Annotated in this window: 48 protein-coding genes, 1 tRNA gene and 6 pseudogenes (1 of these 55 running past the window's edge); 19 read left to right on the top strand and 36 right to left on the bottom strand. The window is 58.8% G+C overall.

Features of this window, described 5'->3' with window-relative positions; genetic code table 11:
- On the top strand, positions 1–626 hold the 3' portion of the coding sequence (locus tag AB4O12_RS07780) for an aspartate/glutamate racemase family protein (RefSeq protein ID WP_460061194.1). 67 nt of this gene lie to the left of the window's left edge; only the last 626 of its 693 coding nucleotides appear in the window; its start codon lies off the left edge, out of view; the stop codon is at positions 624–626.
- A 1-nt stretch (position 627) separates the two neighbouring features.
- Here AB4O12_RS07780 and AB4O12_RS07775 read toward each other — a convergent pair whose 3' ends face one another.
- Positions 628–1,146 (bottom strand): GNAT family N-acetyltransferase, encoded by a 519-nt coding sequence (locus AB4O12_RS07775; RefSeq protein WP_460061192.1) that lies wholly within the window; start codon positions 1,144–1,146, stop codon positions 628–630.
- Positions 1,147–1,591: 445 nt separating this feature from the next.
- On the opposite strand from AB4O12_RS07775, the gene AB4O12_RS07770 reads away from it, so the two are divergent.
- From AB4O12_RS07770 to AB4O12_RS07760, 3 genes are all read left to right on the top strand, one after another.
- Complete coding sequence (locus AB4O12_RS07770) at positions 1,592–3,463, top strand: hypothetical protein (RefSeq protein WP_460061190.1); 1,872 nt, start codon at positions 1,592–1,594, stop codon at positions 3,461–3,463.
- On the top strand, positions 3,420–4,169 hold the full coding sequence (locus AB4O12_RS07765; protein WP_460061188.1) for a hypothetical protein: 750 nt from the start codon (positions 3,420–3,422) through the stop codon (positions 4,167–4,169). The genes AB4O12_RS07770 and AB4O12_RS07765 overlap by 44 nt, the downstream gene beginning before the upstream one ends.
- 517 nt (positions 4,170–4,686) lie before the next feature.
- A complete protein-coding gene (locus tag AB4O12_RS07760) occupies positions 4,687–5,046 on the top strand; it encodes a DUF6124 family protein (protein ID WP_095179914.1) in 360 nt (119 codons plus the stop codon).
- Positions 5,047–5,550: 504 nt separating this feature from the next.
- Here AB4O12_RS07760 and AB4O12_RS07755 read toward each other — a convergent pair.
- The 10 genes and pseudogenes from AB4O12_RS07755 to AB4O12_RS07710 all read right to left on the bottom strand — a co-directional run bounded on the left by AB4O12_RS07755 (position 5,551) and on the right by AB4O12_RS07710 (position 15,708).
- On the bottom strand, positions 5,551–6,531 hold the full coding sequence (locus tag AB4O12_RS07755; protein ID WP_252878116.1) for a substrate-binding domain-containing protein: 981 nt from the start codon (positions 6,529–6,531) through the stop codon (positions 5,551–5,553).
- A 144-nt stretch (positions 6,532–6,675) separates the two neighbouring features.
- Entirely contained in the window at positions 6,676–7,617 is a 942-nt protein-coding gene (locus AB4O12_RS07750; protein WP_460061185.1) for a peptidylprolyl isomerase, read from the bottom strand.
- Positions 7,614–8,084, bottom strand: a complete 471-nt coding sequence (locus tag AB4O12_RS07745) for a YbjN domain-containing protein (RefSeq protein ID WP_150635405.1) — start codon at positions 8,082–8,084, stop codon at positions 7,614–7,616. The genes AB4O12_RS07750 and AB4O12_RS07745 overlap by 4 nt, the downstream gene beginning before the upstream one ends.
- Positions 8,085–8,101: 17 nt before the next feature.
- Positions 8,102–8,732 (bottom strand): annotated as a pseudogene (locus AB4O12_RS07740) (DNA repair protein).
- 17 nt (positions 8,733–8,749) lie between these two features.
- Positions 8,750–10,448: pseudogene (locus tag AB4O12_RS07735) on the bottom strand (putative porin).
- A gap of 39 nt (positions 10,449–10,487) precedes the next feature.
- Positions 10,488–11,192, bottom strand: coding sequence for an energy transducer TonB family protein (locus tag AB4O12_RS07730; protein WP_460061183.1), 705 nt, complete (start codon positions 11,190–11,192; stop codon positions 10,488–10,490).
- Between the two features lie 3 nt (positions 11,193–11,195).
- Positions 11,196–11,621, bottom strand: coding sequence for an ExbD/TolR family protein (locus AB4O12_RS07725; RefSeq protein ID WP_003201710.1), 426 nt, complete (start codon positions 11,619–11,621; stop codon positions 11,196–11,198).
- Between the two features lie 11 nt (positions 11,622–11,632).
- Complete coding sequence (locus AB4O12_RS07720; protein ID WP_460061180.1) at positions 11,633–13,432, bottom strand: DUF2341 domain-containing protein; 1,800 nt, start codon at positions 13,430–13,432, stop codon at positions 11,633–11,635.
- 12 nt (positions 13,433–13,444) lie between these two features.
- Positions 13,445–15,042: pseudogene (locus AB4O12_RS07715) on the bottom strand (ShlB/FhaC/HecB family hemolysin secretion/activation protein).
- Positions 15,043–15,096: 54 nt separating this feature from the next.
- Positions 15,097–15,708 (bottom strand): transposase, encoded by a 612-nt coding sequence (locus AB4O12_RS07710; RefSeq protein ID WP_095179898.1) that lies wholly within the window; start codon positions 15,706–15,708, stop codon positions 15,097–15,099.
- Between the two features lie 376 nt (positions 15,709–16,084).
- Between AB4O12_RS07710 and AB4O12_RS07705 the strand changes: the two genes are divergently transcribed.
- The 4 genes from AB4O12_RS07705 (at position 16,085) to AB4O12_RS07690 (ending at position 20,229) form a co-directional block, all read left to right on the top strand.
- Positions 16,085–17,710: an NADP-dependent glyceraldehyde-3-phosphate dehydrogenase gene (locus AB4O12_RS07705; protein WP_457263268.1), complete on the top strand. Its 1,626-nt coding sequence runs from the start codon at positions 16,085–16,087 to the stop codon at positions 17,708–17,710.
- Positions 17,711–17,812: 102 nt separating this feature from the next.
- Positions 17,813–18,169, top strand: coding sequence for a DUF3302 domain-containing protein (locus AB4O12_RS07700; RefSeq protein WP_016774599.1), 357 nt, complete (start codon positions 17,813–17,815; stop codon positions 18,167–18,169).
- A 2-nt stretch (positions 18,170–18,171) separates the two neighbouring features.
- Positions 18,172–19,131 (top strand): HlyD family secretion protein, encoded by a 960-nt coding sequence (locus AB4O12_RS07695; protein ID WP_095179894.1) that lies wholly within the window; start codon positions 18,172–18,174, stop codon positions 19,129–19,131.
- A gap of 57 nt (positions 19,132–19,188) precedes the next feature.
- The gene (locus AB4O12_RS07690) at positions 19,189–20,229 is read left to right on the top strand and encodes an FUSC family protein (protein WP_095179892.1); all 1,041 of its coding nucleotides are present in this window, start codon (positions 19,189–19,191) and stop codon (positions 20,227–20,229) included.
- 3 nt (positions 20,230–20,232) lie between these two features.
- Here the strand turns inward: AB4O12_RS07690 and AB4O12_RS07685 are convergent, their stop codons facing one another.
- The gene (locus AB4O12_RS07685) at positions 20,233–21,126 is read right to left on the bottom strand and encodes a DMT family transporter (RefSeq protein ID WP_460061176.1); all 894 of its coding nucleotides are present in this window, start codon (positions 21,124–21,126) and stop codon (positions 20,233–20,235) included.
- A 147-nt stretch (positions 21,127–21,273) separates the two neighbouring features.
- Between AB4O12_RS07685 and AB4O12_RS07680 the strand changes: the two genes are divergently transcribed.
- Together AB4O12_RS07680 and AB4O12_RS07675 are read left to right on the top strand one after the other, a co-directional pair.
- Positions 21,274–21,711 carry an Lrp/AsnC family transcriptional regulator gene (locus AB4O12_RS07680; protein ID WP_095179888.1) on the top strand — a complete coding sequence of 146 codons (438 nt, stop codon included), beginning with the start codon at positions 21,274–21,276 and terminating at the stop codon, positions 21,709–21,711.
- Between the two features lie 59 nt (positions 21,712–21,770).
- Positions 21,771–22,100 (top strand): YceK/YidQ family lipoprotein, encoded by a 330-nt coding sequence (locus tag AB4O12_RS07675; protein WP_130910296.1) that lies wholly within the window; start codon positions 21,771–21,773, stop codon positions 22,098–22,100.
- Positions 22,101–22,165: 65 nt separating this feature from the next.
- On the opposite strand, the gene AB4O12_RS07670 is transcribed toward AB4O12_RS07675, so the two are convergent.
- A complete protein-coding gene (locus AB4O12_RS07670) occupies positions 22,166–22,837 on the bottom strand; it encodes a Bax inhibitor-1/YccA family protein (protein ID WP_008006561.1) in 672 nt (223 codons plus the stop codon).
- A 123-nt stretch (positions 22,838–22,960) separates the two neighbouring features.
- Between AB4O12_RS07670 and AB4O12_RS07665 the strand changes: the two genes are divergently transcribed.
- Positions 22,961–23,048, top strand: a tRNA-Ser gene (locus AB4O12_RS07665).
- A gap of 151 nt (positions 23,049–23,199) precedes the next feature.
- Here AB4O12_RS07665 and AB4O12_RS07660 read toward each other — a convergent pair.
- The 6 genes from AB4O12_RS07660 to pstS all read right to left on the bottom strand — a co-directional run bounded on the left by AB4O12_RS07660 (position 23,200) and on the right by pstS (position 28,452).
- The gene (locus AB4O12_RS07660; protein ID WP_224787229.1) at positions 23,200–23,841 is read right to left on the bottom strand and encodes a hypothetical protein; all 642 of its coding nucleotides are present in this window, start codon (positions 23,839–23,841) and stop codon (positions 23,200–23,202) included.
- Positions 23,841–24,539, bottom strand: coding sequence for a hypothetical protein (locus AB4O12_RS07655; RefSeq protein WP_150635412.1), 699 nt, complete (start codon positions 24,537–24,539; stop codon positions 23,841–23,843). The genes AB4O12_RS07660 and AB4O12_RS07655 overlap by 1 nt, the downstream gene beginning before the upstream one ends.
- Before the next feature lie 93 nt (positions 24,540–24,632).
- Positions 24,633–25,394 (bottom strand): phosphate ABC transporter ATP-binding protein PstB, encoded by a 762-nt coding sequence (pstB, locus tag AB4O12_RS07650; protein ID WP_016774591.1) that lies wholly within the window; start codon positions 25,392–25,394, stop codon positions 24,633–24,635.
- A gap of 75 nt (positions 25,395–25,469) precedes the next feature.
- Entirely contained in the window at positions 25,470–26,381 is a 912-nt protein-coding gene (pstA, locus tag AB4O12_RS07645) for a phosphate ABC transporter permease PstA (RefSeq protein ID WP_016774590.1), read from the bottom strand.
- Entirely contained in the window at positions 26,378–27,346 is a 969-nt protein-coding gene (gene pstC, locus AB4O12_RS07640) for a phosphate ABC transporter permease subunit PstC (RefSeq protein WP_095179884.1), read from the bottom strand. Before pstC ends, pstA begins: the two co-directional genes overlap by 4 nt.
- Positions 27,347–27,420: 74 nt before the next feature.
- Entirely contained in the window at positions 27,421–28,452 is a 1,032-nt protein-coding gene (gene pstS, locus AB4O12_RS07635) for a phosphate ABC transporter substrate-binding protein PstS (protein WP_051600442.1), read from the bottom strand.
- A gap of 313 nt (positions 28,453–28,765) precedes the next feature.
- On the opposite strand from pstS, the gene AB4O12_RS07630 reads away from it, so the two are divergent.
- Positions 28,766–30,205 (top strand): ATPase domain-containing protein, encoded by a 1,440-nt coding sequence (locus AB4O12_RS07630; protein ID WP_041478782.1) that lies wholly within the window; start codon positions 28,766–28,768, stop codon positions 30,203–30,205.
- 23 nt (positions 30,206–30,228) lie between these two features.
- Positions 30,229–30,588 carry a response regulator gene (locus tag AB4O12_RS07625; protein WP_016774585.1) on the top strand — a complete coding sequence of 120 codons (360 nt, stop codon included), beginning with the start codon at positions 30,229–30,231 and terminating at the stop codon, positions 30,586–30,588.
- Here the strand turns inward: AB4O12_RS07625 and AB4O12_RS07620 are convergent.
- Entirely contained in the window at positions 30,583–31,227 is a 645-nt protein-coding gene (locus AB4O12_RS07620) for a fimbrial protein (protein WP_460061169.1), read from the bottom strand. The two genes, AB4O12_RS07625 and AB4O12_RS07620, sit on opposite strands and share 6 nt — an antisense overlap.
- Positions 31,228–31,868: 641 nt before the next feature.
- Between AB4O12_RS07620 and AB4O12_RS07615 the strand changes: the two genes are divergently transcribed.
- Positions 31,869–32,453, top strand: coding sequence for a hypothetical protein (locus AB4O12_RS07615; protein WP_056785683.1), 585 nt, complete (start codon positions 31,869–31,871; stop codon positions 32,451–32,453).
- Positions 32,454–32,491: 38 nt separating this feature from the next.
- Here the strand turns inward: AB4O12_RS07615 and AB4O12_RS07610 are convergent, their stop codons facing one another.
- From AB4O12_RS07610 to AB4O12_RS07585, 6 genes are all read right to left on the bottom strand, one after another.
- Complete coding sequence (locus AB4O12_RS07610) at positions 32,492–34,120, bottom strand: methyl-accepting chemotaxis protein (protein ID WP_236169726.1); 1,629 nt, start codon at positions 34,118–34,120, stop codon at positions 32,492–32,494.
- Positions 34,121–34,235: 115 nt separating this feature from the next.
- Complete coding sequence (locus tag AB4O12_RS07605) at positions 34,236–34,667, bottom strand: hypothetical protein (RefSeq protein WP_150635414.1); 432 nt, start codon at positions 34,665–34,667, stop codon at positions 34,236–34,238.
- A gap of 338 nt (positions 34,668–35,005) precedes the next feature.
- Positions 35,006–35,383: a type 1 fimbrial protein gene (locus tag AB4O12_RS07600; RefSeq protein WP_016774580.1), complete on the bottom strand. Its 378-nt coding sequence runs from the start codon at positions 35,381–35,383 to the stop codon at positions 35,006–35,008.
- Between the two features lie 101 nt (positions 35,384–35,484).
- On the bottom strand, positions 35,485–39,072 hold the full coding sequence (locus AB4O12_RS07595; RefSeq protein ID WP_460061166.1) for a transporter substrate-binding domain-containing protein: 3,588 nt from the start codon (positions 39,070–39,072) through the stop codon (positions 35,485–35,487).
- Between the two features lie 52 nt (positions 39,073–39,124).
- Positions 39,125–39,832: a response regulator transcription factor gene (locus tag AB4O12_RS07590; protein WP_041478777.1), complete on the bottom strand. Its 708-nt coding sequence runs from the start codon at positions 39,830–39,832 to the stop codon at positions 39,125–39,127.
- 173 nt (positions 39,833–40,005) lie between these two features.
- Positions 40,006–41,226 (bottom strand): EAL domain-containing response regulator, encoded by a 1,221-nt coding sequence (locus tag AB4O12_RS07585; protein ID WP_056785675.1) that lies wholly within the window; start codon positions 41,224–41,226, stop codon positions 40,006–40,008.
- Positions 41,227–41,546: 320 nt separating this feature from the next.
- On the opposite strand from AB4O12_RS07585, the gene AB4O12_RS07580 reads away from it, so the two are divergent.
- From AB4O12_RS07580 to AB4O12_RS07570, 3 genes and pseudogenes are all read left to right on the top strand, one after another.
- The gene (locus AB4O12_RS07580; protein ID WP_056785673.1) at positions 41,547–42,152 is read left to right on the top strand and encodes a fimbrial protein; all 606 of its coding nucleotides are present in this window, start codon (positions 41,547–41,549) and stop codon (positions 42,150–42,152) included.
- 68 nt (positions 42,153–42,220) lie between these two features.
- A pseudogene (locus AB4O12_RS07575) lies at positions 42,221–42,969 on the top strand (fimbrial biogenesis chaperone).
- Positions 42,970–43,166: 197 nt separating this feature from the next.
- A pseudogene (locus tag AB4O12_RS07570) lies at positions 43,167–45,625 on the top strand (fimbria/pilus outer membrane usher protein).
- 121 nt (positions 45,626–45,746) lie between these two features.
- Here AB4O12_RS07570 and AB4O12_RS07565 read toward each other — a convergent pair.
- The 9 genes from AB4O12_RS07565 to AB4O12_RS07525 form a co-directional block, all read right to left on the bottom strand.
- Entirely contained in the window at positions 45,747–46,652 is a 906-nt protein-coding gene (locus tag AB4O12_RS07565) for a LysR family transcriptional regulator (RefSeq protein WP_016774575.1), read from the bottom strand.
- 87 nt (positions 46,653–46,739) lie between these two features.
- The gene (locus AB4O12_RS07560) at positions 46,740–47,276 is read right to left on the bottom strand and encodes a 2,4'-dihydroxyacetophenone dioxygenase family protein (RefSeq protein ID WP_024012829.1); all 537 of its coding nucleotides are present in this window, start codon (positions 47,274–47,276) and stop codon (positions 46,740–46,742) included.
- A gap of 108 nt (positions 47,277–47,384) precedes the next feature.
- Complete coding sequence (locus AB4O12_RS07555) at positions 47,385–48,530, bottom strand: glycerol dehydrogenase (protein ID WP_095179870.1); 1,146 nt, start codon at positions 48,528–48,530, stop codon at positions 47,385–47,387.
- A 24-nt stretch (positions 48,531–48,554) separates the two neighbouring features.
- Positions 48,555–49,325, bottom strand: coding sequence for an SDR family oxidoreductase (locus AB4O12_RS07550; RefSeq protein WP_252878104.1), 771 nt, complete (start codon positions 49,323–49,325; stop codon positions 48,555–48,557).
- Positions 49,326–49,358: 33 nt separating this feature from the next.
- Positions 49,359–50,063, bottom strand: coding sequence for an ABC transporter ATP-binding protein (locus AB4O12_RS07545; RefSeq protein ID WP_073474647.1), 705 nt, complete (start codon positions 50,061–50,063; stop codon positions 49,359–49,361).
- Positions 50,056–51,837 (bottom strand): branched-chain amino acid ABC transporter ATP-binding protein/permease, encoded by a 1,782-nt coding sequence (locus AB4O12_RS07540; protein WP_252878103.1) that lies wholly within the window; start codon positions 51,835–51,837, stop codon positions 50,056–50,058. The genes AB4O12_RS07545 and AB4O12_RS07540 overlap by 8 nt, the downstream gene beginning before the upstream one ends.
- A gap of 11 nt (positions 51,838–51,848) precedes the next feature.
- Complete coding sequence (locus AB4O12_RS07535) at positions 51,849–52,724, bottom strand: branched-chain amino acid ABC transporter permease (RefSeq protein WP_024012825.1); 876 nt, start codon at positions 52,722–52,724, stop codon at positions 51,849–51,851.
- A 77-nt stretch (positions 52,725–52,801) separates the two neighbouring features.
- Positions 52,802–54,049, bottom strand: a complete 1,248-nt coding sequence (locus AB4O12_RS07530) for an ABC transporter substrate-binding protein (protein ID WP_460061161.1) — start codon at positions 54,047–54,049, stop codon at positions 52,802–52,804.
- A 202-nt stretch (positions 54,050–54,251) separates the two neighbouring features.
- Entirely contained in the window at positions 54,252–55,157 is a 906-nt protein-coding gene (locus tag AB4O12_RS07525; protein ID WP_460061159.1) for a LysR family transcriptional regulator, read from the bottom strand.
- A 118-nt stretch (positions 55,158–55,275) separates the two neighbouring features.
- Between AB4O12_RS07525 and AB4O12_RS07520 the strand changes: the two genes are divergently transcribed.
- Both AB4O12_RS07520 and AB4O12_RS07515 read left to right on the top strand, forming a co-directional pair.
- A complete protein-coding gene (locus tag AB4O12_RS07520; protein ID WP_056785652.1) occupies positions 55,276–56,202 on the top strand; it encodes an alpha/beta hydrolase in 927 nt (308 codons plus the stop codon).
- Positions 56,203–56,296: 94 nt separating this feature from the next.
- The gene (locus AB4O12_RS07515) at positions 56,297–56,506 is read left to right on the top strand and encodes a hypothetical protein (RefSeq protein WP_056785649.1); all 210 of its coding nucleotides are present in this window, start codon (positions 56,297–56,299) and stop codon (positions 56,504–56,506) included.
- Between the two features lies 1 nt (position 56,507).
- On the opposite strand, the pseudogene AB4O12_RS07510 reads toward AB4O12_RS07515, so the two are convergent.
- Positions 56,508–57,481: pseudogene (locus AB4O12_RS07510) on the bottom strand (NAD-dependent epimerase).
- Positions 57,482–57,671 lie beyond the last annotated feature (190 nt).

The raw sequence follows: 57,671 nt of genomic DNA, 5'->3' as shown, positions 1-57,671 counted from the left end.
ACCAACAGGTTCGCGAGCGCCTCGGCCCGTTGCGCTCGGCGCAGTTGCTGATGTACAGCGTCGATTTCGGTCCGGTCGAACAGGCCCAGCACGCCGGGCGCTGGGACGATGCAGCGGCGATTCTGGTGGATGCCGCGCGCAGGCTCGAAGCTGGCGGCGCAGAATGCGTGGTGCTGTGTACCAACACCATGCACAAGGTCGCCGAGCAGATTCAGGCGGCGATCAGCATTCCGTTTTTGCACATTGCCGAACCCGCCGCGCAGGCTGCACTGGAAATCGACGCGCTCACCGTCGGGTTGCTCGGCACCGCGTTCACCATGGAGCAGGACTTTCTCAAGCAACGTCTGATTGCCCAAGGCCTGACCGTACTGGTGCCGGATGAAGCCGAGCGCAAAGAGGTGCACCGGATCATCTACGACGAACTCTGCGTGGGTGTGATCAGCGAACAATCGCGAGAAATCTATCAAGGCGTCATCCAGTCCCTGACCGCCCGTGGCGCCCAGGCAATCATCCTCGGCTGCACCGAAATCGGTCTGCTGATCAAACCCGAACACAGCGCCCTGCCCCTGCTCGACACTACCGAGCTGCATGCGCAGTCGGCAGTGGCGTTCGCACTGGGCGACTGACTCAGGCTTTCGGGCTATTGCGTAGACGGGCCATGCTCAGGGTGTCGACCCACTGCCCGTCGCGCACCGCGTAATCACGCAACAGCCCTTCGGCCTCGAAACCGAACTTGCGGTAAAGGCCGATGGCTGCCTCGTTATCGGCGTACACCGTGAGTTCGACGCGGTGCAGATTCATCCAGTTATCGGCGACCTCCAGCGCCGCCGCCAACAACATCGAACCGACGCCCTTGCCCTGCCAAGCCGCCCCGACTGCCATGCCGAAACTGCCGGCGTGGGCGCGGCGCATGCGTGAATAAGCTTCCAGACCGAGATTTCCGATCACCACGCCTTGGTCCAGGGCAACCAGTTTCAGCGCACGTTCGTTATCAGCCTGAAGTCGCTGGCGCCAGACCTCGGTGGATTGAAACGGCATTTGCAGCACTTGCCGTGCAACGACGGGGTCGTTGTAAAGCGCGGTGATACCCTCGAGGTGGGATTCGTTGGAGCGTTCGAGATGGATCGTGGAGGTTGGGTCTGACATGGGATCGGTCCGTGATCAGCGTGTGGCTGGTCACTCTAAACCGCTGATCTGCAATCTGGCGAGCGGCAATGGTGGGGGCGAGCCTGCTCGCGAAGGCGGTTGGCCAGTCACTGAAGCCTCGACTGGCAGATTGCATTCGCGAGCAGGCTCGCTCCCACATTTTGATCCAGCCCGGGCACAACCCCTGTGAGCACTGAAGATTCCTGTGGGAGCGAGCCAGCTCGCGAAAGCGTCGGAGCAGTCAGCATTGCAACCGAACATTACGACAAATTCGCAGGCTGGCTCGCTCCCACAACAACCGCGCAAACAAGAGCCGGCTCGACCGCTCGTCTGAATACCGCCTGTACCTGTCAGATCTGACAGGTGTGCTTTTTTTCAAACTGGAGTGAGATGGATCCCATTCAATGCACGGCACGGCACGGCAAAATTCTCAGGGAGCGCTTCCATGGATATCCAGTCTTCGATTTTCAACGAATTGTTTGTCTTGTATCCGGTCATCATCAGGGGCTGGGTCACACCGGTGAAGCCGCAGGGCATTGCCCAAGGCGGGATTCCCAAGGTGCTTTACGATGGCGAGACGCAGGGTCTGGAATGTCTGATAGATCCGTGGACGGAAATGCAGCTCGCTTCCTGGACCATGGCCGCTGATGACCGCGTCGATCTGTACGTCAACGACAACCCTACTCCCGCAACGGGCAAGACCGTTGCCCCGGGCGAAGAACAACAGCGGGTGCGCTTGTACTTGCCCCACGGCTGGCTCAATCAGGGCGTCAATCGCCTGTATTACAAGGTCACGCGCGTAGGAGGTAACGATGAATCGTCTCGGGACACGCTAGCCCTCTACCATTTGCGTCTGCCGGAATCTCTGGATCTGATCATTCCGCCGGATGTAGAACATGAAGGCGTGGGGCCGGAGCTCGCCGCACGAGGTGTGACATTTGCGTTTACTTACACCAACCGACGCCACTTCGACTCCATCGTTTTTGCGCTCGGCGATACCACCGTGCGCTTCGACGTGCCCGACGCGCCGGCCCCGGTCAACCTGACGCTGTTCACCGATACCTTCCAGCGTGCCGGTGACAATCCGAATGCTGTGGCGGAATTCAGAGTATTTGACCAATTGGGCAATGCCGTCATGTCAGGTGAAAAGCGCGTGGACATTCACCTCGGTCGCCTTTCTCTGCTGGCACCCACCGTCCGTGGCATGAACGGCAATCAGTTCAGTCCGACCACTCCGGAAATCAGAGTCCTAGTACCGCAGGGTTCGTTACTGCCCACCGACACGTTGTGGGTGAACTGGCAAGGCGCGACGGCTGTCCCTGAAGGCTCCTACCCAAGCCCGCCTCGGCTGGTCAGTGCCGGCCTGGAGATTGCGGTACCGCGCTCGGTGCTCGCCTACAGCCTGGGCCAACGGGTTGCAGTCAGTTATTTTATCGACCGCGACGACAAACCCGTGGAGTCGGCTGTGTTGCTGCTGGACATTCTGCCGCTGCCGGCAACCGCCTTGAACTCCCCGAAAATTGTCGAGGCCGATGCCAACAATTTTCTCGACATAACGGCGCTTGGCACCAAAAACGCAACCATTCATGCGCTGCTGCATACCTTGATTGAAGCCGAACAGCCCTGCTGGCTGCGGCTAGAGGGCAAGAAGGCGGACGGCACTGCACATGACTTGACTCTCTGGGCTGGGTTGCCAGCTAGAGTCAACAGCACTTGGATCAACCAGGGTTTCTGGCCACAGACACTGGCAAACAGTTATCTCGTTCAATTGGGGCATGGCACGACGCTGACGCTTAAATACCTGGTGGCGCTGGACAAGAGCAATATCGAAACGAACGCAGTGAAATTTCCGGATCGGGTTTACACGATCAAGTCTGTAGAACTGGTTGTGCCGACACTGGACAGGGTATTGGACTCGAACGGTGAGGAAGTTCTGGAAGGGGGATGGACGGTCAGCACTAGCTTAACGTTGTCGGGGACTGCGAGTAAGGGACTGGAGATTGAGGTGTTCGATGATGATGGCTCGGGCACTGTTGCCAAAGGGCGAGCGACGGCCGACCCGCAGACGGGGATCTGGACACGGGAAGTAACTGTTGCTGAAGGGAAGCACCGGTTATTTGCGAGATCGTTGTATCACAGTGGTGAGGTGGATTCTGGCGCGCGGAGTTTTACTGTGGCAGCTGAAGTTGCCCCGACGATTGATTCGGTGAAAGGATTGCCAAGTAACGCCGAAATTGAAGAAGGTGGAACTACCTGCAGACACTTCAGTAGCAATGCAAGGCTTGGCCTCGAAAGATCAATGGGTCGAGGTATCTGATAAAGAAGAGTTCAGAATCAAAGTCCCGGTGAACCACGAAGGCGTTTGGAAATACAGTGAAGATCTGACCGCAGGAAATCACAGCTATAAAGTCAAGGCAATGTATGGTAGTGGAAAAGTTTCCATCCCAAGAACTCTAAAAGTTGTTCCACCGCTATTGGTCGACATATCACCCGTACATCTCTCAGGGAGAAATTACGTCGTCGACCATGCCGCGCTTGGCTGGGCATTAACTGGAAACGATTTCCCAGATACAACCGCGACCCGGGCGGCGACAGGCGGGCAAGCACCGTACACCTACAGGTCGAGCATGCCCAACGTTGTATCTGTGGACGGCAACGGCATGATTCGTTCAATCGGGAATGGTGCAGCTAAAGTGATCGTATCTGACGCTAGCGGACAACTTAAAGAAATCCCTGTCGTAGTAAGCAACGTGCAAACGGTTTTAATTGGCGGCACCAACTTTACACACGCTGCGGCCAGTGCTTGGATCGCGCGCGTGGGGGGCAGTCCGTTTCCGAGCACCTTGGGCGAGATTGCACTACTTAACGTTAAATACAGACCGCTTTACGAAGCCAATTACTTTTGGGGATATATAAGCTCTGACATGGTTCGATTCACATGGGCCCGCACTAATTTCACAAACGCGTCAACAGGTGCCTCTTCCCCTTTCACTTACACAGCAGTCTGTGTGGCTAGGATCTAAAGTTACACAACGTTTCAAACAGAGAGTTTAACTACCTGGTTTCGACTGGTAGGTCGATTTGCACAAAGCGTGCACAAAGGGGCCTACACAAAGAGGACGGATTTATTTGACGAGAGATTTAAATAGCAGGGCGTGATCGAGGCTTTTCTTCTGATCGCGAAAGGGCCGTCAGGTTTGGCGCAATTTTTTGATTTAAACCAGGCGTTTAAAAAGACACGCGCTGACACGCCTTCCAGGCTACAAATTCTTGCGCCATGGCCTACAGCTACGCCAGAATCCGCCGGCTTGTGCGCCTTGGGGGCGGGTTCTATTGTGGTGCGGTCGCTGAATGTTCAGTGATCGGGTTTAGCAGCCCGGGTTATCTCTAGACGCACAAGGTCTTGCCGTTATGGCGGCTTTGCGTGGGGCACTTCGGTGCGCCGGGTTCTAGAGTCCTGGTCTGCTAACCCACGTACAGCCGCCACCTCCTTCGTTAGCAGCGAACGGTGGCAGCTTCACCACTCTAGAGGCTTCACCCATGATCAAACCAACACCCAACCCACCCGAATCCGACCCCACCTCACCCTACGAATCCCTCGACTCAAAAAAACTTCACCAAGCCGCCGACCGCGCCCTCGACCACTACTTCTGCCCACCCGGCTCGACCCCACCGCCGTTCAGCCCCCGCGCCATGTACGCCGTCACCGCCGACACCAAAAACGAAGACCTGCTGGCTAACGCCTGCGAAACCCTCGCCTCGGCCAAAACCATCGCCCAGGAGTTCGCCGGATTGGTCAAGCCATCCCAGCGCCGAACGCTGATGGGGATTGCGCAGTTGATCATGCTCGGCGAACTGGCGGTGAATCGGGTGCTTGACAATCTGGAGTTGCCGCAGTAGCGGGCCTTTGATGATCGTTCCCACGCTCTGCGTGAGAATGCCTCAAGGGACGCTCCGCGTTCCAGCTCTGGTGGGGACGCAGAGCGTCCCGGGCTGCATTCCCACGCGGAGCGTGGGAACGATCAACGCGTAAGCAATGAAGATTCCTGTGGGAGCGAGCCTGCTCGCGAATGCGGTTTGTCAGTCACTGTGGCTTCGACTGGCGGATTGCTTTCGCGAGCAGGCTCGCTCCACTGTTGATCGGTTTATTCAGTTACGGGTGCAGTTGATGATCGTTCCCACGCTCTGCGTGGGAATGCCTCAAGGGACGCTCCGCGTTCCAGCTCTGGTGGGGACGCAGAGCGTCCCGGGCTGCGTTCCCACGCGGAGCGTGGGAACGATCAACGCGTAAGCAATGAAGATTCCTGTGGGAGCGAGCCTGCTCGCGAAGGCGGTGGGTCAGTTACTGAGGCTTCGACTGGCGGATTGCTTTCGCGAGCAGGCTCACTCCTACAGGGGGTCGGGTTAAGGCTGGAACCATTCGTGGCGTTCGTTGAAGGTTTGCTGGATGAGGTCGGTGAGGGCTTTGATTTCGGGGGAGTTTTGCGAGTCGGTGTTGACGGCGAGCCACGCGTGTAGCTGCATCGGTTCGGCGAATAATCCGGGCAGTGCGATGAGGCCACGGTCGAAGCGGCTCATGTATGCCGGCAGCAAGCCAATGCAGGCGCCACAGCGGATCATCTCGAGCATCAATTCATAAGACTGCATCTGTACCACCCCGGCCAAGCGCTGCTCGACCAACTCATTCCAAGGCCGAAAGCTCTCAACATGTCGGTCATGCTGCCATTGCACAAGCATGAAATCCGCCAGATCTTCCGGCGTTTCCGGTCGCGCTGTCACTCGTGAGTAGCGCTTGGCGATATGCGGCAGATAGTCGATCCGCACGAGGTGTTGCGGTTCGCTGGTGGCGAAGGTGGGGCCGGGATTTGGGGTGTCCCCGGTTGCGAGCCAGAGGACGATGTCGGCACTGACCGCACGCAGGGCCAGCTCACTGTCCAGCGCGATGATTTCCAGGCGCAAACTGGCATTGCGCCGCAGCAGTGCGATGAGGTCGCGGCCGAGGATGTCGTGGAGGATGGATTCGGCGACGGCCAGACGAATCAGCGGTTGTTCGAGGACCGGGAGTTTGCGTTCGTGGGCCAGGGTGATGAGTCGGGCCTGCAACTGTTGGCCTTCGCGGGTCAGGCTGAGGGCGCTGCCCTGGAAGCTGAACAGGCTGCGTTGCAGTTGCTGTTCGAGTTGCGCGAGTTGTTTGCGCAATACAGTTGAGCGCACGTTGAGGCTGCGCGCGGCTTGCATGAAGCAGCCGCAGCGAGCACTGACCAGGAAGTATTGGGCGACTTCGCTGTCGATGGTCGCGGCCTGGTTTAGCCAGGGTTCGGAGCGGGATGGGGGCGATTGGAAATCAGCAGTGCCCGAGCGTCCTGCGGGTTCGGTGAATGACATTGATGACTCCCTGTCGATCTAATGTGGTGTCGTTACGCAAATCTTTTAGGAGCTGCGGCACGCTGCGATCTTTTGATCTTTAAAAGCAAAATCAACAGATCGCAGCCTCGTTTCACTCGACAGCTCCTACAGAAACACTGTGTGTCAGTTACCTATCACTTTGTTCAGTTCGGCACCGTCGATGCTCAGGGTGGCGGTGTTGAGCATGCCGTCCAGATAAGCCTGGGCGATCTGTTCCTGGCGTTGTGCGCGCAGGGCCTGGGTCAGTTGGTCGCGCAGTTCCTCCAGCGTCGCGGTGCGGGCCGGTTGCTGTTCGGTGAGTTTGATTACATGAAAACCGTCGGCGCTTTGCACAGGATCTGACACGGCGCCCACCTTGAGCCGCGCCACGGCGCCACGCACTTCCGGCACCAGCTGTTGCAACGGTTGCAGGCCGGTATCACCGCCCCGCTCTGCTGTGACTCGATCCTGCGAATATTGCGTAGCGAGCGCCGCAAAATCAGCCGGTGCTGATTGCGCCTTCTTGCTCAATTCAGCGGCTTGTTTGCGCACCGTTTCCACATTCGCTGCGTCACTGACGCCAAGGAAAATCTGACTGACCCGGTACATCGGCGGCGTCTGCCAATTGGCCTTGCCGGCGTCGTACGCCTGCTGCAATTCAGCTGCGCTTGGATACTCCGCCGGCACCTGACTCACCGAGCGCAAATAATCACGAAACACGATTTGCTCAGTCGCTGCGCGAGTCTGCCGGGCGACGTCCGGACGCTGCGCCCAACCCTGCGCATCGGCCTGTTCCAGCACGGCTTTTTCGGCCAGTCGCGCACGAATCCAGCGCTCCAGCGCCTCACGGTTGCCGCGCAATTGCTCGCGGGTTTGCGCCGGGACAGTGGCCAGCAGGGCCTGCAATTCCTCTGGCGAAACCTGCTGATTGCCCAACCGCGCGACTGCTGGCCCGGCTGCAACCGCCGGCAACGGCGACGGCTGCTGGGCGGCGACCGGATCACTTCCCGGTCGCAGCACCAGCGCCACGGCCACCACCAACAACGCCAGCGCTCCGGCGCCGATCACCATGGCAGGCTTCTTCACAGCGCGGCTTCCTCTGCTTCGGCGACAGCGGACTTGGCGGCTTGCACAGCAGTGGTCTGGCTGAAATCGCGCAGGTAAACGATGAACTCCTGCAACAGGCGATCCCACAACTCCAGGTTGCCGCGCAGGTGCTCGTTGCTCACCCCTGCGGCCACGACCACGTCCATTTCCATCAGCAGAAACTCGCCCTGCAACGACAACCGTGCAAACCGCCGCGTCGCGTTCCACTGCTCGGCCACGCCTTGAGGCAAATCACCCTGCACGCGCAGCGCGCAGCTGAAGGTGAAATCAACAAAGCTGCCCTGCTCCACCGCCGGGTTGCCGAAGCGCACGGCGTAGCCGATGCCCTGACTGGCGCTGAGCAGCTGGACGATGCCGTTCTGTTCACTCTGGTTGACGCGATAACCGGCTGCTTGCAGGACGTCGGTCAGCGATTGCGGGGAAACGTGGGTGATCAATTGAGTCATGTCTTTCTTCCTTGTTATCAGTGAGCGATCGCGGCTTGCGGCGCGTCGGATTGGGTTTTGTACAGCTCGTCGCCGAAGCCCCTGGGCCAGTTCATCGAACTTGACCCGGGCGCTGCCGGCGAAGGGCTGGCGGATCTTCATCACTTCGGCGACGTCGATGTTTTCGTAGGCCGTGAGGATCTGTTTGGCGACGCCGTACATTTGCTGATTCTTTGCTGAACATTGCTGCACTTGTGTGTCACGTTCCGCCAGTTGTGCTTGCAGCTTCGAGCGTTCCGCTTCCTTGCCGCGAGCGAGGACCAACAATTCGTCATAGGCTTTTTTGAACTTGCCGGTTTGCTCGGCACTGGCCGCCACTTGCGCCTGAGCCTGGCTGTGCAGGCTCTGTTGCTGCCCGGCGAGTTGCTCGGCGAGGCCTTTGGCCTTGGCCAGTTCGGCGGTCAATTGCTTGATTTGCGCCTGGGCTGCCTTGACTTCGTTCTGCGCCGCCAGTTGCGCGGCGCTGGCCTGGGCCTGTTGGCTTTGCAAGGCCTGCAATTGCTGGGTGGTGCTGCGCAATTGCGTGCGCAAGCGTTCTTCCATGCCTTCGGCGCTCGCCCCGGTGGCAAGCAGCAAACCCAGGCCCAGCGCGAGAAAACGCGTGTTCATAAAGCTCTCCCGGCGCCTTAGAAGCGCGTGTTGATCTCAAGCTGCAAGACGTCGATGTCGAACGGTGCGCCGTACACCGCTTCGGTGCTCATCCAGCGACCCGTGGCGGAAACGTTCTTCGCCAGGCCGTAGTTGCCGCCCATGAAATAGCCCTTGGCGTTGGTGCCGCCGAGGTGGAACGAGGAGTCGTTGAAGCCGTCGGGCAAGGCGTCCGGCTGGATGTACTTGTAGCCGGCGAACAGGTTCCAGTCGCCCTTGCGTTTGAGGTCCAGCGCGTTGCCGAGGGTGAACTGCACCATCCACGCATTGGCGCCGCTTTCGATCTCGCCGTTGCTGTCGAGGTTGTTGACGATCTGCCCGGCGGAGCGCTTGCGCATGTCGCCTTCGTCGTAGCTGAGGTTGTGGATGTAGTGGCCCTGGCTGCGCAGTTTGAAGTCCTGCGGCAGGTCGGCGTCCCACACGACGTTGAGATCGAGCAGGTTGAACTCGGACGCGAGGCCGACGAATTGCGGCTGCGGCGTAGTGCTCGGGTTGAGCGGGTTTGGCGTGATGTCACGCAGCAGGAACACGCTGTTGCCCTTCTGCATGAACGCCGCGCGGGTGCCGTCGCTGTCGCAGCCCGGCGCGCCGGCCCACGGTTCGCAAGGGCTGGAGCGCTGGCCCTGAATATCGTCGAAGCGGTAATAGGCCAGCGCACCTTTGAGGCGGTTGTTGCTATTGATCGCCCATTTCGCGCCGAGCTGCGCGCCGTACAGCCACTTGTTGTCGCTCTCTTCCTTGTCGAAACCGTTGCTGCTGGAGGTGTCGTTGGTGTAGTCCACCGGGAATGCGCCGACGGTGCCGAACACCCCCCAATCGCGGTTGAGCTTGTGGTCGAAAATCGCCGCCACACCGTCGAAATTCAGGTCATTGGAATAGAGCATGTCGGTGGACATGAACGGATTGGCGAAGCGCCCGCCGGCCAGGGTCAATTCGTCCATTGGCTTCCAGGTCAGATAGCCCTGATCGAGCCAGATGTCTTTCTTGGCGAAGCCGCCGCCGAGGTTCTGCGTGGTCGATACCGGGTTGTTGTCCGAACCGGTGCCGATGCGAATGCCGGCGGTCCATTCCTCCGAAATCACCGCTTTCATGCCCAGGCGAGCGCGCAGGCGAAAGAGGTTTTCCCGGTCTTCACGGGTGTTGAGCAACGGCGGCAGGCTGGTGCTGCTGTTGGGGTTCACGTCGTACGGGCCATTGTTGTTGAGCTTGGCGAAGTCGACGATTTCGTTGCTGTTATTGCCCGAGTAGTAACGCGATTCGTCTCGCAGGCGAATGTCGCCGTCGAAGCTGATCCGCGAGGCCCAGTCCGGAAAGGTATTCGGTGCTGCCCAGTTTTCCTGTTTGGCGGTGGCCATGACCTCGGCTTTGACCTGATCGCGGATCTGGTCACGCACCGCTGCCGGCACGTACTGCACGCGCACATCCCCCGGCGCGGCGACCGGCCCGGCCGCTACGGCAGTGGACGCGGCAGCCTGCTTGGCCTGCGCCGCTTCGTTCTGGGCCTGGGCGATCAGCGCGTCGGCCTTGTCCTGCTTGAGAATGCCCTGCTCGACCAGCAAGCGGATCAGATTGATCGTGGCGTTCTCCGAGGGCGCAGGCGCTGCCACGGCCTGCCCGACCAGGGTCGCAATGACCATGCCGACCGCCGAGGGACAATCGATTCAGGTTGGAAATCATCTGCACACAACTCCTTTTGCCGAAGCTTGAATAAGTGAATTAACCCGGACGCCGCCCTTGCAGGGACAGGCGCACGGGCAAAGTGATGGAGGCCGGAGGCCGTTCGCTGAGGGCTGGCGCACCGCGTAAAGCGGCCAGCACCTGGGTATCGATTTGCGGGTTGCCACTGGACTTGATCAGCTCGACACGGGTGATCTCGCCGACGCTGCTCAGCCACACATCGGCCTGCAGCGAAAATGCGAGGTTGCGCAGCTCGGGGTTCTCGCGCAGCAAACGCTGGAAAGTGAACGCGAGAAACTGGCTGTACGTGCCCGTACCCAAACGCCCGCCGCCAGCACCGGCCATGCCGCCGCCCTTGCCCGCGCCGATGTTGAAAGCGTCGCTGCCGGCCTGCGCGTCGCCGTCCATTTGCATCGGGTTTGCCAGGTCGTCCGCCGGCGATGGCGGTGCTTCTTCTTCAGGCTTGACCTCCTCCGGCTCCGGCGTTGGCTCGGGCTCGACGACTTTTTCTTCCACCGGCGTTTCCGGCTCTGGCGGTTTCTCCGGCGGCGGTGGTGGCGGTGGCGGCAACGGAATGATCGTCGGCACCTTCGGCGCTTCGCGACGCACGCCGGCCATGTCGTTGGCCCACTGCCAGAGGAACCACGCGGCGAGTGCGCCGACCAGCAATCCGGCGCCCCACTTCACATAGCGCAACGACGACTTTTTCACGGGCGGCGGCTCGATCGGGAGTTGTGCGGTCATGACTCAGCCCTGACTCGGTTTGCCGGTGACGAGACCGACCTGCGACAGTTCGAGCCGGCGCAGCAGATCCAGCACTTCGATGACTTTCTGGTACTGCACCGTCGCATCGCCACGCACGATCACCGGGAAATCCGGGCTCTGCGCTTTCTCGATGCGCAGGCGTTCTTCCAGCTCCGCCAACGTCACGGGATAGGCATCGAGAAACACCTGGCCGCCGTCGTTGACCGAGATCGCCTTGGTCTTGGCCTCCGACAGCGACACCGAAGCGCTGGCCTTGGGCAGGTTGATTTGGATCCCGGAAACCTGCGCGGTGGCGGTGAGGATGAACATCACCAGCACCACCATCAGCACGTCGACCAGCGGAGTGATGTTGATGCTGTCGACGGCGGCATCGTCATCATCGTCGTGGGAGGCATTTACGGACGCCATGGCAGTGCTCCTCAGGCCGGTACAGAGTGGTTGGCGTGATGGCCGCGCTGGTGCGACGACTCACTGAACTGGCTCTCGCCGTGCATCTCCGCCAGACGGGTGATGAACTCGTCGACGAACACGCGCATGTCGGCGCTGACTTCCTTGTTGCGGGTGATCAGGCGGTTGTAGCCAAACAGCGCCGGAATCGCGACGAACAGGCCCATAGCGGTCGCGAGCAACGCGGCAGCCATGCCCGGCGCAATGGCGTTGATGTTGACGTCGCCGGCCATCGCCGTGCCGAGGAACACCACCATGATCCCCAACACCGTGCCGAGCAGGCCGATGTACGGGCCACCGGCGATGGCGTTGGACAGGGTCGAGAGTTTCGAACTCAACTGCTGGTTTTCGCGGGTGCGCACGCCATCCATCGAGCAGCGAATGGCTTCGATGGTCGCGGCAGAGACCGACGAGGTATCGGCGCCCTGCTCGCGGCGGGTGCGGATCTCTTTGACCGCCACCAGATAGAGGCGCCACAGCGACGAATGCTGCAGACGCTGAGCCAGTTGCGCGTCGTCGGCGAACATCTCCAGACGCGTGCCGACCTTGGCGAATTGCACGCGAAAGTCTTCGTTGGCCGCAGTGACGCGGCTGAGGCTGCGGTTCTTGCGTAGCATGATGATCCACGACTGGAACATCATCAGCACCAGCACGGCGATGATCACCCAAGCGTCGATCGGCACCGCGTTGAGGAGGAAGCCGAGGCTGCCGAAACCGAAGCCGGATTGTTCTTCATCGACGCCGTAAGCGACCAGTTTCGACTCGGCGCCTTGCGAGGTGGCATCGGCCAGCAACAGCGCAGCAGGTCGGGCAATTTTCGACAGGCGCAGTTCGTCGATGGCGCCAGAGAATGGCTGCAACGCGCCTTCCTGCAGATCAGCGCCGATGGCCATGACCGAGTTGAACGCCGGCATCGCCTGGGCCAACGCAGCGCTCTCGCGACCGTTAACGTACAGCGTGACTTTCGAGCCCTCGGCGGTTAGTGCGAGGTGTTGCCATTGCCCCGGCGCCAGCGCTTGGGTGGCAGCGGCGCGCTGGCCGTCGATTTCCACGAACGGCAGGCCTTGGCTAACGCCGATCAGCAGGCTCTGCGAGCCTTCGCGTCGAGCGAGAATCAGTTGCTCGCCACTCGCCTGATCCAGACGCAGCCAGGCGCTGAAAGTGAACGCGCTGCCGGCGTTGTGTTGCAGTGAAGGACTGGCCGGCAGCAGCAACGGTTGACCGCTGAACTGCAACGCACGGCCGACGACGCCATCGATCGCTGTGCCGGTCGCGCTTTGCGCGGTGTTGCCGTACGCCGTGGTGTCTTTCGCCGGGGTGCCGGTGGCGCCGTCGAAGTGATACAGCGCGGTGTAATTCGGATCGAAAGTCAGTTGGCCGTTGCCGGTAGCCGGGGCTTTCTGGTTGCCGTAATACATCCAGATGTCCTGACGTTGGCCACCCTCGACATTCGGCACATCGACCCAGATCAGCGCCATGCCCATCAGCGCGTCGAAACTTTCGATCTGGTGGTTGAGCACGGTCTTGTCGTCGGCAGCGACGAAGCGCAGATCGGAGCCGTCCTCTTTCACGCCGTCGAAGGTGAAGTTGCCGGTGTGCAGGCGCACCAGCAGCGCGGTGCGGCCAAGGGCCTGATTGATCGCCGCGCCCTGCGGTGTGGTGTCGACGGCGATCTGTTTGCGGTAATGCCAGTCGTCCTGCCACCAGGCCTGAGCCGTGGCCGGGAGCACGAAGCCCAGGCAGATCAACAACGAAAGGAAGAGGCGTTGCATGGACGTGCTCCGTTAGAAAGTGGCTTGAAGGTTGAAGTGCAGGCGCGATTCCTGCTTTGAGGTGTTCGGCCCTTCGAGTAGCGGGTAGCCCCAGTCGAGGCTGCCGGACAGCCATTTACTGAGGCTGGCGCGGGTGCCGAGGCCGACGCTGGCCAGGGCGTAATTGGCGTCCTGATCCGGCAGTTCGTCGCGCAGGTACAACTGCGCGCCTTCGGCGAAGGCATAGAAGCGCCAGTCCTGCATCCACGTGCCGGCGAATTTCGCCAGCGACGGTGTGCGCAATTCCTGGCTGAGCAGGTAACCGTCATCGGCGGTACGTTCAGCCGCGAGATAGCCGCGCACCGAGGTGGCGCCACCGGCGGAGAATTGTTCGTTGGAAACCAGCGGCCCCGAGGCGAGTTGGAATGCGGCTTTGCTTGCGCTCTGCCAGTCGCTGTCGAAGGTCCAGGTGTAGTTGGTGTCGCCCTTGAGCACGGCGAAACCCGGTTTGGCGCGATAGCGTTTGTAGTCGAAGTCTTCGTCGTCGCTGCCGTAGCCGAACACGCTGCGGGTGGCGGCAACCAGACTCAGACCGAGACCGAGCTGGCTCTTTTCGCTGTAGCGATAGCCGTTGTAGGCGAAGGTGAACGGCGCGTATTTGAGCGGCACCTTGTCGCTTTCGCCGGACAGGCTCAGGCGCTCGTCGAAGTCCTTGAAGTCGATGCCGGCCGACAGCGAGTTCGACCAATTGCCGCTCGAGGGCAGCGTGTAAATTGCCGCGACGCCGTAGCTGTGACCCTTGCCGAGCACGTTGCTGCCGCCGATGGTGGCGACGTTGCTGTCGGACTGGTAACCGGAGAATTGCAAGCTCCAGCGCTCGCTCAGCGGCGCGGTGTAGGACCCGGACCAGACCTTGGCGTTGTCGGTTTCCTGCGGCGCGGTGAAGAACGTCAGGTTGACGCTGTGACCGAGTTGCCAGAGGTTGTTGTAACCGAGGCTGGTGACGCTGCGCAGCTTTTCGGTGTCGGCGCTGTAGTCGTTATTGAGGCCGACGCTGGCCGTCCACGGGTTCTGGTCTTCGACCTGCAAGTCGACATCCATGGTTCCGGGGCGCTGCCCTTCGCGCACCAGCGGCATGACCTGGCGACCGGGGGTCTTGTTGAGCTGCGCGAGTTCGCCCGGACCTTGGCAAAGTCCGGCACCTCGCCTTCTTTCAGCGCCGGGACGTTGTCGCGAATGTCCAGCGGCGAATAGTGTCTGGCGCCGACCACGCGCACCCGGCCGACCTTGGTTTCGCTGACTTGCAGATAGACGATGCCATCGGCCACGGCCTGCTCGGGCAGCTCGACAAACACCGATTGATAGCCGCGTTCCTGGTAGGCCTTCTGCAACGCATCACGGGCGCCTTCGATGTCGCTCAAGGCTTTCTGCGGGCCGAGAAACGGGTACACCGCTTCTTCGATCGCGCGGGCATCGAGCACGGTATTGCCGCGCACGAAGTATTCGTTGACGTCGACCAGTCGCTGCGCGGCGGGCGCTTCTGTGCCCTCCTCGGCCAGCGCTGGCTGCGCGCCCGCCGTCACCAGCAGCCAGCCCCACAGCGCCAGCCGTGACGTGAAAATCCGTTCCACATTACCCCCTGAAATTCGCGATGACCTGTGGGCGTTAGCGCCCGGTGTGCTGCGTCAATTGCTGATCGTTGTGGCGCAGGCGTGCTTGCCCAGCCAGGTGTGCAACAGCGCAAAGTTCAGCGAGAACTCGGGCATTTGCAGCAAGGCACCGCAGAACACTTCGCCGATGATTTTCTGAATCAGCAGCACCGCGCGCGGCTCGTTGAGCAGCGTGGCGATGTCACGGCTGAGGGCGGTGAAACTCCAGACCTTCTGGTTCAGGCCAAGACCGACGAACCAGCGGAACAGCAGGTTGTAATTGAGCTGTTCATAGAGCTGCTGTTCGCTGGGCACCGAATACAGCAATTGCAGGAGCAGGATGTGCATCACCGTCTGCGCGGGAATGAGCATGCCGGGCGCGGCGTTGAGGTCGCGCAGCAGGTCCTGGTGGGCGTCGAGCAGATCGTCGATCTGCGGGCGCAGCAACACCAGCGAATGGCCCGGCGGAATGTAGCTGGACACTTCTTTCAAAGCGCCCTGCCAGTCATCCTGCGAGACGATCCAGACCCACGGCGCGCCGTAGCGATACACCGAAACCGGCTTCTTGCGCGCGGCTTCGACGATCTTCGACAGGCGTTGATCGAGCTCCTGCATGCCCACTTTCGAATAGCGTTCCATAGTCCCCATTGCCTCACTCCCGGCGTCCCGCCTCGGCTTGCAAAGTGCGCCCCGAAAGGCCCCTCAAGCGCGTTACACAGGCATGACCGGACTGGCAAAGGGCTACCGAACTTTTGTCATAAAAGCTTCATTACCGAAGATGGATTGACGGATGTAGATGATCGACCGTGGGAGCGAGCCTGCTCGCGAAAGCGCTGTGTCAGGCGATGAGGATGTTGGATGTGCCGCCGCCTTCGCGAGCAGGCTCGCTCCCACAAGGTGGACTGTGGTTGCACCGTTGCGTGACATTCGCGTGACATTCACGGGGTTAAATCCCGGCCCGTTCAGGCGTATAACCTTCACAAGACTTTCAATCGGCACGCCGACTTCAACACAGGGTAGTGACATGACCACAGCAAACATCCTTGGCAACCTGTTCCCTTCGGTCAGCGACATCCCGGAAAAATATCGCCTCGACGCTCAGGTCGAGCAGCGTGAATACCTGGTCGATGGCCAATTGCGCCGCTGGGACGGCCCGCTCGCGCAGGTGCGCAGCCCGGTTTATCTGAAAAGCGCAAACGGTGCAGAACAGGTGATCCTCGGCAGCACGCCGCTGCTGGATGCCGACACCGCCCTCACCGCCCTCGACGCTGCCGTTCGCGCTTACGATCGCGGCCAAGGCCTGTGGCCAACCATGCGCGTGGCCGAACGCATCCAGCACGTCGAAGCATTCCTCGGCCGCATGCGCGAGCAGCGCGAAGCCGTGGTCAAGCTGCTGATGTGGGAGATCGGCAAGAACCTCAAGGACTCGGAAAAAGAGTTCGATCGCACCTGCGATTACATCGTTGACACCATCAACGCATTGAAAGAACTCGACCGCCGCTCCAGCCGCTTCGAGCTGGAGCAGGACACCCTCGGGCAGATCCGCCGCGTGCCGCTCGGCGTCGCCTTGTGCATGGGACCTTACAACTACCCGCTGAACGAAACCTTCACCACGCTGATTCCGGCACTGATCATGGGTAACACCGTGGTGTTCAAACCGGCCAAGCTCGGCGTGCTGCTGATTCGCCCGTTGCTCGAAGCCTTCCGCGACAGCTTCCCGAGCGGCGTGATCAACGTCATCTACGGCAGCGGCCGCGAGACTGTCAGTGCTTTGATGGCCAGCGGCAAGATCGACATCTTCGCCTTCATCGGCACCAACAAGGCTGCCAGCGACCTGAAGAAGCTGCACCCGAAACCACACCGTTTGCGCGCCGCTCTCGGTCTGGATGCAAAGAACCCGGGAATCGTTTTGCCCGAAGTCGATCTCGACAACGCCGTCAGCGAAGCGGTCACCGGCTCGCTGTCGTTCAATGGTCAGCGCTGCACCGCACTGAAAATCCTCTTCGTCCATGAAGACGTGGTCGACAGCTTCATCGAGAAATTCAACGCCAGACTGGCCACGCTGAAACCAGGTATGCCGTGGGACAGCGGCGTGGCGCTGACGCCACTGCCGGAGTCGGGCAAAGTCGACTATCTGCACGGTCTGGTCGCGGATGCGCAAAGCAAAGGCGCACAGGTGGTCAACCCGAATGGTGGCGAGTCCCACGCCTCGTTCTTCTACCCGGCAGTGCTGTATCCGGTGAACCCGCAGATGCGCGTGTATCAGGAAGAACAGTTCGGCCCGGTCGTGCCCATCGTGCCGTACCGCCACCTCGATACGGTGATCGACTACGTGCTGGAATCGGATTTCGGTCAGCAGTTGAGCATCTTCGGCACCAACCCGGTGGCGGTCGGCCGGCTGGTCGACACTTTCGCCAACCAGGTCGGGCGGATCAACCTCAACGCCCAGTGCCAGCGCGGCCCGGACACTTACCCGTTCAACGGTCGCAAAAACTCCGCCGAAGGCACGCTGTCGGTTCACGATGCATTGCGAGTGTTTTCGATCCGCACCCTGGTGGCGACCAAATTCCAGGAGAGCAACAAGGACCTGATCAGCGAGATCATTCGCGGGCGTGATTCGAGCTTCCTGACCACCGATTACATCTTTTGACGGGTGATCGGCAGGATTGAATGATCCTGCCGATCCGTCAGCTACCCGGCAATTCAGTGACTACACTGAGCCCAGCATTGCTGGATGCCCGGGAGGCTGACCATGCTCGATTACTTCGCATTGGGTCTGTTGGTTTTTGTCGGTCTCGTGCTGTTTTACGGGATTATCGTGCTGCATGACATCCCGTACGAGATCGCTGTCCACCGCAACCACCCGCACCAGGACGCTATCCATGCCACTGGCTGGGTCAGTCTGTTCACCTTGCATGCGCTGTGGCCGTTTCTGTGGATCTGGGCGATGGCCTATCGCGAGGATCGCGGTTGGGGTTTCGGCGATGGCAAACCCATTCAGAATCACGTCAATCAACTGGAACAGCAGGTCGTCGAGCTGCAAGCCAGAATCGAGCGGCTGGAAGCGCAGTCGCCGGTTGCGCCTCAATCTGACAGCCGGGGGATCTGAGCATGGATCTGTTGCTCATCCTCACGTATGCCGCGCTCTGCGTCGCGATTTTCAAGATCTTCCGCATTCCGCTGAACAAATGGACGGTGCCCACCGCTGTCCTGGGTGGCGTGCTGATCATCGGCGCGCTGATTTTCACCATGAACTACAACCATCCCTATTCTGAGGTGGCGCGCTCCTACTTCGTCTCGGTGCCGGTTATTCCGATCATCAGTGGCCAGGTGATCGACGTACCGGTAAAGGGCAACGAACCCCTGGAAAAAGGCGACGTGCTGTTTCGCATCGATCCCACGCCTTTCCAGAACCGCCTGAAATCGCTCAAGGCGCAACTGGTTGCAGCCAAGGGCGACCGCTACCGCATCACCGAACTGATTCGCCGCAACTTCGGCACCCAGCGTGAACTGGACGCGGCCATCGCCCGCACCGACGATCTGCAGGCGCAACTGGACAATGCGCAGTTCGAGCTGGACAACACCGTGGTTCGAGCACCGAGCAAAGGCTTCGTCACCCACGTTTCGCTGCGACCGGGGATGATGGCGAGCAAGCTGCCGCTGCGCCCGTCGATGGTGTTTATCCCGCAGGAAGGTCAGTACTTCGCCGCTTGGATGCGTCAGAACAGCCTGCTGCGTCTGACCGTGGGCGACGAGGCCGAAGTCGCCTTCGACGGCATTCCCGGCAAGGTCTTCGCCGGTCGGGTGAAAAGTGTGATCGGGGTGATCGCCGAGGGCCAGGTGCAACCTTCCGGTACCCTGATCAGCTACACCGGTTCGCCACCGGCCGGACGGGTGCCAGTGATCATCGAGATAACCGATCCGGCGTTCGCCGAATACAGCGCGCTCATGCCGGGCGGCGCGTATGGACAAGCGGCGCTTTACAGCAAGCACTTTCAACACATCGGCGCGATGCGCAAAATACTGCTGCGCATGTCCGCCTGGATGAATTACATTTTCCCCTTCCACTGATTTGACTGACTCACGAGGTTCGCACTGACTACTTACAGCACCCACCGCCTGCCACCGCTGTTGCGCCGTATCCTGCGTCCGTTACTGGACCCGTATCGGCGCTACCGTCACGCCCGACTGATCCATTCCGTGCGGGTGGCCTTGGGATTGTTGGCGACGATTCTGCTGACCACTGGCATCAATCTGCCCCACGGCGAATGGGCATCGGTGACCATGCTGGTGGTGATCGGCGGTTTGCAGCACCACGGCAACATCGGCAAAAAAGCCGCCGAGCGCGCCATCGGTACCTTGATCGGTGCAGGAGTCGGGTTGGCACTGGTGGCGCAACATGCGTGGCTGGGCATGCCGTGGCTGACCTACTTTTCCATGGCCGTGGTCTGTGGTTTTTTCTCCTATCACGCGATTGGCAAGGGCGGCTACACCGCCCTGCTCTCGGCCATCACCGTGTTCATCGTCGCCGGGCATGGCGACAACCCGATCACCGATGGACTGTGGCGCGGCGTCGACATCCTGATCGGCATCGCCCTCGCCCTGGCGTTTTCCTTCGCCCTGCCGCTGTACGCGGTCTACTCGTGGCGCTACAACCTCGCCGATGCCTTGCGCGATTGCGCCACGGTGTACGGGCGCATCATCAACGGTGAAGCGGTCAGCGCCGACGAACACGTGCGGCTGATGAGCAAGCTCGGCGCGGTGATGGTGCAATTACGTTCGCTGATGCCGTCGGTGTCCAAGGAAGTGAAAATCTCCATGACCGAGCTGGACGCGATTCAGCGCAACCTGCGCATGTGCATCAGCACGCTGGAGATCCTCGGCAATATCCGCCCCAACGCAAGTGACCCGCAGGCCACGGCACATCTGCAAACGGCGCTGAAGGCCGAACACCGGCAGATTCGCGTGCAACTGATCGGGATGGCTCGCGCCTTGAAGACCGGTGCCTCGCAACGGCTGGAGCGGCCGATGGAACTCCCGCAAGCGAACCTCGACGCGCCAGTTGCCAATACACTCGACGGCTACCGTATGCTGACCCGACAACTCGCTGCCAATATCAGCGAGATGCGCCAACGCTTGGCAGCCACCGCACCGCGCTGGAACATCTGATCCTTACTGCGCCGCCAGCCGCCGGGCTTTCCAGCCCCAACCTTGTTGCATGCCGGCGGCGGCCAGCAGGATCGCTGCGACGCCTATCCACTGCAGCAATTCGAGGCGATGGCCGAAGGCGAACCAGTCAACGAAAATCGCCGCGATCGGATATATAAAGGACAGCGCGCCGGTCAATGCCGTCGGCAATTTTTGAATCGCGCCGTACAGCAAAACGTACATCAGACCGGTGTGCACGATCCCGAGAGTCAGCAGACTGGCCCAGGCATCGACGCCCTGCGGCAACGCATCGAAATGCGCAAAAGGCGCAAGCAACAACACCCCGGTGCAGACTTGTATCAGCGCAATCAGGTGCGGCGGCGTGCCGGTCAGACGCTTAATGATCAGTGCGGCAATCGCATACAGAAACGCCGCGCCCAACGCCAGGGCAATCCCCAGCAGATAGTCATTGCCGCTCTCGCCTTGCGTGCCGTGGGCACTGACAATCGCCAGCATGCCCATGAACGAAATCGCCAGCCAGAACAGCTTCTGCAAGGTGATTTTTTCGCCGAGGAACAACGCCGCCAGGCCGACCAGCATGAACGGCTGCACGTTATAGACCGCCGTACCAATGGCTATCGAGGCGCGGGAATAGGACGCGAACAGCAGCACCCAATTACCGACAATCGCCATTCCACTGAGCACCGCCAGCAGAAACGTTGTGCGGGTCAGCATCCCCGGACGCAGGAATCCGAACGCGGCGCAGACCAACAGCAAGGTGCCGGCGCCGAACACGCAGCGCCAGAACACCACGTCCAGCACCGGTTGCCCGGACACCAGCACAAACCAGCCGATCGTCCCGGATATCAGCATGGCGGCGGTCATTTCCAGCGAACCGCGGCGGATTGCGTTGTCCATCATCTTCTCCTGAGGCTGTGAGCGAAGCATGGCAAAAGTATGCCAAGCGCACCTCGGGCTGCTCCAGCGCATAAAGCAGGCTAAACTTGGTTTTCGCCTTTTTTATCGAGGGTGATTCGCGCCCTTCGCCTAATCCGGAGTTTGAATGTGACTGACGATATCGATCAGATCCTTATCAGCGCGCTGATGGAAGACTCGCGTCGCTCGCTCAAAGCGCTGGCGCAGATCAGCGGCCTGTCATCGCCCAGCGTGGCCGAGCGGTTGCGGCGTCTGGAAGAACGTGGCGTGCTCAAGGGCTACACGGTAGAGATCGATCCGAGATGCTTCGGCTATCAGTTGCAGGCGATCGTCCGTGTGCGGCCGCTGCCAGGGCAACTGCAGGAGGTTGAGCGGCAGATCATGTCGATCCCGGAGTTCACCGAGTGCGACAAGGTCACCGGCGACGACTGCTTTATTGCCCGCCTGCACGTGCGCTCGATGGAGCAGCTCGATACCCTGCTCGACCGACTGAATACGTTGGCCGAAACCAACACCGCGATCGTCAAGAAGACCCCGGTCAAGCGGCGACTGCCACCGATGGCGTAGGTGTCTTTTACCAATGATCAGGGTAGATTGGGTTTTTTTTGCGGCTAAGGAATGGCGCTATGAAAATTCAGGCAATACTGCTGGCCGGCATGCTGCTCGGCGGCTGTGGCACGATTCAAACAGTAGCGCGCAACGATCAGGCTGCCGTTGACGGACTCAAGCAGCAGAAAAGTTATTGCGGCGCGGTACCGAGAATCTACAGCGGCCTCGCTTATGACTTCTGCACGCTGAACGCTCCGCTGGCCTCAGGCATCGATCCCGATGATCACCGCAACGCGGCGATTCCGGTGGTGCTGGTGGACGCCGTGGTCTCCGGCGCCCTAGATACCTTGCTGCTGCCCTACACGATCTACCGTCAGCAAGTGGACGGCAGCATCGTCATCAACTGAGCAGACACCTTTGTCCAGACGATAAAAAACCCGCCGAAGCGGGTTTTTTATTGCAGCCATTACGATCAGTCGTCGCGGCTCATGATGCCGAACAGTTGCAGCAGGCTGACGAACAGGTTGTAGATCGATACATACAGGCTGATGGTCGCCATGATGTAGTTGCGCTCGCCGCCGTGGATGATCGCGCTGGTCTGGAACAGAATGCAGACCGACGAGAACAGCACAAAGCCGGCGCTGATCGCCAGTTGCAGGCCGCTGATCTGGAAGAAGAAGCTCGCCAGCGTAGCGCCCAGCAGGACAAAGAAACCTGCGGTGATGAAGCCGCCAAGGAAGCTCATGTCCTTGCGGGTGATCAGCACGTAGGCCGACAGACCACCGAACACCAGTGCGGTCATGGCGAAAGCCGAGCTGACCACTTCAGCGCCGCCCTGCATGCCCAGGTAACGGTTGAGGATCGGGCCGAGCAGGAAACCCATGAAACCGGTCAACGCGAAGGCGGATACCAGGCCCCACGCGGAATCACGGAGTTTGTTGGTGAGGAAGAACAGCCCGTAGAAGCCGATCAGCACCACGAAAATGTTCGGGTAGCCGACACGCATCTGCTGGGCTACGAAGGCCATCACACCGCTGAATGCGAGGGTCAGAGCCAAGAGACCATAAGTGTTGCGCAGGACGCGGCTAACCTCTAGCTGCTCAGCCTGCACGCTGTTATTAACTGCGTAATCCTGTTCGCGCATGGCGACACTCCTGTTGGTTTGAAACGTTCAGTCGCAAAGATCATAACAGACGCTCTGTAACAAGCCATGCAGAGAGTTTGACAGTGTGTTTCATTCAGGTATTATGGCGCCCGCAACGCAAACGGAGGTGTGGCCGAGTGGTTTAAGGCAACGGTCTTGAAAACCGTCGACTGTAACAGGTCCATGAGTTCGAATCCCATCGCCTCCGCCATCTTTATACGACAAAGCCCTGATTATTCAGGGCTTTGTCGTTTCTGCGAGATATGTTTTGCGCAGCATCGTTTGCGCATCTGTTGAGTCATTTCACAGCAGTGCCTCGTACACCTGAGGCGCTGCTGCCCGAATAGCCAATGCGTACCCGCTCAGCCAAGCGACTCAAAGACAGCCTCCGCACGCTGTTGCACCGGCGCCTGAGGTCTGAGCATTTGCTGCCAGGCGAGCTGCGCCTGGACCTTGGCCACCGAATCCAGCACTTTCTGCGCCCAGCGATCATCCTCGGGATGCACCACGACCACCCGGAAGCCATGATCCTTGCCTTCAATCTGCACGCCCTCCGAATCATCGACATGCAAGTCGATATCGAACGCTGGCGGATACTTGGAAGGCGCATTCGACATCCCGTGCGCCGTCAGCGCACGGTTGTGCAGCACGCTGTTGACCACGCCATCGACGCGGATACCGTACAGCGCCAACCAGCGCCTGATATAGGACGGCGTGCGCCCGGATGAGGTGTAGACCCAGACACTGCAATCCTGGCGACGCAGCTCTCGGATCAGCGATCGCGTGCCCATGCGCAACGGCTCACCCAGCCAACGATGAATACAGGCGGGAAGTCGGCTTTTCTCGACTGCGCAATGGTGCAATTGGCAAGCGAGCGTGTCATCGATATCGAACGAAATTCGTATGCGCTGACGCCTGAACAGCTGCGGCAGAGCGCAGCGGATGACTTGCCCTGCCCGGCTGGCGAAGGTTCTGCATTTGGCCAATGCTGGAGCCCCGCTCATCAATGGCCACCTTGGGAGACAGGCAGGGGCTTGTCTTTGAGAAAGAACTTCATTGGATCGGGCGCCTGTTCTTCTAAAAATGCTGCGTATTTTTTCTTGATCTTGGGCAATTCGTACAACGCCTTGACGCCATGCTTGGCGGAGTTGCGGATGACCGAGGACGGGTTGAAATAGCCCTCGGCGTTTTCAAGCGTCAGCACGAACGGCGGCAGTCCTGCGCGCATGAGCAGGTAGCTGACAATGAGCGAGCCACTGCGGTTATTGCCTTCGATAAACAGCTGCGGCTTGCTCAGAATGCGCACATAGACCCCCGCTGCACGCTTCCAGACCGATTCACTGCGATACGCGCAATACCAGTTGTACAAGTCCTTGATGCCTCCCTCAACATTGTTGAAGAAGTGCGCCTCAGTGGCTGCCAGATGCTGGGCGTATTCCAGCCGGCGCGCCGGATCCCGGCCACAAAGCACTGTGGCATTGATCTCCAGCATCAGGTTCAGCTGCTGCAGATCGAACAGGTCGATGCCGCGGGCAACATATTCGTCAACCAACGCATAGCCTTCAAGCACATTGTTCAGGACTTCGTCAGTGAACGGGTCTCGGGGCTCGGTGAAGTGCCGGCTGAGCTCGGCAAAACGGCTCTGCACGTTACGCAGTGCGCGTTCAATCGCTGGCAAATCAAGGCGATGCGTGGCAGGCATTGGAGCTCCTTGGAAACGCTTGGTAAATGTCCACCGATGCCCGCCAAATCCATTTGGCTTGTGCAGGTAGGCGGCCGTGACCGGTGCTGTGACTTAGCTGAACTTGCCGCTGATGTAATCGCCGGTCATCTGTTCACGCGGGTTGTCGAAGATCTGCGCCGTCGGCCCCATCTCGACCAGATAGCCCGTGCGCGTGCCCTGGGAAATATCCACCGAGAAAAACGCTGTGGTGTCAGCAACACGGATGGCTTGCTGCATGTTGTGGGTCACCAGCGCGATGGTGTAGTCCTTCTTCAACTCGACCATCAATTCTTCGACGCGTCGGGTGGCGATCGGATCCAGTGCCGAACAAGGCTCATCCAGCAGCAGGACTTCCGGTTCAGTGGCGATCGCCCGGGCGATACACAGGCGTTGCTGCTGACCACCGGAGAGCGACAGGCCGCTGACCTTGAGCTTGTCCTTGACTTCGTCCCACAGCGCGGCGCCTTGCAGCGCATGCTTGACACGGTCGCCGATATCGCCCTTGTAGCGATTGAGGCGAAGACCAAACGCGACGTTGTCGAAGATGCTCATCGAGAACGGGTTAGGCTGTTGAAACACCATGCCGATGTAGCGGCGCACGACCACCGGGTCGACACCCTTGCCGTAGACGTCCTGCCCGAGGAAATGCACATGGCCCTCGAAACGAAAGCCCTTCACCAGATCGTTCATCCGGTTGAGACTGCGCAGCACGGTGCTTTTGCCGCAGCCCGAGGGACCGATGAATCCGGTGATCTTGTTTTTCTCGATGGGCACGTGGCTGTCACGTACTGCCATGAAGTTGCCGTAGAAAATCTTGTCCAGTTTGCAGTCCATGACTACAGGCGCCTGGGTGACAAACGGAGCGGCTATTTGCGCAGTGGATACGTTCAAAATCAGATGCTCCCGTTCTTAATACTTGGGCTTGCCGAAAATCCGGCTGATGATGTTCACGAACAGCACGATCATCACCAGCACCAACGAGGCCGCCCATGCGAGCTCGAGCTGGTTATCGAAAGGCATGCCGGAGAAGTTGTAGATCAGCACCGCCAGCGAGGCAGTCGGATTCATGACATCGAGATTGCCCTGGTGGTAGATCCAGTAGTTGCTGAAGAGCGCGGTAAATAACAGCGGTGCCGTCTCGCCTGCGGCACGCGCCACGGCGAGCATCACGCCAGTCAGGATCGCCGGCATGCCGGTCGGCAAGATGATTTTCCAGATGACCTGCGAGCGAGTGCAGCCCATGCCATAAGCAGCATCTTTCATGATCTTGGGCACCATCCGCATCGATTCTTCTGCGGTCAGCACCACGATAGGCAGCATCAGGACGGCGAGCGCCACGCCACCTGCCGGTGCCGAATATGTGCCAGTCGTCATTACAACCAAAGCGTAGGCAAATACACCTGCCAGGATTGATGGCAGGCCCGTAAGCATCTTGGCGGCAAAACGCGCGGCGTTCCCCAGCTTGCTATCCGGCCCCAGTTCAGCCAGAAAAATGGCCGCCATGATCCCGACCGGCACCGCGATCGCTGCCGCGATACCGACCATCACGAAAGTACCCGCCATCGCATTGCCGAAACCGCCACCCATCTCGAAGCCGGTCGGCGGCAGTTCAGTGAAGACTTCCAGGTTCAGACGCGCGCCACCACGAGTGATCAGCATGTAGAGCACGGAAATCAGCGGCACGCTGGCCAGCAAAGCACCTGCCCAGACCAGGGTGGTCAGGATCAGGCTGCGCAGCGCGCGGCCTTCGAACCTGCGTTGCAAACTCGGCATCGCACCGGTTGGCGCCGTCAGGTCTGTTGCTGCGGTCAGATCAGTCATCCCTTGTTACCCCGTTGGGCGTACATCATGATCATCGAGCCGAAAATGTTCACGATCAGCGTAATCAACATCAGCACGAGCGCGGCATACATCAACACCTCGATCTCGTTCGGTCCGGCTTCGGGGAAGTTCAGCGCCAGCAGAGCCGCAAGCGTGTTGGCCGGTGCAAACAACGAGAGGGAAATGTTGTTGGCATTGCCGACCAGCATGGCCAGCGCCATCGTTTCACCCAGCGCGCGCCCCAGGCCCAGCACCAGAGAGCCGAAAATGCCGGTGGCAGCCGAAGGCACCATCACTTTGAGAATCGCTTCCCAATGGGTTGTGCCCATGCCGTACGCGGCCTGTTTGGTTTTCATCGGCACAGCCGTAAGCGCGTCCTGCGACACGGCGGCAATGGTCGGCAGAATCATGATGGCGAGCACCAGAGCTGCGGGCAGCAGGCCCGGACCGCTCAGGGACGTGCCGAAAAAGGGTATCCAGCCCAGCTCGCTGTTCAGCCAGGTCGTCAGCGGCCGAATCGCCGGGATCACCACATAGATCCCCCACAGGCCATAGACCACGCTGGGAATGGCCGCGAGCAGTTCGACGATGGTGCGAAACAGCGCAGCGAGCTTGGTCGGCAGGAAATCCTGGGTCAGGAAAATCGCCATGCTCACGCCAAAAACGCCGGCGATCAGCAACGCGATGAAGGCGCTGTAAAGCGTGCCCCAGATGGCCGGCAGGATGCCGTATTTGCCTTGGTTGACGTCCCACACGCTGCCCAGAAGCACATCGAAGCCGTGCTTCTCCATACCGGGAAGTGCCTTGCGTCCGACTTCGAACACCAGTGCAAATACCAGCGCCAGAATCAGTACCACACCGATGCGCGCGAGCGCGCGGAAGGTGCGATCAACCAGAAAATCCTTCGTCGAGGGTGGCTGGCAGGCAGAGTCGGGATTAACCGGTACGACAAAAGGTTTGTTCATGGGCTAAGTCCGGAACAGGGGGAAAACTTTCCCGGCGTGGCGCAGACGCACACGCCGAGAGAGACCTCACGGCGTTACTGAATGTTGGCGGACGCTTTGCGAACCTGTTCGACGACCGATTGCGGCAACGGGATGTAACCCATCGAATCGGCAATCTTCTGCCCCTCGGTCAGGCTGTATTCGACCATTTCACGCATGGCTTTGGCCTTGGCCGGGTTGCCATTGTCCTTGCGGAAAATCATCCAGGTATAAGAGGTGATCGGATAGGACTTGGCACCGTCCGGATCAGGCAGCCAGGCCACCAGGTTTTCCGGCATCTTCACCGCCGCCAGGGCCTCGGCACCGCTTTCGGCGTTTGGCACGACGTAATTGCCTGCCTTGTTCTGCAACTGGGCAAAGTCGACCTTGGCCAGCTTGGCGAAGCCATATTCGATGTAACCAATCGCACCAGGGGTCTGGCGTACGGTAGCGGTTACGCCATCGTTTTTCGGCGACTTGATGAACTTGTCACTGGCCGGCCAGTTGACGGTGTTGCCCTCACCCAACGCCTGCTTGAACTCGGCGTTGACGGTTGCCAGGTGCTTGGTGAATACGGCGGTAGTACCGCTGGAATCTGCACGCACGACAACCGTGATCGGCGTATCGGAGAGTTTGAGGTCCGGGTTGGCTGCGACGATCTGCGGATCGTTCCAGCGCGTGATTTTGCCCAGGAAAATGTTGGAATAGACGTCGCGTGGCAGCTTCAGGCCCTTGGGATTGCCCGGCAGGTTATAGGCCAGCACGATTTCCCCGGCGGTCATTGGCAGCAACTGCACGCCTTCGGCGACCTTGGCGATATCTTCGTCTTTCATTGCCGAGTCACTGGCAGCGAAATCCACGGTTTTGTTCAAGAAGTCCTGTACGCCCGCGCCACTGCCCTTGGATTGGTAATCGACAGTGACGCCATCGGATTTCTTGCTGAAATCCTTGAACCAGGTCAGGTAGATCGGCGCCGGGAAACTTGCTCCGGACCCCGTCAGGCGAACATTTTCTGCTGCAAATGAGGCCGAGGTGGCACAAAGAGATACCGCAATGGCGAGCGCAGCAGACTTCATCAAACTTTTCATTAAATGACACCTAGTGATTACGGGCTCCCGAACTCTGCAGCAGTTTTGTGACGATTTCATGAAAGCAAAGTGGCAAGCGTTACCCTCATGGTCCGCAGCAGCGCCTATGGATGTAATCGGCCTCCGGGTTTCGAAAAATCGAATCTTCCTGTGCCGGACTTGTCACTACCCCCTGATCCCGAGCAGTCACGTGCGAGGTTCACATTGCAAAAACGCTACTTTTCCCCAGCCTTTATGGCCCTCAACCGGAAATGGCGTTAGCATTTCACTCATTCGGCTGAACAAGCCTGTTTATTCAGATCAGGGTTGCATTGTGGAAAAGCTAAAACGCCTTCAAAGCGGGATCGAAGGGCTCGACGCGCTGCTTCAGGGGGGCTTTGTCGCGGGCGCCTCGTACATCATTCAAGGGCGTCCGGGCTCCGGCAAGACCATCCTTGCCAATCAGCTCGGATTTCACCACGCCCGAAACGGCGGCCGTGTGCTGGTCGCCACGTTGCTGGCCGAGTCCCACGACCGTCTGTTCCAGTTTCTGTCGACCATGAGTTTCTTCGACGCCTCGCGAGTCGGCGCCGAAATTCAGTTTGTCAGCGCATTCGATACGCTGGAAAACGAAGGCCTCGATGAGGTAGTGAAGCTGCTGCGACGCGAAATCACCCGGCAGAAGGCGACCGTCATGGTCGTCGACGGCCTGCTCAACGCACGCTCCAAGGCCGACTCGCCGATCGATACGAAAAAATTCATCTCCGAACTGCAAGGCCATGCGGCGTTCGCCGGTTGCACCGTGCTGTTCCTGACCAGCTCGCGCCTGGACGACGGCAGCCCCGAGCACACGATGGTCGACGGCGTCATCGAAATGGGTGAAGAGCTGTTCGGTACCCGTTCGGTGCGCCGCATTCATTTGCGCAAGACTCGCGGCAGCGGCGCGTTGACCGGTCTTCACGAGTGCGAGATCACCGATAACGGCCTGGTCGTCTACCCTCGCCTCGAAAGCCTCTACAAGCGCCCTTCCGCCCCTGACAGCGCGGACATGACGCGCATCCCCAGCGGCATTGCTTCACTGGATGACATCCTCGGTGGTGGCTTGCACAGCTCCAGCGTGACGCTGGTCATGGGGCCTTCCGGGATCGGCAAGACCACGCTGGGTCTGAAGTTCATCGCACAGTCGACGGCCGAAGCGCCGGGCCTGCACTTCGGCTTCTATGAAAGCCCGCAGCGGCTGCGGCTCAAAGGCCGTTCGCTGGGCATTGATATCGAACACATGGAACACAGCGGTGCGCTGAGCATTGCCTGGCAGCCAACTACCGAAGGCTTGCTGGACGGCCTCGGCGCACGCCTGCTGAGCCTGGTCGATGAAAAAGGCATCAAGCGCCTGTTCATCGATAGCCTCAGCGGCATGACTCGGGTTTCAACCACACCGGAACGCATCACCGACTTTTTCAGCGCGCTGATGAATGAGCTGCGATCCAGAGGCGTTACGGTGTTCGCCTCATGGGAAATGCGCGATTTGTTCGGCTCCGAGGTCAGCGCACCGAACTCCGACCTGTCCAGTATTGTCGACAACCTGATGCTCATGCGTTTCTTTGAGAATCACGCTGAACTTCACAGGACGCTTTCCATTCTCAAGATACGTGATAGCTCCTACAACCCGTCGCGGTTCGAGGTGGTTATCCGTGATCAAGATGTGTTCCTGGAAAAGGCTTTGAAAAATGAACCTTCAGTCACAGCTGAGTCATTGCCTGGTTCAATTTCGTAAGTCTGCAAGCGGGTTGAAATAACATGACCACCATCCTGGTAGTCGACGACGAGTATCTGATTGCTGACATTCTTGGCTTTGCGCTTGAGGATGAGGGCTTCATGACTGTGACCGCGAGCAATGGCAAGAAGGCTCTCGAAGTGCTGGAAAGAGAACGTCCAGCCCTGGTCATCACTGACTTCATGATGCCGGTCATGGACGGCCTCGAATTCGCCGAAGCCGTGCGTGCCCAGCCGTCCGTCAAACACTTGCCGATCATTCTCATGAGTGGCGCGCAAGCGCACATCGGCATGCAGCGTTCGGATCTGTTTGATGTGGTGGTGCCCAAGCCGTTTGATATTGCGGTGATTGTGGCTGAGGTAAAGAGGCTGTTGGGCTCATAGATACTCGACGACAAAGGCAATTTCGGCATTGGCATCGCCCGCTCGCATTTGCGCATTGGAAGGCTCGATGCGCACGAAGCGGGCTTGCAAGGAAACGGATGCATTACCGCCGCTTGATGTTGGCGCTTTCATTATGTAATTCTGGTTCAGCTTGAGTATCGTCCTGTCACTGAAGCGCATTTGCAATGCCAGCCCTTTGGCAGTGGAATTACTGTTGAGGTGTACCACGCCGGTATCAGCGCTCCATGCAGGGCTGCCCGCAGTGGGCGAAAAGGAGTACCTGAAGTTATTGATTCCGGGAGGACAGTTTTTCATATCAAGAAAGAAATATTTCTCCTTGGCATAGTCACCGTTCTGCAAAAAATCGCTCATGGTGTAGCTGCCCATATCCACTTTCACATCAGGTGTTTCACAAGACTGCGAGACGATCCGCGTGCCATTTGTATTCATTGCCAGAGGCTCGATTTCTGCAGCGACGAAGGTCCCAAGTTGGCCTGAGGGTATCGTCGCACTGCCGGAAATAGTTCCCGTCTTTACAAAACGCAAGATGTGCTCAGAACCATTCCAACCCCAACCGCCAGCAGTGTCGGTAGTTCCCGGAAAGCCTTTCCACGCTTTCCCGATGGCGGTCGGACCCATTGCCAGCCGATTCCGGTATTTCCGATAGGAAAAATCTCCGCGCCCGGCTGAGTAACGCCGACAGTATTGCGTACACCTTCGTTGTGTACCGCAGAGCACCTGAATGAGCTGGGTATGGCGCCCAGGGTCACGATCGGGCTTTCATAGATAACCGTGCCGTTGGGCGTGTCACGAGGCACCGAGATCGTGGCTGGAAGAACCACCCTGACACTGCCCTTGGAATGGTCGGGATAAAATTCGCAAACTGCAGCCATTGCGTTAAATGGCAGTAAATACAAAAAACCGACAATTAAAACATGGGAAAACTTCATAGCAATCTCTCTGAACTCGCCGTGTTTGCAAACATTTGAATGGCGGACGATTGCGTGAACTATCAGCAGTAAACGCCACCAAAGCGGCAGCAGACGATAATGAAAAAAAGGAGCTTGAGCAAAAAGTTTATTTATTCGCAAACAAGACAATTCTCATGGACCCACAAGAAACTTTAGATAGTCGGTTTAAACAAGAAGCCTTCTGCGAATTCGTTAACAAATGTTAGCCGTTATCGACATACGCAAATAGAGCACAATTTAAGACTCGTCTTAAAGGCCCAGCGAATCGAGGTTATTACACTGTCTACTCTTGATAGGAGAAACGATTCCGTGAGAGCCCTCGATACCCTCAATAGCTCAAAACCCCAGAGCAACGCCGCCATCTACTGCCTGACCATTCTTGCGCTGGCACTGATCGCCATGACTGTGGTCGCCGGCTACCAACTCAATGAACTGTTTCCACTGAAGGCTGTGGTGCAACAACAGGAGGTCCAACTCACCCAGCGCGCCGATGCAATCCAGTCGATGAGCGCAGAACTGAAGCGCCTGGCGGAACAGAAACAGGTTTTGGAAGCCGACCTGCTTAGCGCAAAGGAACAGGCGAAGGCCGCTGAGCACGCAAAAACCGAACTCGAAAACAATCGACAGGCAGCCCTGACCAGCGCGGCGTTAGAGGATGAAGATTCACTGTGCGCGATCATCGAGCAAAACATCCGACTTGTTGCGGACCAACTCAATCGCGACGATTTCTTCCGCCTGCGTGATGAGCGCGAAGCTGAAGCCGAAGCGGTACTTGAAAGCTATGAAAAACAACTCGCCAGCTGCATTGAGCAGTTGACAGCACAAACCGCATCGCCAGCACAAACTGACTCTGCACCCCATGCGCAAGACTTTGCTGCGCCGATCGAGCGCTGATCAAAAAGCCCTGGTAGCCAGGGCTTTACGTTTACTGATTAAAGTTTGAATTCCTTGGTCAATTTGTTCAGCGACGCCGCCAATTGCGACAGCTCCGCCGATGCGACTGCCGTCTGTTTCGACCCCTCTGCGGTTTCACATGACAGGTCACGAATGCTGATCAGGCTGCGGTCGACTTCCCGCGCAACCTGAGCCTGCTCCTCGGCAGCGGTTGCCATCAGCAGGTTTCGCTCGTTGATGAGATTCAGCGAGCCAGTGATGTCGGTCAGCACTTCGCCGGCGATATTGGCCATTTCGAGCGTTCTCTCGGCCTGAGCGCGGGTGTGGCTCATGGAGGAAACTGCGCGGCTGGTGCCCGACTGAATGGAGCTGACCATGGACTCGATGTCCTCGGTCGACTTCTGAGTACGCTGCGCCAGCCCTCTCACCTCATCGGCAACCACGGCAAAACCGCGACCCGCCTCCCCCGCCCGCGCTGCTTCGATCGCTGCGTTCAAGGCAAGCAGATTGGTTTGTTCGGCAACCTCTCGGATAACGTCCAGCACGCTGCTGATATCGCTCGCCATGGTCGATAGCGCCTGCACCTCAGCCGAGGTGCTGTGCACGCTGGACACCATCAGGTTGATTGCGGCTACCGTGTCGCTGACCTGGCTTCGACCGGCGACGGCTGCGGCACTTGATTCCGACGTCAACTGCGAGGTCGATGCGGCGTTGTCTGCAACCTGCTCCACCGCTGCACTCATTTCAGTGACGGCGGTGGCGGCCATTTCGATTTCATGGCTCTGACGTTGAGTGATACGCGAGATATCTTCAGTGACGCCGTGCATGACCTCCGAGGTCTCGGCCAACTGCGTGGACGAATCACGGATCATGATCAAGGCATCTCGCAGGCTGGTTTGCATCGCCGCCAATGACGACAGCATTTGCGCCGCCTCATCAGAGCCATCCAGCGCAATGGTTTCGCTCAGATCATTGGCGGCGATGCATTCCGCCACCCTTAGCGAGCCTGCAATGGGTACCGTCAGGCTGCGGGTATACAACACGGCCAGGGCCAACGAAGCACCGATCGCGATGAGAATGAACACACTGACGATCAACAGCGTGTGCTCATAGACATTGTCGGCCTGCTTGCCCGCCTCATAAGCTTCTATTTCGTTGAGTGCAATCAGCTTCTTGAGCGCGACTTGTACGCCATCCGAGGCAGCACGCATCTGATTCTTTGACAACGCAATGGCCGCTTCAAGCTGCCCGTTCGCCACGGTTTGAAGGTATTGCTCCTGAGCCAGATCGTTGACCTTCTGTGCTTTGGCAAACTCCTCGAACGCCTCGCGCCCAGCGTCAGTGGCCAGCAGATCAATGAGCGCTTGCTGATGTTTTTTGATCAGCTGACGCGACTGCTGAATGTCAATCAGGGCCTGCGCTTTGCGCTCACTCGTTTCAATGGGATTGCGCAAGCGAGCGTTGTTGCCCTTGATTTCGACGAACTCTCGATCGAGTTGGCCGAGCAGCTTGATACTCGGCACGATCGTCGTCTCGACGTACGTTTCTGCCTTGTTGAGCAAGTCGACTTGCTGCAGAGCGATCAATCCGATCGCGATAATCATGAGACAGAACAAGCCGAAACACAGCGCCGAACGAGGCGCGAGATTGAGTTTACGAAGCAGCATGATGCCTTACCTTAGAGTGTATTCAAGACAATGGGGCAAACGAGTGGGCGGCACAGCAGGCGCTGGGCAATAGCACCTCAGCGTCTACGTGGATCATCGCGGGAAGGTGCAGCAGCTAGCGGTTTGCGCACGAAGAGAGTGTGGAGTCGGTCGAGGCCGGCTCCGCAAGTTCCTTGAGCGCCGGGTCGGCCAGCATCAGAAAATCTGCCAGTCGCGGCAGATTGATTTTCGAGACCAGGCGCATCCAGCGTTGCGGATGCGGGTTGAAGAAGGTCTTCGACCACTGGTGATCATCGTTGGGATTGAAAATCAGCAAATGACGAATCAGCGGGTTTTCCCCGAAAAAGTCGAGCGGATCCATCGCCATCTCGCTGAGCAGCTCAGCATTGACGACGACCAGGCTCAACCGTTGAGGGCAGTAATACGTCAGTATTTTCAGGTCACGATAAGTGCAAACGTTCAAGACGCTGAGACAGCCCAGCTTGTTGAACTGCTGTTCGATTGACAGACCTCTGCGCACATCGCTATCGGCGATCAGGATCCGCAAGGATCGACTGCGGTTATTTTCAAGAAACATCGGGCACCTTTGGCAGCTCCATTCTTCCTTTCAAGAAAATAACCAAGGGCCAACTTGCCTGATATGAGACTTGTCTCAAAAATGAACGCAGGGATAGATGATAAAAAGCCACACCTTGACGACAGCCCAAGCGATCGGCGCATGGTCTGGCTCAGAAAGTGTTGAAGGAGGGATTTTGCAACGCAGGGGAGTGGCGACAAGCCAGAAGCGCGGGACGGTTCTGTGCGAACCAGACAATTCTCATTATTAACGCCCCTTTTTGTCAGTAACCTTGAAACAAGGGGCGCAGACTCATTCTTTCCAAGCCATCAAGGCAGCGTCATCGTCACTACGTAATTACCGCTCGTTATCTGGTGACCCTTGTTGTCCGTGAGCAGCAAGCGCTGGTCGTAATAATCGTCCTGCTCATGAGTATCGGCAATCACCTTCACAAACACCTGCTGGCGCGACTCACCTCGCCCTGCCGCACTGACGTTGTTCACGGTAAAAATCTGCCCGGTGCTTGCCTGGGGGCAATCAAGCAACTCGACAGAAGAATGGCTGGCGCCACTGGCAATGCAACTTGCCTCGACAATTCGACCGCTGAAGCGAATCACTCCGCTGACCGGCGCAGACTGGGCTGCGCTGACGGTGTCAAAACCGAGCAGGCAAAGGCAGGCAATCAATAAAGGACGTCGAATGATCATCGCGAAACTCCATGGTTATTACCAAGGTATCGCCCGCTGCAAAATGATCTTTAACGTCAGCTTTAATGCAAGGCCAGTCGGATGGTCATGAGCCGATACGTTTACAGCTCGATCCGTTTGATTTTCTTGATCAGATCAGCCTGTGCATGCTCCAGCTTCAATGCACTGCGATTGAGGTCCAGCGGATCGATAACAGGCGCCTCGCACTCGGCTTCAAGCTCGTTACACGCCTCAATGACCTGATGCTCGGCAACAATGCGCGCCGCCCCCTTGATGCGGTGCGCCAGGTCAGCCAACAGCCCGGGATCGCTTTCGGGTATTAGCGAATGCAACTCCTCCAGATCCTTTTCGCAACTCGACAGCGCCTCGCGCAGAAGTTCTTTCATCATGTCGAGATCGCCTCCGGTGAGCTCGTCAAGACGCTCGCGAATCGAACCCAGCTCCTTGATAGTCGCCGCAGGCGGGCTTTCAAATGGCTGGGTTTCAACATTTTTTTCCCAGCCTGCAAGCATGATCGACAAGGTGCCGAGACTGATCGGTTTGAACAGACAATCATCCATCCCGGCCTCCCGGCATTTCACTTTTTCTTCCGGCTGCGCGTTGGCCGTGAAGCCCAGTACGATGCACGGCGATCCACCACTTTCGCGTTCGTCCTGGCGAATGGTGCGGGCCAGCTCATAGCCGTTCATGACCGGCATGTTGCAGTCCGTGATCACAATGTCGAACGGCTCCGAGCGCCACAGCGCCAATGCCTGGGCACCGTCGGCGGCATCACGCACCGCCTGGCCAAGGAAACTCAGCTGCTGCGTCAACAGCAGGCGGTTGGCGCTCTGGTCATCGACTACGAGAATCCTGAGTGTCGGTACCGGTTTGTCCTGAACAACCGAAACAGGCAGCACTTTGCCGCCAAGCGGGCTGAGAATATTGAAGAACAGCGACACTTCCAGGCAGGTGCCTTTGCCAAGCGTACTGGTAATGTTCAGCCGCCCGCCCATCAATTCGCACAATGAACGGGAGATCGCCAGTCCCAGACCGGTGCCGCCTCTGCTGGAGGGGCCATGATTGGCTTGGGAAAACGGCTGGAACAGATTCTGCAGATCGGCGCTGGAAATGCCGATGCCGGTGTCCTCGACCTTGAGGTCGACCTGTAAGCGTTCGTCAGCGAGACGTTGGCCGCGAATCGAGACGCTGACATGGCCGGTGTCGGTAAACTTGATCGCGTTGCCCACCAGGTTCGAGAGCACCTGCTGGAAGCGCATCGGATCAACCAATACGTCACAGCCGACAGTGGCGTCGATGTCGAGCTTAAGCACCAGACTCTTCTGCCCGGCCAAGCCGTCGAACACCCGCGCCACGGATTCGACCAATTCGCGCAGGTTGGCACGTTTCGGCGAAAGGCTGACATGGCCCGATTCGATGCGTACCACATCGAGGATATCGCCGATCAGTTCCAGCAGACCTTTTGCCGAGTCGTATGCCACTTCAATCGCCGGCCGATCGAAGTGACCTTGCTCGGCACGCTTGAGGGTAAGTTCGAGCATGCCGATCACGGCGCTCATCGGCGTACGGATTTCGTGGCTCATGGTCGCCAGGAACGTGGTTTTGGCGCGGCTCGACTCGTCAGCCAGCTCTTTCGCCGAACGCAACTCCTCGATCAGTTCACGGCGTTCGCTGATATCGATCCAGCCGCAGATCACGCCTCTGACTTCACCCGCCGTGTCGTGATACGGCTGGATCCAGTGGTAAATGATCAGCCGCGTATCACCCACATGCAGCGTGCGATCCACCTCGTAAGGTTCGTCCTGCTCGATGACGCGCAGGTAGTCGTCGTGAAATTGCAACGCCTCCTGACGATTGCGCTTGCCGCTTTCGAGCACGGTCTTGCCGATCACGTCCTTTTCTGACAGGCCAAATGTTTGCAGATAATTATTATTGCAGGTCACCAGCCGACCTTCCCGGTCACGTACGTAAATGGGATGCGGCGTGCCGTTGATCAGCGCCCCCATGAACTTCAGCTGATCGCCGAGCAAGCGCTCTGCACGACTGCGTTCGCGAATCTGCCGACGGATGTAGAAATTCCACGCCAGCGATCCCAGGATAATCAGGAACGCGCCAGCGCTGATCTGGTAGATCAGCGCCTTGTAATCGCGCCACGACAACGCCGAAAACGCTGCAATGGGACGCCACCTGTTGAGGATTACGTCCAGCTCATCCGGCGGAATGCTCAGCAGCGCCTTGTTCAGAATGCTGACCAGTTCGGTATCGGCACGCCGCGCGGCGAAAGCGAGGAAGCCTTTGTTCATGCCGACGATGTTGGAGATACGCAAGCTGTCGCTGTAGATGTGGGCGATGTAGTAGCGCGCACTGTGCAACGTGGTAATCATCGCGTCCGCTCGACCGTCCTTCACGTCAGCCAAGGCGCCCAGAACTGTTTCGTTATCAACGATCTCGATGTCGGGGTAGTCCTTGAGCAGCTCACGCTCAGCCGAACTTTCGGGCACTGCGACGCGCTTGCCGCGCAGCTCCTGCAGGCTTGAAGGCGCGCCTGCGTCCTTGGTGGTGACGATCACAAAGGGGCTGGCAAGGAACGGATGAGTGAAACGCATGCCGACTTCCCGCGAGACCGTTGGTGTCAGCAGAGAAATATCCGCGCTGCCATCCAGCAGACGCGTGCTCAGACTGGAAAAGCTGTCGGTGCGCTCGACATTGATCTGCAAGCCGGTACGCCGCTGGATGAGCTCGAGCAGATCAGCGCCGATCCCGCCAAAGTTGCCGTCACCATCAAAGAATGCAAACGGTGCCTGATCGTCATTGATCACGAACCGCGCGACCGGATGCAGCTCAAGCCAACGTGCTTCGCCGGGTGTCAGGTCAATGCGTTTGGGCGTCAGCGCCCCGCCGCCGCCCGACCAGCGCTTGGTAATTTCGGCAATCTTCGCATCACCCAGCGACTCGAGGGTCGAATCGATCAGACGCAGCAATTGGTCGTTGCCCCGGCGCAAGGCAAAGCTGAAACCGCTGGTTTGGGTTTTGACGAAAGAGTGCAGCCGCACATAGTTGAAGTAGTTGAGGTTGATCAGGTAATTGCTCGACACCGTATCGCCGAGAAACAGGTCGACCTTGCCAAAAGCCAGCGCAGCCAGTGCCAACTCGTTCGATGGAAAAAGCACGAATTCGGCGTTGGGGTATAACGCGTGTAATTGACTGGAAGGCAGGTAATCGTCGGCAACCGCAATACGCAAACCGGCCAGATTGGCCGGCATCGGGCGCCGATCATCACCGCGCATGAACATTGCCGGCACGTCTTCGACATAAGGCTTACTGAGCGTGACGAGGCCGTCGATCAACTCGAAACTGTTGGAACTGCCCAGCATGTCGATGTCGCCACGCTCGAGCGCCGCCATGGCGTCGCGGCGGTCGGGATAAGCCTTGACGGTAACTTCGACATGCAAGGCCTGACCGATAATGCAGGCGATGTCGGCGGCTATTCCCTCGTACCGCGTACCGCTGGCGGTCATGACATAAGGCGGGAAATCCGGAAGCGCCGAGCCCAGCACCAGACTGCGCTTCTGCCGCAGCCAACTCCAGTCTTCATTGGCCAGATCGACCTGTAGCTCCTTGCAGTCAGACCGACCGAACACCTGCAGAGTGCGCGGCTCTGCTGCCCACAACGACCCGCTACCGAACATGACAAGCACACTGACTAGCAAAACACCGCGCAACAGATGAAACATAAGCGAGTTATCCCTGGTTGTCCGCCGTCAGGCTGTGCTGCAACTTGAACAGCTCCGCATCACCACGAATGCCAAGCTTTTTGAAAGCGGCCTGTTTTTGCCCGCTGATGGTTTTGCGACTGCGCGAGAACTTCAAAGCGATCTGCGTCACTCCCATCCCCTCGAGGCAGCAGCGCAATACTTCTTTTTCTTTCGGTGACAGAAGAGGATTACTGAGGAAGTCGTCGCCGTGCGCCGCGCCATCGTCATTGGCACCAGCAGGTTCGTCGACCGACGCAGGCAGCACATCGAGTTCGAAGGCCATTTCCGGCGAAAGATACAACTGGCCGGACGCAGCACTGCGGATGGCGGTGATCAGGTCATCGACCGACTGCGACTTGCCGAAGAATCCGCTGACGCCCGCCCCGATCGCCATATTCACTACCGCCGGGCGCTCTTCGGAAGATGAGACAAGGATGCGCATGCCCGGATATTGCTTGCGCAGCAGGCGGATCAGATTGAGCCCGTCCAGCTCCCCATCGTGCAGTTTGTAATCGAGTATCAGCAGGTCGATGTCGATTTCGCGCAATCCGGTGAGCAACTGCGCGCTGCTGCCATACACACCTACGACACTGAACTCGGCTTCGCGCGTCAGCCGCGACTTCATCGCCAGACGTATGAGCGAGTGATCATCAAGGATGGCAACGCGTAACGGATTCACGACTGACCAATGCATGAACAGCTCCATGATGAAGAGTGTTGGAGGACCATCAGCACTTGGCAACCGCAGCAAATCCCGGGCATCACCGAAGCATTCAGGTGCATCTGATTGATTTCTCGGCACATGATGAGTGTTTTGAAGGCGTGACGAAATAGGGCTTTGTCCCAAAAGTCAGAATGCCGCTTGCATCAACGATCGGATGTGCCTATTGCGCGGCGCCAGGACGACTTCTGGCCTTCGAAACGCCAGTCGACCAAATGCGCCCAATTCATCGGGCGAGCATAGAAGAAGCCCTGCCCCCACTGACAACCAAGCCGCGCCAGATGCTGAACCTGATCTGCGGTTTCAATACCCTCTGCCACCACGCGCATGTCCAATTCCCGCGCCAAGGCCAACGCCCCGTGGATGACCGCGCTGTAGCGCGCCTGATGGAAATTCTGCACGAAGCCGGCGTCGAGTTTGATTTCGTTGAACGGCATCTGGCACAGCCGCTCAAGTGAAGAATAGCCGACACCGAAATCATCGATTGCCAGACTGAAGCCGAGCATGCGCAGACGCACCATGTTTTCCATGCTGATCTCGGGCATCTGCAGCAGGCCGGTTTCCGTGAGCTCGAAAATGAGCCCAGCTGGCGAGGCGCCATGGATGCGCAACAGCGCCTTGATCCGGTCGACAAGATTCGGATTGGCCATCTGCGTCACGTCGAGATTGAACGCCAGCTTGAACGGCTTGCCGTGAGACTGGACGAAGCGCTGCAGACTCAAGCCTTGCGTGAGCAGGCTGAAAAACATCTCATCGAGCAGCCCGCAGCGCTCGATCGTCGGCAAGAACATGCCCGGCGAAAGCAATCCACGACTGGGGCTCTGCCATCGCACCAGCACCTCGGCGCCATCCACCTCACCACTGCGCAGATGAAACTTGGGCTGGAAGTAGGCGCGAAATTCCTGACGGCGTATCGCTTCGAGCACTTCGTTCTCCGAAGGCTGATCGAGATGACTTTCCACCACTTTGGTATCGCCCGGAGTGTGCGGCCGATAACGCGCCAACAATGGCCCCAGCACATCGATCATCAGAGGCTTGCCGACACTGCCAAGCAATTCCAGCCCCTGCAACGTGACAATCCGGTCAACCGTGCGCAACAAGTCTTCAGGCAGTGAACTGCAGATGATCACTGCACGAATCAAACCGGCCTCTCTCGCCAGGCGCAAGAACGTCAAACCATCCATCCCGGCCATGCTCAAGTCACACAATGCAACGTCCACGCCTCCAGCCTGGGATATCACAGCCAGCGCATCCTTGCCGTCAGCCGCCTGAAAGATATTTTTGTACCCCAGACTATTAAGCGCACTGACTGCCGCCGTGCGCTGAAAGGCGTGATCTTCCAAGACCAATATACGAAGCGTGTTCACAAACCTGGAACCTCTTTCTATCAGTCGTTAATAGCGAAAGTTTGAATAATCTTTCAAGCAGGACGCCCGCTCACAAACTTTGCGTTGACTGAGAATTTCTGCATCCGCGAATACTAGCCAGACAAAGACCGCACGACTTTGAGAATTGTCTCATTTGGTTCGCTGCACCATTACCGCAAATATGAATACGCCACTGCCATATTACTGACCGGCTCGCACCTTTATCGCTTTAAGACAAATCCCAAAGACCCGCCACCACCGCACACCTAATATGGCCTGGCATTTCAATGCAGCACTTCACAATAACTTCGGATATAAACATGAAAAAGTTCGCTTTCGCAGTACTCACTCTTTCCGTACTGGCTGCCTCCACTGGCGCAGTGGCTGAAGAAGAAGCGGCCAAAGCTGTCAAGGGCGGCAGCGGTCAAATCAGCTTCACCGGCGTTATCAACAACGACGCCTGCTCGGTAGACGGCGCTTCGGGTAACGACAAGATGATTGCCGTGGACATGGGCAGCGTGTCGATCAAAGACATGGGCACCGACTCTGCTCCGGGCGCCGGTCGTGTGGCCGCCAACGATTTCAACCTGAAAGTGAACTGCAACGCTGGCACCAAGGTTTCGATGCTGTTCAAACCAACCGTAAACGGCGGTTCGGGCCTGGTTGATGGCAAGAAAGTTCTCAAGCTGCAGGGTGCAGACGCGGCCAAGGGCGTTGGTATCGCACTGCTGGACAGCAATGGCCAGTTGATCGACCTGAGCTCCGAAGCCACTGCCAAAGTGCAGACCAACCTGACTGGCGACGCAACCACAGGTGGTGATGGCACCCTGTCGTTCGCAGCCGCTTACGTCACCACCGGCGACAAGACCACCGCTACTGCCGGTACCGGTAACGCCACTCTGCCGTTCGTTCTCGAATACGAATAAGCAGCCCGCAATACCTGGACGGGGCCGCTGTGCCTCGTCCTTCCCGAACAGATTAATCGGTGAAATCTATGTTAAGTCGCTACTTTCCGCTTTGCCTGGGGCTTGCCGGGGTGTTGATGACGCACTCGGCATTCGCCAGCATCTCCTTGAGCTCCACCCGGATTATCTTCGATGGCGCGCACAAAGAGGCGAATGTCACCGTGCGCAACGGCGGACAAACCATTCTGGCGCAATCGTGGCTGGATGCCGGCGACACCGCTGGCAGCGCACCGCCTTTCGCAGTTACTCCACCACTGGCCAAACTTGAGCCCAATCAACAGCAATTACTGAGGATTCTTTATGAAGGCCGCGGCATGCCTGCGGACAAGGAGTCGGTGGTATGGCTGAACGTGCAGGAAATCCCCCAGGCCAGTGCTGCCGATATCAACACGCTGCAATTGGCGGTACGTCAGCGTATCAAGGTCTTCTTCCGCCCGGACGGACTCACCGGTGATGCCGCAAAGGCACCGGAGCAACTTGCATGGCAATTGGTCACTCAGGCTGGCAAGTCGGTGCTGAAAGTAAAAAACCAAAGCAACTACCACGTGTCGCTGGCCGATCTGAAAGTCGTTGCAGGAAAAAAAGCGGAATTGGTAATTGATTCGACAATGATCGTTCCGGGGAAGTTCGCTCATTCAATCTGAAAGATCTGCCAGCTGGTACTTCGCATTTGAGTTTTTCAGCAATTAACGATTACGGCGCACAACAACGATTCGATGCACCACTAAGCGTTGCCGAAAGCCATGCCGAGCGCGTGAAAGATGCCTCCGCCCAGTAAATCCCCCACCCCACCCTGCCAACTTACAAGCTATTCACAAGTTCCGGACTCCGGTTGAAGCAACACGGACTGATAAGGCAAATTGCATGTTTTCCTCCCAACACCACACATCTGAAAGTTGTGTTAAGCATCATGTTGCGCGCCAGAAAAACAAAGCGGCGTTGGGCTGCCTGCATCCATTGTGCTTTGCTATCAACATGGCCATTTGCGGATTCGCCGTGGGCGCCGAAGCCCCGGCCGCAGTGGCGAGTGAATCTTTCAATACGCTGTTCCTTGAAGGTTCATCGGCGGTCGATCTGCAACCGTTGCTGAATGCCAACAGCGTCTTGCCAGGCCAATACCGCGTCGACGTGTTCAGCAACGGCACGCTGGTCGGGCGTCGCGATATCGATTTCGCGGCCAACCCGGTCAACGGCAAAGTCGAGCCACGCATCACTCTGGAACTGTTGCAGCAGCTGGGTGTGGACATGCGCAAACTGCGTGAGCAGGGTCTGGTTGACGAGCAACACCCTGCCGATCACTACGACCTGCCTGCAATGATCGAGCAAGCGAGTCTCAATTTCGATGCCAACCGCCTGCGCCTCAATATCAGTGTGCCGCAGGTCGCCATGGCGCGTGGCATGCGCGGCTATGTAGATCCAGAGCTTTGGGACCAAGGTGTGGCCGCCGGTTTCATCAACTACCAGCTGAGCAGCACCCGCAGCAAAACCGATTACTCGACGCAAATTTCCAACAACCTCGGGCTTCGCAACGGCCTGAACCTGGGCGCCTGGCGGCTGCGCAACGAGTCCAACCTGAGCAGCTCCACCGGCCGGCCCAATCGGTTCGTCAGCAACCGCACCTTCATCCAGCGCGACCTCACGGCGATCAAGGGGCAACTGAGTGCGGGGGAAATCTTTTCCGATTCGGATCTGTTCGACAGCGTGCGCTATCAAGGCGTCAAGGTGGCCTCTGATGAGGGCATGCGCGCAGACAGCGAGCGCGGCTATGCGCCGATCATACGTGGCGTTGCTGAAACCAACGCCACGATCGAGGTCCGCCAGGATAACTACATTCTCTACACCACCAACGTGCCGCCGGGTCCGTTCGAGATCAGTGACATCTATCCATCGGGCTCCAACGGCGATCTGGAGATCACCATTGTTGAAGCGGATGGACGGCGCAAGGTCACCCGACAGGCATTCTCCGCCCTGCCGACGATGGTGCGTGAGGGACAGTTGAAGTACAGCCTGTCGAGCGGCAAATTCAATAACAACAGCGAGGGCTATGACAAGCCCGCCTTCCTCAGCGGCACGTTCGCCTACGGCTTGACCAGCAACCTGACAGGCATTGCCGGCCTTCAGGCGAGCAACGGCTTCAAGGCGCTGTCCATCGGTGCGGCGAAGAACACCTCGATTGGCGCAATGTCCCTGGACGTGACGCAATCGTCCAGCAAGGCATTCGGCAAAACCACCCAGGGCAGCAGCATACGCGCGCTCTATGCAAAGACCTTCACCGGCACCGATACCAGCTTCACCCTCGCCGCTTATCGTTATTCGACCGAGGGTTACCGCACGCTGACCGACCATGTCCAGGACACCAGCTCCGGGGCCACCCGGCGCCTGGGTAATTCCAAAACCCGCACCGACCTCACGGTCAACCAGACTTTGGGCGAAGCACGCCAGTTCGGCTCGCTGTACCTGAACGCCAGTGACCAGCGCTATTGGGATCGCGGTGGCTCGCGGAGCTTTTCCGCCGGCTACAACAACAATTGGCGCGACCTGAACTACAACATCAGCCTGAGCAAAACCCAGGAGTTCGGCGCGCGCGGTGACACCAGCAACGACACACAACTGAGCGTCTCGATTTCGTTTCCGCTCGGTTCGACACCCGCGCACCGCGCGCCTACATTTCCAGTAACCATCAGAACACCGGTACCAGCACCCAAGCCGGGATCAACGGTTATCTGACCGAGGACAGCGACACCTACTATTCCGTGCAGACCGGGCGCAGTGTCCAAGGCGATCGATCTGGCTCGCTGAGCCTGAGTACCCGCACATCGATGGGCGACCTGAGCCTGGGTTACAACCGAGGCAACGGTTATGAATCACAGAACCTGAGTGCCGCCGGATCGCTGGTGGCCCATGCAGGCGGCATCAATATGGGCCAGACCGTCGGTGAAACGTTCGGTCTGGTGGAAGTGCCCGGCATGTCGGGCGTCGAAGTCAGCAGCTATTCGGGTGTGAAAACCGGCCTGAACGGCTATGCGGTTCTGCCTAACGCGCAACCGTACCGCGTGAACTGGGTAACGCTGGACACGCGTAACCTGGGCGGTGAGATCGAGCTGGACAATGCCACCCAGCAACTGGTGCCAAGACGAGGTTCGATAGTTCTTGCACGCTTCGAAGGCAGCAAAGGCAGACGCGTCCAGTTTGAACTGTACGATGCCAACGGCCAGCCGATTCCATTCGGCGCGGTGCTGTTGGATAGCGACGGCAAACAACTGGCATTGTCAGATCCGACGGGCAAGGCCCTGGCGCTGGTGACCAAAGATCACGGTGTCATCACCATCAAGTGGCAGGGCAAAAGCTGCCCCGTGCCGTACAAGCTGCCGGAAAAGGTCGAAGGCTTGAACTATGAGCAATACCGGTTGGCCTGCTCTTCGAGCGCGAAGTAGACCGACCGCGAGCTTGTCACTCTACGCCCCCTCAACCAAAACTCAGCCCTGATGATTCAGGGCTTTTTAATGCGCAGTTTGAGCATCGCGTTGATCAATACGCTGCCCCCAGAGCTGAACGTCAGGAGACCTTCCACGGATGCTCACGCCACTTGTTCTGAAAAAACTCGATGAATACTCGTATCCGTGGACTCAAATGCTTGCGATCCGAATAAAGCAGGTAGATCGGCTCGACCACACCCGTTTTGAAATCCTCAAGCAACGGCACTAGCGTTCCCGCTTTTACATCAAGCCCGATATGAAAGTCCGCAAGCTTCACCACGCCAGCGCCTGACAGCGCCATGTCGCGCAACAGATCGCCTTGAGTAAACGACGCGCTGGCGGTCACCGGTACCGAGACGCCGTCTCCATCCTGCAAAAATGACCATTTGTTCCACGGGCTGACGAAGCTGAAATTGAAGCAACGATGATTCAGCAAATCTGCGGGTGTGGTTGGTGTGCCGTGTTCAGCCAGGTACTGCGGCGAGGCACAGATCAGCCATTCACATTCGCCGATGCGTCTGGCAATGCGTGATGAGCTGGGCAATACGCCGCTGTGGATGGCGATATCGAGCCCTTGCTCGAAGTGATCGACGAATTGCGCGCCGAGTTGGATCTCAACGTCCAGTGAGGGATACAAATCCAGAAATTCCGGTAGCCACGGCACGATCTGGTGTTTGGCGAAAGAGGTCATGGTGTGGATGCGCAGGGTGCCACTGACCCTGGAGGGCAACGCCTCGGCCAGCGAGTCCGCCTCGTTCATGGCTTCAACGACGGCTTTGGCGCTGCGCAGGTAAGCGGCGCCCTCCTCGGTCAGCGTCAGCACGCGTGAGCCGCGCTGGAACAGCCGGACCTGCAAGCGATCTTCCAGGCGGGTGATCAGTTTGCTGACCGCTGATGGCGTCAGGTGATGGGCGCGCGCGGCAGCAGAAAAACTTCCACATTCGGTAGACCATATAAAAGCGAGCAGCTGCGAATAATTGTCCATGGCCGGTCCTGGCGAAAAGCTTGAAGGCATGTTGTCTCAACGCTTATGAAAAAGCGCGCCGAAGCGCGCTTTTTCCTGGGGTCCGGGTCAGCGAATGAACTGTTCGATGTAGTCGTCCGGCAAGCCCAGCGTCTTGTAATGCGCTCGGGCGGCTTCAAGCTTGGTGAACACATCTTCGTAACCCACGGCAACGCCCTGCGGATCGACGTAAGTGTAGCCACCCTGCACGTGGAACCAGGTGATCATTTCACTCACATCCTCGGGGACGAACAGGGTATGCGTTTCACCGGGCGGCTCATAGGCAAAAGACCCCTCCTCCGCGACCCAGTCATGCTCCAGGTAGTACCAGCGACCCTTGAGCACGATCGCATGCACGCCGCCGGTATGGCGGTGACGCGACAGCACGCCGGCCTGACGCACCCGCAACAGGTTGATGTAATAGCCGCCGCTGGTGTTGAGCAGCAATGGCTTGAAGGAGACAGATTTTGTTACCGGCACCCACAGCGCATCGTCTTCGAGCCACTGCGTCATGACGCCCGGATGCACCATGTCGGGCGTCATGAAGGGAACTTGCGGCAACTGATACGCAATGGCGAGTTCATCAGGTTTAACAGGAGTATTCATAGTCAGGCCTCTCGGTTTTTTTGACGAATTCACAGCACTTGATTGCGCCAGGATTTCGCTTGAGGGAAAGGTTATGGCGTCGCTGTACGGGAGAAAACAGCTACTTGGTCACACCTGTTGTGACGCAGGATCACAGTGTCGGGGCGGGTTCGCGCAGACTCTGACCAGCCGTGAACCAAGGCTGTCAGCCGCCGCCAATCCTTCCACCAGGCGCTGGTAGTTCAAGGGCGGTTGCATGTTTCTGGCGTAAACCGCCGATAAGGTTGCGTCCACGAGAATATTGATCTGCGCCGTCGTCAACGGCGTGCGCTGACCCAGTTCAGCGAACGTCACGGGCAGCTTCACCGCGTGCAGCAGACGCGCGACCTGTTCAATCTCTTCGGCCGGTCGCGCCTCCACCGCCATCTGCACCAGCGTGCCGAACGCCACCAGTTCGCCATGCAGCATCGACGCCATCGCCGGTATCGCGGTCAGCCCCCGAACCAGGGCATGGGACAGTGACAAACCACCGCTCTCGAAACCGACACCGCTAATCAGCACGGTGCCTTCGATGACCCGCTCGACATCATCGGTGAGTTCATGTCGACACACCGCCTGATATGCCGGGACGCCGTACTGCATCAGCGTGTCGAAAACCAGGTTGGTGAGCATCAATGCCGTGTGCAGCGGCGGTGTGCCGAAAGAGTTGTGGCCGCCGGCGGCGTAGCACTGTCGGGCTTCGAATTTCTTGCTGATGGCATCGCCGATCCCGGCCGCGAAGAACCGTGCCGGCGCCTGAACGATGACCTCTGTATCGACAATCACCGCAGCGGGATTCATCTTCAGAAACTCCACGCCCACCACTTTGTGCTCTTCGTCGTAAAGCACGATCAGCCGACTCGTTGGCGCGTCACTTGAAGCGATCGTGGGGCAGACAATGATCGGCACGTCGAGATTGGCCGCCAGCCCCTTCGCCGTATCGATGGTCTTGCCACCGCCCAGCGCAATGATCGTGTCGGGGGCGTGCAGCAATGCCTGCTCGGATAACTGCGCAATCGCAGCGCGCGTGCACTCGCCGGGAAACTCGATGTGCAATGGCTCCAATCCCTGGTCCTGCAACGTGGCGCCAACCTGCGGCCATAGATGCCGGGCGACAAACTCATCGCAAAGCACCAGCGGCCGTGATCGGCCCATGTCGTTCAGCACTCTGCCCAATTGTTGCAATGCATTCGGACCCTGCTCGTAGCGCCCGGGAAATCCCATCGTTTTAACCATGACAAACGTCCTCGCAAGAAGTCATCAGCGCATCAACCAGCCGCCCGCGACATCAACCACCTGGCCGGTAATGAAGTCGCTTTCGCTTGACGTGAGAAAACACGCCGCTCTCGCCACCTCAAGCGGTGTGCCCAGCCTGCGCAGCGGTGTCTCGTCGACCACGGTTTGATTGGCCTGGGCCGATACGGTCTTGAGCAATGGCGTTTCGATTCGTCCAGGTGCCAGCGCATTGGCGGTGACACCGAACGGCCCGAGTTCGCCGGCCAGGTGGCGGGTAAAGCCGATGATTGCGGCTTTGGTCGCACTGTAGTGCGCTGCGACAATCGGCAAGAACGCGCTGCCCGCCACCGAAGACATATTGACGATGCGCCCGAACCGGCGCTCGACCATGCCGGGCGCGAGCACTCGCACCAGGTTGAAGGAGCCATTGAGGTTGATATCGACCACCCGCAGCCACTCCTCCGGCGCCATGGTCCAGATCGGCGCGGGTGCGCCGTGGTGTTTGGGCGAAACGCCGGCGTTGTTGATCAGGGTATCGATGGGGCCGAGCTCACCTTGCACGCGCTCGCATGCAGCAGCGCAGTCTTGAAAACTCGCGACATCAGCCTGCGCCCACGCGACCGCAAAACCCGCATCACGCAACGCCACGCCCTGCTGTTGCACCTTGTCGGCATCAGCATCGAGCAGCGCCACGGCTGCACCTTCTTCGCAATACAACCGCGCGATCGCCGCACCGATGCCGCCCCCGGCGCCGGTGACCAATACGGTGCGCCCGGCGTGTCTGGAATGAGTCATGAGCTGTTCTCACTTGCAGATGAATGGACTGGGTCAGAGCCCCAGATAAGCACGCTTGACGTGCGGGTTTTCCAGCAGTTCCTGGCCGGTGCCGCTGAGCACCACTTCGCCGTTCTCCAGCACGTAACCGCGATGAGCAATGCGCAGCGTATGAACGATGTTCTGCTCGACGATCAACACGGTGGTGCCCAACTGGAGAATCCTGTTGATGATCTCGAAGACCTGCGACACCAGCAGCGGCGACAGGCCCAGCGAGGGTTCATCAAACATCAACAATTTCGGCTCGGCCATCAGGCCCCGGGCGATGGCAACCATTTGTTGTTCGCCGCCCGACAGTGTCCCGGCGTTCTGATCAAGACGTTCGCGCACCCTCGGAAACAGATCGAGAATATTGTCCAGACGCTGCCTGTAGCCCGCTCGTGCACTGCGTTTGTAGGCGCCCATCAAGAGGTTGTCGCGCACGCTGATGAAGGGAAACAACTGGCGCCCCTCCGGTATCAGCGTCAGGCCCGCGTCGACAATCTGATCGGGGCGATTGCCATCGATGCGCTGGCCTTCGAATTCGATCGTGCCTTGGGACGGTGTGACGATGCCGCACAAGCTGCGCAGGGTCGTGGTTTTGCCGGCGCCGTTGGCGCCGACGATGGTCACCACCTCGCCGGCATTGACCTCGAACGACACGCCACGAAGGATCTCCGTACCGCCATAGCCGCTGTGGACGTTGTCGAGTTTAAGCATGGCTGTACTCCTTACCGAGGTAGGCTTCGATAACCTGAGGATCGTTGATCACATCGTGAGGCGCGCCCTGCATCAGCAGCGTGCCGGAACTGATCACGACGATGCGGTCAGAAAGGCTCATGGTGGCTTGCATCAAGTGCTCGATCATCAACACGCTGACGCCCGAATCACGCACCCGGCGAATCACTGCGATGGCCTTGGCAACATCCGTCGGGTTGAGGCCGGCCATGACTTCGTCGAGTAACAGGATGCGCGGGCGGGTCGCCAGAGCGCGGGCCATTTCCAGGCGCTTCATGCCGCCGACCGTCAAGTTGCGCGCCCGGGTGTCGAGCAGCGCGGTGAGTTCGGTCAGCTCGGCGACTTGCTCGGCGATCGCCCTCGCCTCCTTCGCGTCAGCGGTGTGCATGAATGCACCGAGCATGATGTTCTCGCAGACACTCAAATCAGCGAATGGCTGGACGATCTGAAAGGTCCGGCCAATGCCTGCCCGGGCGAACTCGGCCGGGCTGTTCGGGGTGACCCAGTCGCCATTGAGCAGGCGCACTTTCACTTGGCCTTTGGATGGCAGAAGAAACCCGGAGAGCTGGTTGAACACCGTAGTTTTGCCGGCGCCGTTCGGGCCGATCACACCCACGATTTCGCCTTCGGCCAAGCTCAGCGAAACATCGTTGGTGGCGTGCAGTCCGCCAAAGAACTTGTGCAGGTTTTCTGCGACCAGAACCGGCTCACCGTGGGTGGCCGAGTGGGCTTGCGCCAAGGTCGGCCCGATCGGTGCTTTTGTATTTGCCATCGAACGACGGCCGCCGGGCAATGAGTCGATCCAGGCAAATATCCGGGCCCCAAAACGCCCCACCACGCCTTGCGGAATAGTCAGCACCACCACGACCAGCACTATGCCATAGACCAGACCGTGCACCCCGCTGCCCAGATCGCCAAGCCAGCCGCGTGCCAGTTCAGCCAGCGGCAGCACCAGCAAAGTGCCGATCAGCGGTCCCGATACCGTGCCCAGTCCACCAATCAACGCGAACATGGCGATCTGAATCGACATCTCGAGAGAAAACATCGAGCCGGGTTCGATGAAGGTCAGGTACATCGCGTGAAAGCTGCCGACCAGGCTGGTGATAAATGCGGACAACACCACGGCGATCAGCTTGACCTTGACCGAGTTCACGCCCACCGCATGGGCGGCGTCTTCACGCTCACGCACGGCGATCAGGTAATAACCCAGTCGGGAATTCTTGATCTTCCACGACACTGCCAATGTGATGAGCAGAAACGCGAAGGCAATCAGCAGGTATGGCCAGCGCGGGCGGAACAACATCCACTCGAAACCGAGCTTCAGCGGTACGCCCAGCCCTGCCGCACCACCGGTCACGTCATGCTGATTGATCGCCACCAGACGCACGACCTCCAGCACCGCAATGGTCGCCAAGGCAAAAAACGGCCCGCGCAATCTGAAGCACGGCCAACTGATCAGCACCGCGACAATCGACGACAGGATTGCGCCAGCGAACATGCCGATCCATGGACTGATGCCCAGTTTCATCATCAGCAGCGTCGTCGTGTAAGCGCCCACCCCGTAGAACACGGCATGCCCCAACGACAGCTGGCCGGCAAACCCGCCGACGATGTTCCAGGCACTGGCCAGTGCCGCATAACTGCATATGAGGATGAACAGGTGATAAACGAACGGCGAGCCAACGCTCAATGGAATGATCAGTAACAGCGCCAGGGCCAGTGCACTGACATAGACACGCGGGTGCAAAATATTCATGAACATCTTCCTCACTCAGACCCGCGACCGGCGCCGAAAAGGCCTGTCGGACGAAACACCAGGATGCCCAGGAAAATCGTGAAGTAGACGACCTCCTTGAGGTCCGGCGCGATGTAGTAACCGGCGAGACTGTCGACGATGCCGATCAGCATTGAGCCGATCAGTGCGCCGGACAGGCTGCCCAGGCCGCCCAGCACCACAATCACAAACGCCGTCAGCACGAAGAAAGTGCCAACGGTTGGAAAGACCGGATATTGCGGAGCGATCAGTCCCGAGGCGACGCCCAGGCAGGCGCAACCCAGGCCGAAGGCAAACACATAGATGTTTTTGACGTTGACACCCATCAGTTGCGCCGCGTTGCGATGCTGTGCAGTAGCGCGGACAGCCCGGCCGAGAAATGTGTTCTGCAAAAACCAGTGCAGCCCCGCGACCAGTGCGAGCGACGCGACAAACGTGATCAACTGACCGCTGCTGACGCGAAAGGCGCCGAAGCTGACGGTCGTGGTACCGACGCTGATGTTCTTCACCGTCATGACGTCGGCACCGAAGATCAGCAACGCGCCGTTCATCAGGGCAATCGAGACGCCCACGGTGGCGAAAATCTGGATATGTCCCTCGGCGCCAAGCAACGGCTGAATGATGAAACGCTGCATTGCCGCACCAGCGGCAAACAACAGGATCGTTGCAGGAATGATCGCCATATACGGGTGGATGCCGAAGTGCGAATTCAGCAAGTACACGGCATACAGGCCGATCATCAGAAACTCGCCATGGGCGAAGTTGACCACACGCACGATGCCGAAAATCAACGTCAGGCCGATGCTGATGATGGCCAACGTGCCACCGAGCAATAAGCCGTTCAACAGGAGCTGGATGAAAATTTCCACGGTTGGCGCCCTCTTTGCGAGCGAACGAACCCGTGAAGCTCAATGATCAAGCTTCAGCAGATTGCGGGGTTCAGGTATCAGGGTTGGTCGGAAAAACGCGCTTGGGCAACGGCGGCTGCCTGGGGGTAAACGGTTTTCAGCAGTCCGTTCTGCCACTGCATGATTGCCGTATTGGCGCGCTGGTTCTGGCCGTTCTTGCCAAACCCGGCACCGATGCCGGCAGCCGTGCCGCCGAGAGGAATATCGATGGTTGCCACCGAGGCACGGATCGCATCGGCGTCCAGCGAAGTACTGTTTTCCATGGCATCGAGGAATATCTTCGCCCCGACATAGTTGATCAGGCTGTGGCCCGAGCGCGGTTCGCTGCCGTAGCGATCCTTGTATGCCTTGGCGAACGCCCCGATACCGGGAGCGCCGTTTTCATTGGTCTGGAACTGTGGGAAATCGACATCGAGCACGCCTTCCATATTGGCTGCGCCGACGACCTTGACCGTGTCCTGCATGGAATAGCCGCCGCCGGCGCCGATAACGGCTTTGGGCCTGAAACCGGCTTCGCGGATCTGGCGGAAAAACAGCGTCGTGTCGTTCTGATAACTGGTCTGCAATACCACATCCGCCTGGGCGCCTTTCAAACGCAGGATCAGCGATGAGAGATCGACCGCTTTGGCCGAATACGGTAGTACCTCGACCACATTCAGACCTTGCTCCTGAGCGATTTTTTTCTGAAACCCGGCGATGGTCGTACCGTACAGCGCATCCTCGTGGATGATCGCGACCTTCAATTGTTTCGGATCGACCTTGAGCGATGGGCTGACAATGTCCGTGATGGCGGTGATGGTGCCTTCGGCGAAATTCCCGGCGGTCGGGTTGCTGCGCATCACGTAGCTCAGATCACGCTCAGTGATGTGGTCGGACACCGCACCCAATTCGAAAAAGGGCACCCCCGCCATCTCCGTCACCTGCGTGGCCGCAAATGACAGCGCCGAGGAATAGCTGCCAAATACAGCAGTGACGTTCTCAACAGAGGTGAGCCGGCGCGCGGCACCGACCGCTTGTCCCGCATCGACTGCGTCGGCCTTGAGCAATTTGATCGGCTCGCCCTTCAAACCGCCCGAGGCATTTCGTTCGGCGACGGCCAGTTCGAGGCCACGGAAGCTCTCGTCGCCCAGTAACGCCAGGGATCCACTCAGGGGATAAAGCGCACCGATTCTGATGTCCGCGAGCGCGGCAACCGGAGTGGACAGGCAAAGCAGGATGCCGGCAGCTTTCAGCCAGCTTTTCGCGGTAGCCGCCACGGCCACGGCTTCCTCTTGAGCGAGTCTCATTGGATTCATCTCCCGCAGATATTGTTTTTATTGTTCCTTCAAATGATCCGTGCCGAGCACAGACATCATCGGATTACAGTGGCGATGACACGCAAGTTTCTGCGCCACTGTTTGCAAGAGTACGGCTCGCCAAGATTGGCTGGATATAGCTGAAAAAGCACACCTGCTGTGAATTTGCGGCACAGCTCCTATGGCGGGCTGATCAGTCCCAAGGCGCCGGCGACCACGCTTCCACCAGCCTGTCGATGAACAGCCGAATCTTCGGCGACAGGTGCCGCTTGCTCGGGTAAATCACCCGGATCGGCTCGGCAGCCTCGGCGTAATCTGCGAGCAACTGCACGAGCTTGCCACTGCGCAAGTCATCGTTGACCACATAGGATGGCAACGTCGCGATACCGAGGCCGGCGGCAGTCGCCTGATGCAAGGCTTCAGCGCTGTCCATCTGCAGCCGCCCGGCATGAATGACCGACACAGGCTGACCATTGAAGCGAAAATTCCACGCCAGCAATCGGCCGCCGCTGACGAAGTGCAGGCACGCATGCCCGGCCAGATCTTCGGGTGTCTGCGGTGCCGGATGTTCTTTCAGATAATCGGGCGAGGCACAGGTGATCATTTGCTGGTAAGCCACCGTGCGCGTGAGTAGCCCGGAGTCTTCCTTGGGCGGACCGATGCGAATCGCCAGATCGAAACCCTCGTCGATCAGGTCGACCAGCCGATCGGAAAACGTCGCATCGATGGCGAGCGACGGCCAGTCTCTCAGGCAGCGCTCGATGTGCTGCACAACGTGCAGCCGGCCCAGTGCTACCGGCAGGCTCATGCGCAAGCGGCCGCTGGGCGTCGAACGGCGGAACGCCAAAGCCTCTTCGACCTCGTCCAGATCCTGCAGGATGCCCACGCATCGCTCATACAGCACCCGACCATCGTCGGTCAGGCTCAGGCTGCGGGTGGTGCGGTTCAGCAGGCGGACCTGCAGACGCGATTCGAGCCGCACGATCGATTTACCGACGGCCGAGCGAGTCAGCCCGAGTTGCCTGGCCGCCGCCGTAAAACTTCCGGCATCCACCGAGGCGACGAAGGCGGCGATGTCGTTCAGGTTATGCAGTTCCATGAGGCCTCCGGATTTGGCATTCAAGCGGCTTGGCACCGGTTATGGGGAACCCTATTCCCCAATCATGAGGATAACATCTCGATTAGTTAATCCATCACCAACGCCTGATTGAGGTCATATGAACACTGAAGTAAAAGCAGCCGTGCAAACCTGGGCCAACAGCCTCAGCGATCTGGTACCCGTGCTCAAGGGCACCGATACCACCACAAAGATGAGCGACATCCGCGATGCCTACGCAAAAATGCTCGGGCAGAATCAGCCGCCGGCTGGCGTGAGGTTTGAAACAGTCGACATGGGCGGCGTGCCCGCTACGCTGGTGACTCCGGATGAGCTCAAGACCGACGCGGTGCTGATGTACATCCACGGTGGCGCCTACATCGTCGGTCGACCTGACGGCTACCACGGCATCGGCGGCAACTACGCAAAAATGCTCGGCGCGCGGGTGTATATGCCGGATTACCGCCTTGCACCCGAGCATCAGTTCCCCGCCCCCATCGATGACACTTTGCGCGCCTATGAGTGGTTGCTTGAGCAGAACATCGCCGCCAGCAAGATTGCCTTCGCTGGCGAGTCGGCGGGTGGCGCGATGGTGGTCAGCGTGATGGTCGCGGCAAAATCCAAAGGTTTGCCATTGCCTGCGGTGGGCTCGTCAATTTCGCCATGGGCCAACCTCGAACACACCGGCGCTTCCATGAGCAATCGTGAAGGCCTTGACCCGCTAAACTCCAAGCCAGTGCTGGACATCCTCGCGCGAGCCTTTCTCGGCGACACCTTGGCCAACCATCCGCTAGCCTCGCCGGTGTTCGCCGACGTCACCGGACTGCCACCGATTCTGGTGCAGATCGGCGAAAACGAACTGATGCTCAGTGACGCGATGCGTCTGGCCAATCACCTGGCGGACAACCGCGTCCGGGTCAATCTTGAAGTGTGGCCCGGCATGTTTCACGCCTGGCATTTCTACGCGGGCATGCTGGCCGAGGGGCAGCAGGCGCTGGAGAGCTCGGTGCGGTTTATCGAGGCGGGATTGACTGAGGCTAATCGCTGACCAAACTGCGTCCGCTGCTGATCGGGGACACTTGTCGCTGTATTGCTCGGCGCCTTGGCGGTATGGTGATTTGCCGACCGCCGAGGAACCCTGAATGCCGAAAAAACCACCAGCCCCTGACAGCACCGCCAGCGCAGCCGACATCGAACGCGCCATTCTGGCCTTGAACAAAATGGCCGAACGCCTGTGGGGTGACGGTCGTGAGGCCGAGGCCAAGGCGCTGCTCGATGCACTGGATGCGCTGAATCGCGCCCTCGACCGGATCCGCATCGGGGAAAGTCGCAGGGCCGTCACCCTGCACTGAATCAGACCTGATAGAACTCGCGATACCACCGCACGAACGCTTGCACGCCCTGCTCGATCGGCACCTGCGGGCTGAAGTCGATGCAGCGTGCCAGCGCCGACACGTCGGCCCAAGTCTTCAATACATCGCCCTCCTGCATCGGCAGATAACGGCGCTGGGCCTTCATGCCCAATGCCTGCTCCAGGCATTCGACGAAGATCAATAGCGCTACTGGACTGCCGCGACCGATATTGAACAGCCGGTTAGTACCACGCTCGGCGCTGAGTGCGGGCGGTTTGTCGAGCAGTCGGAAAATCCCTTCGACGATGTCATCGATGTAGGTGAAATCCCGCGCCATTTCGCCTTGGTTGTAGAGGTCGATGGCGCGCCCCTGCAGCATCGCTTCGGTGAACTTGAACAGCGCCATGTCCGGTCGACCCTGGGACCGTAGACGGTAAAAAAACGCAGGCCGGTGGCTTGCAAGCCGTAGAGATGGCAGTAACTGTGCGCGAGCAATTCATTGGCACGCTTGGTCGCGGCGTACAACGAAACCGGTTGGTCGACCGGGTCGTCTTCTGCAAACGGCATCTTGGTATTGGCGCCATACACCGAGCTGCTCGAGGCGTAGATAAAGTGCTCCGGCGGATGACGACGGCATGCCTGCAGAACGTTGAGAAACCCGACCAGATTCGATTGCGCATAGGCATCGGGATTGTCCAGCGAGTAGCGCACACCGGCCTGGGCGGCCAAGTGAATGACCTGTTTGAAGTGTCCGTGCTGTAACAGCGCGTTCAACGCCGCCTGATCAACAATGTCCAGTCGATGGAAAGTGAAATTGGCCAACGTCTCAAGTCGTTGCAAACGCGCCTCTTTGAGTTTGACGTCGTAATAAGGGTTGAGATTGTCGATACCCACAACCTCGAGCCCCTCGCGACACAAACGCATGACCGTGTGATAACCGATAAAACCTGCGGCACCTGTCACCAGAACACTCATGATCACCTCGGCTCACCGGTTGGACTTTAAGGAGATACACAGCACCGAACATTTACCGGCCAACAACGGCAACTATTGATAGACGACCCTAGTTACCCTGGCCAGCAGCATCCGACGCGAGGTATTTAAAAGTCGAACTGCCGATGAATCGAAAGATGTAAGATTGAAACTAATTTGCTATCACGGACGC

The sequence above is a fragment of the Pseudomonas sp. S2_A05 genome, from assembly GCF_054668485.1.
The sequence above is the reverse complement of the archived record's forward strand: the minus strand, read 5'-3'. Positions and strand labels throughout refer to the sequence as shown.

What these genes read in the sequence shown, in the direction of transcription:
- AB4O12_RS07770 (WP_460061190.1), top strand. Translation starts at nt 1,592, where the DNA reads ATGGATATCCAGTCTTCGATTTTCAACGAATTGTTTGTCTTGTATCCG.
- AB4O12_RS07600 (WP_016774580.1), bottom strand. Translation starts at nt 35,383, where the DNA reads ATGATCATTCGACGTCCTTTATTGATTGCCTGCCTTTGCCTGCTCGGT.
- AB4O12_RS07610 (WP_236169726.1), bottom strand. Translation starts at nt 34,120, where the DNA reads ATGCTGCTTCGTAAACTCAATCTCGCGCCTCGTTCGGCGCTGTGTTTC.
- AB4O12_RS07515 (WP_056785649.1), top strand. Translation starts at nt 56,297, where the DNA reads ATGCCGAAAAAACCACCAGCCCCTGACAGCACCGCCAGCGCAGCCGAC.
- AB4O12_RS07550 (WP_252878104.1), bottom strand. Translation starts at nt 49,325, where the DNA reads ATGACTCATTCCAGACACGCCGGGCGCACCGTATTGGTCACCGGCGCC.
- AB4O12_RS07565 (WP_016774575.1), bottom strand. Translation starts at nt 46,652, where the DNA reads ATGGACAATTATTCGCAGCTGCTCGCTTTTATATGGTCTACCGAATGT.
- AB4O12_RS07685 (WP_460061176.1), bottom strand. Translation starts at nt 21,126, where the DNA reads ATGGACAACGCAATCCGCCGCGGTTCGCTGGAAATGACCGCCGCCATG.
- pstA (WP_016774590.1), bottom strand. Translation starts at nt 26,381, where the DNA reads ATGACTGATCTGACCGCAGCAACAGACCTGACGGCGCCAACCGGTGCG.
- AB4O12_RS07710 (WP_095179898.1), bottom strand. Translation starts at nt 15,708, where the DNA reads ATGGGGACTATGGAACGCTATTCGAAAGTGGGCATGCAGGAGCTCGAT.
- pstS (WP_051600442.1), bottom strand. Translation starts at nt 28,452, where the DNA reads ATGAAAAGTTTGATGAAGTCTGCTGCGCTCGCCATTGCGGTATCTCTT.
- AB4O12_RS07520 (WP_056785652.1), top strand. Translation starts at nt 55,276, where the DNA reads ATGAACACTGAAGTAAAAGCAGCCGTGCAAACCTGGGCCAACAGCCTC.
- AB4O12_RS07545 (WP_073474647.1), bottom strand. Translation starts at nt 50,063, where the DNA reads ATGCTTAAACTCGACAACGTCCACAGCGGCTATGGCGGTACGGAGATC.
- pstB (WP_016774591.1), bottom strand. Translation starts at nt 25,394, where the DNA reads ATGGACTGCAAACTGGACAAGATTTTCTACGGCAACTTCATGGCAGTA.
- AB4O12_RS07755 (WP_252878116.1), bottom strand. Translation starts at nt 6,531, where the DNA reads ATGTCATTCACCGAACCCGCAGGACGCTCGGGCACTGCTGATTTCCAA.
- AB4O12_RS07540 (WP_252878103.1), bottom strand. Translation starts at nt 51,837, where the DNA reads ATGAATATTTTGCACCCGCGTGTCTATGTCAGTGCACTGGCCCTGGCG.
- AB4O12_RS07745 (WP_150635405.1), bottom strand. Translation starts at nt 8,084, where the DNA reads ATGACTCAATTGATCACCCACGTTTCCCCGCAATCGCTGACCGACGTC.
- AB4O12_RS07705 (WP_457263268.1), top strand. Translation starts at nt 16,085, where the DNA reads ATGACCACAGCAAACATCCTTGGCAACCTGTTCCCTTCGGTCAGCGAC.
- AB4O12_RS07765 (WP_460061188.1), top strand. Translation starts at nt 3,420, where the DNA reads ATGCAAGGCTTGGCCTCGAAAGATCAATGGGTCGAGGTATCTGATAAA.
- AB4O12_RS07670 (WP_008006561.1), bottom strand. Translation starts at nt 22,837, where the DNA reads ATGCGCGAACAGGATTACGCAGTTAATAACAGCGTGCAGGCTGAGCAG.
- AB4O12_RS07530 (WP_460061161.1), bottom strand. Translation starts at nt 54,049, where the DNA reads ATGAGACTCGCTCAAGAGGAAGCCGTGGCCGTGGCGGCTACCGCGAAA.
- AB4O12_RS07580 (WP_056785673.1), top strand. Translation starts at nt 41,547, where the DNA reads ATGAAAAAGTTCGCTTTCGCAGTACTCACTCTTTCCGTACTGGCTGCC.
- AB4O12_RS07660 (WP_224787229.1), bottom strand. Translation starts at nt 23,841, where the DNA reads ATGAGCGGGGCTCCAGCATTGGCCAAATGCAGAACCTTCGCCAGCCGG.
- AB4O12_RS07625 (WP_016774585.1), top strand. Translation starts at nt 30,229, where the DNA reads ATGACCACCATCCTGGTAGTCGACGACGAGTATCTGATTGCTGACATT.
- AB4O12_RS07720 (WP_460061180.1), bottom strand. Translation starts at nt 13,432, where the DNA reads ATGCAACGCCTCTTCCTTTCGTTGTTGATCTGCCTGGGCTTCGTGCTC.
- AB4O12_RS07775 (WP_460061192.1), bottom strand. Translation starts at nt 1,146, where the DNA reads ATGTCAGACCCAACCTCCACGATCCATCTCGAACGCTCCAACGAATCC.
- AB4O12_RS07760 (WP_095179914.1), top strand. Translation starts at nt 4,687, where the DNA reads ATGATCAAACCAACACCCAACCCACCCGAATCCGACCCCACCTCACCC.
- AB4O12_RS07695 (WP_095179894.1), top strand. Translation starts at nt 18,172, where the DNA reads ATGGATCTGTTGCTCATCCTCACGTATGCCGCGCTCTGCGTCGCGATT.
- AB4O12_RS07675 (WP_130910296.1), top strand. Translation starts at nt 21,771, where the DNA reads ATGAAAATTCAGGCAATACTGCTGGCCGGCATGCTGCTCGGCGGCTGT.
- AB4O12_RS07590 (WP_041478777.1), bottom strand. Translation starts at nt 39,832, where the DNA reads ATGCATTGGTCAGTCGTGAATCCGTTACGCGTTGCCATCCTTGATGAT.
- AB4O12_RS07560 (WP_024012829.1), bottom strand. Translation starts at nt 47,276, where the DNA reads ATGAATACTCCTGTTAAACCTGATGAACTCGCCATTGCGTATCAGTTG.
- AB4O12_RS07620 (WP_460061169.1), bottom strand. Translation starts at nt 31,227, where the DNA reads ATGGGTCCGACCGCCATCGGGAAAGCGTGGAAAGGCTTTCCGGGAACT.
- AB4O12_RS07730 (WP_460061183.1), bottom strand. Translation starts at nt 11,192, where the DNA reads ATGACCGCACAACTCCCGATCGAGCCGCCGCCCGTGAAAAAGTCGTCG.
- AB4O12_RS07725 (WP_003201710.1), bottom strand. Translation starts at nt 11,621, where the DNA reads ATGGCGTCCGTAAATGCCTCCCACGACGATGATGACGATGCCGCCGTC.
- AB4O12_RS07595 (WP_460061166.1), bottom strand. Translation starts at nt 39,072, where the DNA reads ATGTTCGGTAGCGGGTCGTTGTGGGCAGCAGAGCCGCGCACTCTGCAG.
- AB4O12_RS07655 (WP_150635412.1), bottom strand. Translation starts at nt 24,539, where the DNA reads ATGCCTGCCACGCATCGCCTTGATTTGCCAGCGATTGAACGCGCACTG.
- AB4O12_RS07555 (WP_095179870.1), bottom strand. Translation starts at nt 48,530, where the DNA reads ATGGTTAAAACGATGGGATTTCCCGGGCGCTACGAGCAGGGTCCGAAT.
- AB4O12_RS07525 (WP_460061159.1), bottom strand. Translation starts at nt 55,157, where the DNA reads ATGGAACTGCATAACCTGAACGACATCGCCGCCTTCGTCGCCTCGGTG.
- AB4O12_RS07700 (WP_016774599.1), top strand. Translation starts at nt 17,813, where the DNA reads ATGCTCGATTACTTCGCATTGGGTCTGTTGGTTTTTGTCGGTCTCGTG.
- pstC (WP_095179884.1), bottom strand. Translation starts at nt 27,346, where the DNA reads ATGAACAAACCTTTTGTCGTACCGGTTAATCCCGACTCTGCCTGCCAG.